The 57,671-nt window shown below is 32.8% G+C and carries 47 protein-coding genes and 1 riboswitch (1 of these 48 running past the window's edge); of the genes, 5 read left to right on the forward strand and 42 right to left on the reverse strand.

Features of this window, described 5'->3' with window-relative positions:
• Positions 1-205: 205 nt before the first annotated feature.
• The 25 genes from infB to ylqF form a co-directional block, all read right to left on the reverse strand.
• Complete coding sequence (gene infB, locus MHZ36_RS04930; RefSeq protein WP_239229989.1) at positions 206-2,281, reverse strand: translation initiation factor IF-2; 2,076 nt, start codon at positions 2,279-2,281, stop codon at positions 206-208.
• Positions 2,282-2,285: 4 nt separating this feature from the next.
• Positions 2,286-2,603: a L7Ae/L30e/S12e/Gadd45 family ribosomal protein gene (locus tag MHZ36_RS04935; RefSeq protein ID WP_239229990.1), complete on the reverse strand. Its 318-nt coding sequence runs from the start codon at positions 2,601-2,603 to the stop codon at positions 2,286-2,288.
• Positions 2,600-2,884, reverse strand: coding sequence for an RNase P modulator RnpM (gene rnpM, locus MHZ36_RS04940; RefSeq protein ID WP_239229991.1), 285 nt, complete (start codon positions 2,882-2,884; stop codon positions 2,600-2,602). Before rnpM ends, MHZ36_RS04935 begins: the two co-directional genes overlap by 4 nt.
• A 20-nt stretch (positions 2,885-2,904) precedes the next feature.
• The gene (gene nusA, locus MHZ36_RS04945; protein ID WP_239229992.1) at positions 2,905-4,074 is read right to left on the reverse strand and encodes a transcription termination factor NusA; all 1,170 of its coding nucleotides are present in this window, start codon (positions 4,072-4,074) and stop codon (positions 2,905-2,907) included.
• A 20-nt stretch (positions 4,075-4,094) separates the two neighbouring features.
• Positions 4,095-4,562 carry a ribosome maturation factor RimP gene (gene rimP / locus MHZ36_RS04950; RefSeq protein ID WP_239229993.1) on the reverse strand — a complete coding sequence of 156 codons (468 nt, stop codon included), beginning with the start codon at positions 4,560-4,562 and terminating at the stop codon, positions 4,095-4,097.
• 208 nt (positions 4,563-4,770) lie between these two features.
• Complete coding sequence (locus tag MHZ36_RS04955; protein WP_239229994.1) at positions 4,771-9,087, reverse strand: PolC-type DNA polymerase III; 4,317 nt, start codon at positions 9,085-9,087, stop codon at positions 4,771-4,773.
• A 312-nt stretch (positions 9,088-9,399) separates the two neighbouring features.
• A complete protein-coding gene (locus tag MHZ36_RS04960) occupies positions 9,400-11,100 on the reverse strand; it encodes a proline--tRNA ligase (RefSeq protein ID WP_239229995.1) in 1,701 nt (566 codons plus the stop codon).
• Positions 11,101-11,124: 24 nt separating this feature from the next.
• Entirely contained in the window at positions 11,125-12,411 is a 1,287-nt protein-coding gene (rseP, locus tag MHZ36_RS04965) for an RIP metalloprotease RseP (RefSeq protein ID WP_239229996.1), read from the reverse strand.
• Between the two features lie 302 nt (positions 12,412-12,713).
• On the reverse strand, positions 12,714-13,496 hold the full coding sequence (locus MHZ36_RS04970) for a phosphatidate cytidylyltransferase (RefSeq protein WP_239229997.1): 783 nt from the start codon (positions 13,494-13,496) through the stop codon (positions 12,714-12,716).
• Positions 13,497-13,505: 9 nt separating this feature from the next.
• On the reverse strand, positions 13,506-14,279 hold the full coding sequence (locus MHZ36_RS04975) for an isoprenyl transferase (protein WP_239229998.1): 774 nt from the start codon (positions 14,277-14,279) through the stop codon (positions 13,506-13,508).
• A gap of 225 nt (positions 14,280-14,504) precedes the next feature.
• Complete coding sequence (frr, locus tag MHZ36_RS04980; RefSeq protein ID WP_239229999.1) at positions 14,505-15,059, reverse strand: ribosome recycling factor; 555 nt, start codon at positions 15,057-15,059, stop codon at positions 14,505-14,507.
• A gap of 16 nt (positions 15,060-15,075) precedes the next feature.
• Complete coding sequence (gene pyrH, locus MHZ36_RS04985; RefSeq protein WP_239230000.1) at positions 15,076-15,798, reverse strand: UMP kinase; 723 nt, start codon at positions 15,796-15,798, stop codon at positions 15,076-15,078.
• A 133-nt stretch (positions 15,799-15,931) separates the two neighbouring features.
• Positions 15,932-16,810, reverse strand: coding sequence for a translation elongation factor Ts (gene tsf / locus MHZ36_RS04990; protein WP_239230001.1), 879 nt, complete (start codon positions 16,808-16,810; stop codon positions 15,932-15,934).
• A 92-nt stretch (positions 16,811-16,902) separates the two neighbouring features.
• The gene (gene rpsB / locus MHZ36_RS04995) at positions 16,903-17,691 is read right to left on the reverse strand and encodes a 30S ribosomal protein S2 (RefSeq protein ID WP_239230003.1); all 789 of its coding nucleotides are present in this window, start codon (positions 17,689-17,691) and stop codon (positions 16,903-16,905) included.
• A gap of 242 nt (positions 17,692-17,933) precedes the next feature.
• Complete coding sequence (gene codY, locus MHZ36_RS05000) at positions 17,934-18,707, reverse strand: GTP-sensing pleiotropic transcriptional regulator CodY (protein WP_239230004.1); 774 nt, start codon at positions 18,705-18,707, stop codon at positions 17,934-17,936.
• A 24-nt stretch (positions 18,708-18,731) separates the two neighbouring features.
• The gene (gene hslU, locus MHZ36_RS05005; protein ID WP_239230005.1) at positions 18,732-20,135 is read right to left on the reverse strand and encodes an ATP-dependent protease ATPase subunit HslU; all 1,404 of its coding nucleotides are present in this window, start codon (positions 20,133-20,135) and stop codon (positions 18,732-18,734) included.
• Between the two features lie 145 nt (positions 20,136-20,280).
• Positions 20,281-20,823, reverse strand: a complete 543-nt coding sequence (gene hslV / locus MHZ36_RS05010; protein ID WP_119485856.1) for an ATP-dependent protease subunit HslV — start codon at positions 20,821-20,823, stop codon at positions 20,281-20,283.
• Positions 20,824-20,826: 3 nt separating this feature from the next.
• A complete protein-coding gene (gene xerC, locus MHZ36_RS05015; RefSeq protein WP_239230006.1) occupies positions 20,827-21,717 on the reverse strand; it encodes a tyrosine recombinase XerC in 891 nt (296 codons plus the stop codon).
• A gap of 117 nt (positions 21,718-21,834) precedes the next feature.
• Positions 21,835-23,142 carry an FADH(2)-oxidizing methylenetetrahydrofolate--tRNA-(uracil(54)-C(5))-methyltransferase TrmFO gene (trmFO, locus tag MHZ36_RS05020; RefSeq protein ID WP_239230007.1) on the reverse strand — a complete coding sequence of 436 codons (1,308 nt, stop codon included), beginning with the start codon at positions 23,140-23,142 and terminating at the stop codon, positions 21,835-21,837.
• 156 nt (positions 23,143-23,298) lie between these two features.
• Positions 23,299-25,365, reverse strand: a complete 2,067-nt coding sequence (gene topA / locus MHZ36_RS05025; RefSeq protein ID WP_239230008.1) for a type I DNA topoisomerase — start codon at positions 25,363-25,365, stop codon at positions 23,299-23,301.
• A gap of 198 nt (positions 25,366-25,563) precedes the next feature.
• On the reverse strand, positions 25,564-26,436 hold the full coding sequence (gene dprA / locus MHZ36_RS05030; RefSeq protein ID WP_239230009.1) for a DNA-processing protein DprA: 873 nt from the start codon (positions 26,434-26,436) through the stop codon (positions 25,564-25,566).
• Positions 26,437-26,713: 277 nt separating this feature from the next.
• The gene (gene sucD / locus MHZ36_RS05035) at positions 26,714-27,619 is read right to left on the reverse strand and encodes a succinate--CoA ligase subunit alpha (RefSeq protein ID WP_239230010.1); all 906 of its coding nucleotides are present in this window, start codon (positions 27,617-27,619) and stop codon (positions 26,714-26,716) included.
• 21 nt (positions 27,620-27,640) lie between these two features.
• On the reverse strand, positions 27,641-28,807 hold the full coding sequence (sucC, locus tag MHZ36_RS05040) for an ADP-forming succinate--CoA ligase subunit beta (protein WP_239230011.1): 1,167 nt from the start codon (positions 28,805-28,807) through the stop codon (positions 27,641-27,643).
• Positions 28,808-28,914: 107 nt separating this feature from the next.
• Positions 28,915-29,685, reverse strand: coding sequence for a ribonuclease HII (locus MHZ36_RS05045; protein WP_239230012.1), 771 nt, complete (start codon positions 29,683-29,685; stop codon positions 28,915-28,917).
• A 12-nt stretch (positions 29,686-29,697) separates the two neighbouring features.
• Positions 29,698-30,558: a ribosome biogenesis GTPase YlqF gene (gene ylqF / locus MHZ36_RS05050; protein WP_239230014.1), complete on the reverse strand. Its 861-nt coding sequence runs from the start codon at positions 30,556-30,558 to the stop codon at positions 29,698-29,700.
• A 347-nt stretch (positions 30,559-30,905) separates the two neighbouring features.
• Here ylqF and MHZ36_RS05055 point away from each other — a divergent pair, with 347 nt between their 5' ends.
• Complete coding sequence (locus MHZ36_RS05055) at positions 30,906-33,482, forward strand: YfhO family protein (RefSeq protein ID WP_239230016.1); 2,577 nt, start codon at positions 30,906-30,908, stop codon at positions 33,480-33,482.
• Between the two features lie 45 nt (positions 33,483-33,527).
• Positions 33,528-36,143 carry a YfhO family protein gene (locus MHZ36_RS05060; protein ID WP_239230018.1) on the forward strand — a complete coding sequence of 872 codons (2,616 nt, stop codon included), beginning with the start codon at positions 33,528-33,530 and terminating at the stop codon, positions 36,141-36,143.
• Positions 36,144-36,192: 49 nt separating this feature from the next.
• On the opposite strand, the gene rplS is transcribed toward MHZ36_RS05060, so the two are convergent.
• The 4 genes from rplS to rpsP form a co-directional block, all read right to left on the reverse strand.
• The gene (gene rplS, locus MHZ36_RS05065; protein WP_239230020.1) at positions 36,193-36,543 is read right to left on the reverse strand and encodes a 50S ribosomal protein L19; all 351 of its coding nucleotides are present in this window, start codon (positions 36,541-36,543) and stop codon (positions 36,193-36,195) included.
• A gap of 103 nt (positions 36,544-36,646) precedes the next feature.
• Positions 36,647-37,384, reverse strand: a complete 738-nt coding sequence (gene trmD, locus MHZ36_RS05070) for a tRNA (guanosine(37)-N1)-methyltransferase TrmD (RefSeq protein WP_239230022.1) — start codon at positions 37,382-37,384, stop codon at positions 36,647-36,649.
• Positions 37,384-37,890, reverse strand: coding sequence for a ribosome maturation factor RimM (gene rimM / locus MHZ36_RS05075; RefSeq protein WP_239230024.1), 507 nt, complete (start codon positions 37,888-37,890; stop codon positions 37,384-37,386). Before rimM ends, trmD begins: the two co-directional genes overlap by 1 nt.
• Positions 37,891-38,274: 384 nt before the next feature.
• Positions 38,275-38,541, reverse strand: coding sequence for a 30S ribosomal protein S16 (gene rpsP / locus MHZ36_RS05080; RefSeq protein ID WP_042738873.1), 267 nt, complete (start codon positions 38,539-38,541; stop codon positions 38,275-38,277).
• Positions 38,542-38,757: 216 nt separating this feature from the next.
• Positions 38,758-38,859: riboswitch (TPP riboswitch) on the forward strand.
• A 110-nt stretch (positions 38,860-38,969) separates the two neighbouring features.
• On the opposite strand from rpsP, the gene MHZ36_RS05085 reads away from it, so the two are divergent.
• Together MHZ36_RS05085 and MHZ36_RS05090 are read left to right on the forward strand one after the other, a co-directional pair.
• Positions 38,970-39,722 carry a 3-oxoacyl-ACP reductase gene (locus tag MHZ36_RS05085; protein ID WP_239230026.1) on the forward strand — a complete coding sequence of 251 codons (753 nt, stop codon included), beginning with the start codon at positions 38,970-38,972 and terminating at the stop codon, positions 39,720-39,722.
• A 33-nt stretch (positions 39,723-39,755) separates the two neighbouring features.
• Positions 39,756-41,054 (forward strand): LLM class flavin-dependent oxidoreductase, encoded by a 1,299-nt coding sequence (locus MHZ36_RS05090; protein ID WP_239230028.1) that lies wholly within the window; start codon positions 39,756-39,758, stop codon positions 41,052-41,054.
• Positions 41,055-41,180: 126 nt separating this feature from the next.
• Here the strand turns inward: MHZ36_RS05090 and ffh are convergent, their stop codons facing one another.
• From ffh to fapR, 10 genes are all read right to left on the reverse strand, one after another.
• Positions 41,181-42,548: a signal recognition particle protein gene (gene ffh / locus MHZ36_RS05095; protein WP_239230030.1), complete on the reverse strand. Its 1,368-nt coding sequence runs from the start codon at positions 42,546-42,548 to the stop codon at positions 41,181-41,183.
• A gap of 42 nt (positions 42,549-42,590) precedes the next feature.
• On the reverse strand, positions 42,591-42,923 hold the full coding sequence (locus tag MHZ36_RS05100) for a putative DNA-binding protein (protein ID WP_239230032.1): 333 nt from the start codon (positions 42,921-42,923) through the stop codon (positions 42,591-42,593).
• Positions 42,910-44,145 carry a signal recognition particle-docking protein FtsY gene (gene ftsY / locus MHZ36_RS05105; RefSeq protein WP_239230034.1) on the reverse strand — a complete coding sequence of 412 codons (1,236 nt, stop codon included), beginning with the start codon at positions 44,143-44,145 and terminating at the stop codon, positions 42,910-42,912. The genes MHZ36_RS05100 and ftsY overlap by 14 nt, the downstream gene beginning before the upstream one ends.
• A complete protein-coding gene (smc, locus tag MHZ36_RS05110) occupies positions 44,142-47,711 on the reverse strand; it encodes a chromosome segregation protein SMC (protein WP_239230036.1) in 3,570 nt (1,189 codons plus the stop codon). Before smc ends, ftsY begins: the two co-directional genes overlap by 4 nt.
• Before the next feature lie 80 nt (positions 47,712-47,791).
• Entirely contained in the window at positions 47,792-48,502 is a 711-nt protein-coding gene (gene rnc / locus MHZ36_RS05115; RefSeq protein ID WP_481867124.1) for a ribonuclease III, read from the reverse strand.
• A 246-nt stretch (positions 48,503-48,748) separates the two neighbouring features.
• Positions 48,749-48,982, reverse strand: coding sequence for an acyl carrier protein (locus MHZ36_RS05120; protein ID WP_042738881.1), 234 nt, complete (start codon positions 48,980-48,982; stop codon positions 48,749-48,751).
• A gap of 209 nt (positions 48,983-49,191) precedes the next feature.
• A complete protein-coding gene (gene fabG, locus MHZ36_RS05125; RefSeq protein WP_239230040.1) occupies positions 49,192-49,929 on the reverse strand; it encodes a 3-oxoacyl-[acyl-carrier-protein] reductase in 738 nt (245 codons plus the stop codon).
• Positions 49,922-50,848 carry an ACP S-malonyltransferase gene (gene fabD / locus MHZ36_RS05130; protein WP_239230042.1) on the reverse strand — a complete coding sequence of 309 codons (927 nt, stop codon included), beginning with the start codon at positions 50,846-50,848 and terminating at the stop codon, positions 49,922-49,924. Before fabD ends, fabG begins: the two co-directional genes overlap by 8 nt.
• A complete protein-coding gene (gene plsX / locus MHZ36_RS05135; RefSeq protein WP_239230044.1) occupies positions 50,841-51,827 on the reverse strand; it encodes a phosphate acyltransferase PlsX in 987 nt (328 codons plus the stop codon). Before plsX ends, fabD begins: the two co-directional genes overlap by 8 nt.
• The gene (fapR, locus tag MHZ36_RS05140; protein WP_239230045.1) at positions 51,820-52,389 is read right to left on the reverse strand and encodes a transcription factor FapR; all 570 of its coding nucleotides are present in this window, start codon (positions 52,387-52,389) and stop codon (positions 51,820-51,822) included. The genes plsX and fapR overlap by 8 nt, the downstream gene beginning before the upstream one ends.
• 326 nt (positions 52,390-52,715) lie before the next feature.
• Between fapR and MHZ36_RS05145 the strand changes: the two genes are divergently transcribed.
• Complete coding sequence (locus MHZ36_RS05145; RefSeq protein WP_239230046.1) at positions 52,716-54,287, forward strand: M4 family metallopeptidase; 1,572 nt, start codon at positions 52,716-52,718, stop codon at positions 54,285-54,287.
• Between the two features lie 425 nt (positions 54,288-54,712).
• Here the strand turns inward: MHZ36_RS05145 and recG are convergent, their stop codons facing one another.
• The 3 genes in view from recG to sdaAB are tightly spaced (at most 13 nt apart) and all read right to left on the reverse strand, a layout consistent with a single transcriptional unit that may run on beyond the window.
• Positions 54,713-56,758: an ATP-dependent DNA helicase RecG gene (recG, locus tag MHZ36_RS05150; RefSeq protein ID WP_239230047.1), complete on the reverse strand. Its 2,046-nt coding sequence runs from the start codon at positions 56,756-56,758 to the stop codon at positions 54,713-54,715.
• 1 nt (position 56,759) lies between these two features.
• Complete coding sequence (gene sdaAA / locus MHZ36_RS05155) at positions 56,760-57,629, reverse strand: L-serine ammonia-lyase, iron-sulfur-dependent, subunit alpha (RefSeq protein ID WP_239230048.1); 870 nt, start codon at positions 57,627-57,629, stop codon at positions 56,760-56,762.
• Positions 57,630-57,642: 13 nt separating this feature from the next.
• Positions 57,643-57,671 carry the 3' portion of an L-serine ammonia-lyase, iron-sulfur-dependent subunit beta gene (sdaAB, locus tag MHZ36_RS05160; RefSeq protein WP_239230049.1) on the reverse strand. Its footprint extends 637 nt past the window's final position, so only the last 29 of its 666 coding nucleotides appear in the window; its start codon lies off the right edge, out of view; the stop codon is at positions 57,643-57,645.

Below are 57,671 nucleotides of genomic sequence, written 5' to 3' on the forward strand. Positions count from 1 at the left end.
GTTTGAAATTTTTGCAAAAATTATTTTATAATAATTATATTAATAATCAGTATAACATTTCTATCTATCTATAGTACAGTAAAGTGTATACGTGCAAAATAAAAAGTAGTAATCCATTTACAAAAAACGGATTACTACTTTTATATTTGTTATAAAATATTTTCTAAACATTGCACTAAAATAATTTTAAGAAACGTATGGTTTATTATCTTTTAATTTCAACCATTTCAAAGGCCTCAATAATGTCGCCTTCCTTAAGATCATTGTATTTTTCAATAGTGATACCACATTCATAACCTTGTGCGACTTCTTTGGCATCATCTTTGAAACGCTTCAATGTATCTAATTCGCCTTCAAATTGGACAATACCGTCTCTAATTACACGTACACCTGCATTACGCGTAATCTTACCGTCAATGACATAACTACCAGCAATTGTACCAACTTTAGATACTTTGAATGTTTGTCTAACTTCTGCTTGACCAATCACTTGTTCTTCAAATTCAGGGTCTAACATACCTTTCATTGCCGATTCAATCTCTTCAATAACATTGTAAATTACACGATGTAAACGCATGTCAACGCCTTCAGTCTCCGCCGCACGTTTTGCACCTGTGTCAGGTCTCACATTAAAACCAATAATGATACCATTTGAGGCATTAGCTAAGGTAACGTCAGATTCATTTATCGCACCAACTGCAGTATGAATAATACGCACATTTACGCCTTCAACATCAATTTTCATTAATGATGCTGCTAAGGCTTCAACTGAACCTTGAACATCACCTTTGATAATAACATTTAAGTCTTTCATTTCACCTTGCTTCATTTGTTCAAACAAGTTATCAAGTGAAACACTTTTGCTTTCTTGTCGTTGTTGTAAAACATTAGATTCATGGCGTGCTTCACCAATTCTTCTTGCTTGTTTTTCATCTTTAAATACTACGAATCTATCTCCTGCTTGAGGAACATCGTTAATACCAGTAATTTCAACGGGAGTAGATGGTCCTGCTGACTTAATACGTTGACCTAAGTCGTTGACCATTGCTCTGATTCTACCATAAGTATTTCCTACAACGATTGGATCTCCAACATTTAATGTTCCATTCTGTACTAATAATGATGCAGCAGGTCCACGAGATTTATCTAACTCTGCTTCGATTACTGTACCTACAGCATGTTGACTAGGATTTGCTTTTAATTCTTGTACTTCAGATGTAAGCACAATCATTTCTAATAAATCGTCTATACCATCGCCACTTAGCGCTGAAAGTGGAACAAAGATTGTGTCGCCACCCCAATCTTCAGGTACCAATCCATATTCAGTTAACTCTTGCATAACTCGATCTGGATTTGATGTTGGTTTATCAATTTTGTTTACCGCGACAATTGTTGGAACGGCTGCTTCTTTTGCATGGTTAATTGCTTCAATTGTTTGTGGCATAACACCGTCGTCTGCTGCCACAACAAGGATTGTAATATCAGTTACTTGTGCACCACGTGCACGCATTGTTGTAAATGCAGCATGTCCTGGAGTATCAAGGAAAGTGATTTTTTTACCATCATTGACAATTTGATATGCACCAATATGTTGTGTAATACCACCAGCTTCGCCAGCTGTAACTTTTGTATTTCTAATTGAATCTAGTAAAGTCGTTTTACCATGGTCAACGTGCCCCATGATTGTTACTACAGCAGGTCTTTCTACTGCATTTTCATCTTCAGTTGCATCTTCGAAATAAACTGATAAGTCCTCTTCATCAATAACGACTTCTTTTTCAGTTTCAACACCATAATCATCTACAATTAACTCTAACGTTTCATCATCTAATGATTGATTGATATTAGCCATAATACCTAGTAAGAATAATTTTTTGATAATACCTGATGAATCGACATTTAACTTGTCAGCTAATTCGCCTACAGTAATTCCATCTTGATACGTTATTTTTGAAGGTGTTTCTTTTGGTTCTTCTTGTTGTTTAGGTTGTTTTTTGTTTTGTTTATTACCTTTATTATTTTTCTTATTGTTATTATTCTGACCATTTTTCTTGTTGTTATTACTTTTTTGTGCTGGCTTTTGATTTGATTTTTGTTGTGATTGATTAGCATCTGCAGTTTGGTTAGGTTTAAATTTCTTATCTAATGCTTTGATTTGATCATCTTCCAAAGCTTGCATATGGTTTGAAACCTCAACGTTCATCTTTTTTAATTCATCTATTATATCTTTACTTTTTATATTTAAATCTTTTGCATATTCGTAAATTCTTTGTTTACTCATATAGTCACTCCTTACTATATTCATCTATCATTGACAATAACTTTTTAGCAAAACCTTGATCTGTAATTCCAATGTTGACTCTTTCTGATTTGCCTAATGCTTGTCCAAGTTCTTCTCGTATACCAAATATTCGCATAGGTACTTTATAACTTTCACATTTATTCTGAATCACTTTTGATGTGTTTTCAGAAGCATCTGATGCTAAGATAACGAGTTTTAATTTATTTTTCTTTAAGTCATTTAAAATGACTGACTCACCTGTTTTAACTTTACCAGCACGCATTGCTAAACCTAAGAAATTCACGATTTTATCTTTATTCATTTAGGAATCTCTTCGCGATAAATCAGACGTATAATTTCTTTATAAACTGGATCTAAGGTTTCAGCATCTGCCTTGAAATATTTTTCTAAAATGCCTTTTTCTTGTGCTTTTTCAACTGATTTAACATCTTTTGAAACATAGGCACCACGGCCTTGTTTTTTACCAGTTGCATCAGCAAATATTTCGCCTTCTTTGTTAATTACTACACGAATCATGTCATTTTTAGGAAACATTTCATTCGAAAGTATACATTTACGCATTGGAATTTTTTTCTTTTTCATAAAGTTATCACTCCAATTAATTATTCAGCGTCTTTTTCTGTTTCTGAATCAGTTGTTCCTTCAGGAATTTCAGAAATTGATTCTTCTACTTCAATATCTTCAGTTTCATCAGATATTTGCAAATCATCCTCAGCTACAGGATAAACACCTGCTTCTCTTGCATCTGACTCTGATTTGATATCAATTTTCCATCCAGTTAATTTGGCCGCCAATCTTGCATTTTGTCCACGTTTACCAATTGCTAATGATAGTTGATAGTCCGGAACTACAACTACAGTTGATTGATTTTCTTCATCAACAATAACTTGCAATACTTGAGAAGGACTTAAAGCATTTTTTACGAAAACTTTAGGATCTTCATCCCATTGTACAATATCAATTTTTTCTCCGCCAAGCTCTTCTACAACCGCTTCAACACGAGCACCTTTAGAACCTACACATGCTCCAACAGCGTCGATATCTGGGTTATCTGAATGAACACTAATTTTAGAACGATCTCCAGCTTCACGTGCAACTGATTTAACAATTACTGTTCCATCAAAGATTTCAGGTACTTCTTGTTCAAATAATCGTTTCAATAAACCTGGATGACTTCTCGAAACATAGATTTGAGGACCTTTTGTTGTTTGTTCAACTTTATTGACATAAACGCGAATTCTTTCATTCGGAATATAACTTTCATTCGGACTTCTTTCAGCCTCAGATAAAACTGCTTCTGTTCTTCCTAAATTCACATAAACATAACGATGATCTACTCTATCAATCAATCCTGTAACGATATCATCTTCTTTATCGATAAATTCATCATATAGAATTTCACGTTCAGCATCACGTAAACGTTGCATTACAGCTTGCTTTGCTGCTTGAGCACCAACACGACCAAAGTCACTTGGTGTAACATCTTCTTCATAGATATCTCCAATTTCATAGGCCGGGTTTTTAACTAGCGCTGTACTTAAATCAATTTCGTCTCTATCATCAAAGACTTCCTCAACTACATCTTTACGCGCAATAACTTTAAAAGTACCTTGATCCATATTTAACTCAACACGAACACTTCTTGCACTATCATAGTTCTTTTTATAAGCAGTTATTAATGCTGCTTCAATTGCATCGACTAATACTTCTCTAGGGATCTTTTTCTCTTTTTCTAAATATTCAGTAGCTAATAATAGTTCATTACTTGACACGATTTATCCTCCTAATCACGTTAAATCATTACAGCATGACGAGCTTTAGCGATTTTACTTCTTGGAATTTTGACTTGCTTCTTTTTAGCTTTTTCTTTAACTTCTAGTACTATCGTTTCTTCATCGACTGATTGTAATATACCCAACCACTCTTTCTCACCTTCAATTGGTGCATAGAGAGAAACAAATACTGGTTTTGAAATTGCGTTTTGATAATCTTTTTCTTTTTTAATTGGTCTTTCAGCACCTGGTGATGCTACATCAAGATAATACATTTCTTGGATTGGATCTTCTTTGTCCATAACTTCACTTATTTTTTCAGAAGCTAATGCACAATCATTTAAATCCACACCACCATCTTTATCGATAGAAACTCTTAAGAAATGGTCTTTTCCTTCTTTGGTAAACTCAACTTCAACTAATTCAAAATTTAAGTCGTCAAGCACTGGTTGAATAATTGCTTCAACTTGCTCAGTTATTTTACTCATGCTGACCTCCTTTTTTGGCAAATAGAAAAGAGCGGGTATTATGCCCACTCTTTCTGCCTGAGTCTAATTTTTTAAGCACCATTATTATATCATATGTTTTTCATGTAGACAAATAACTACATATTTCTAAGCCCATGATGACAATATAATTAGGGTAAAATTAGACTACGCTATATTTAATTTGAAATTAAAGTTAAATATTTTAATATTACATGTCAAATATTGAGAGTTGCGCTTTATCAGGTAAGTTTGGCAATGAACCTAACTCATCTAGATAATCTATAACTTTTTGTGATAGTCCTGCTTTTTTATTTAAATCTTCTTTAGATAAAAATGGACCTTCTTCTCTTGCTTCGACAATTCTTTGTGCTACGTTTTCACCAAGACCTGGTACTGAAATAAATGGAGGAATTAATGTATCACCTTCAATTATAAATTCAAATGCCTTACTTTTTTCAAGGCTTATTGGCTGCATTCTATAGCCTCTTTGTGCCATTTCATTCATAATTTCTAATACTGTCAACGTATCTTTTTCTTTTTTTGCTAAATCCATATATCGACTATACATTTCTTTAACAGTATTACGTATGCTTTCTTTATCTTTAATCATTGAAATTAAATCAAAGTCAGACGCTCTTACAGTAAAATAACTCGCATAATAATAAAGTGGGTAATGTACTTTAAAATAAGCAATTCTCACAGCCATCAGTACATATGCTGCAGCATGGGCTTTAGGGAACATGTATTTAATTTTTCTACAAGAATCTAAATACCAATCTGGTACCTCATTATCGACCATTGCTTCTACCATATCATCTGTTAAACCCTTACCTTTACGAACAAATTCCATTGTTTTAAAGGCTAAAGAAGGCTCTAATCCGTTATACATCAAATAAACCATGATATCATCACGACAACAGATTACACTCGATAAATCACATGTACCAGAGCGGATTAAGTCTTGTGCATTACCTAACCAAACATCAGTACCATGTGATAATCCTGAAATTCTAACTAATTCTGAAAATGATGTTGGTTTTGTATCTTCTAACATTTGTCTAACAAAACCTGTACCAAATTCCGGAACACCAAATGTACCAGTTTTACATAAAATTTCATCAGCAGATACACCAAGTGGATCCGGTGAACTAAATATCCCCATCGTTTCTTTATCATCTACAGGAATTGTCTTAGGATCTATACCAGATAAATCTTGTAACATTCTAATCATTGTTGGATCATCGTGCCCTAGTATATCGAGTTTTAAAACATTGTCATGGATGGAATGGAAATCAAAATGCGTCGTCATCCATGAAGATGACTGATCATCCGCTGGGAATTGCACTGGAGTAAAATCATAAATATCCATATAATCAGGCACAACAATAATACCACCTGGATGTTGACCAGTAGTACGTTTGACACCAGTACATCCTTTAACTAAACGGTCGACTTCTGCACCTCTTTTATGAATACCTTGATCATTTAAATAACCTTTAACAAAACCAAATGCTGTCTTCTCAGCTACCGTACCTATCGTACCAGCTCGGAATACTTTATCCTCACCAAATAGTTCTTTAGTATAATTATGTGCTTCTGGTTGATATTCACCACTGAAGTTCAAGTCAATATCAGGTACTTTATCTCCTTTAAATCCTAAGAACGTTTCAAATGGAATATCTTGGCCTTCTTTAATTAAATCGCAATCGCAATGTGAACATTTTTTATCTGGTAAATCAAAACCAGAACCGACTGAACCATCATTAAAGAACTCACTTTCCTTACATTTTGGACAAATGTAGTGTGGTGGTAATGGATTAACCTCTGTTATTTCCGTCATCGTTGCTACGAAACTAGATCCAACTGAACCACGCGATCCTACTAAGTACCCATCATCAAGTGACTTTTTAACTAGTCTTTGTGAAATCAAATAGATAACTGAAAAACCATTACCGATAATACTCGCCAATTCTTTTTCCAATCTATCAATAACGATTTGTGGTAAATCATCACCATATAATTTTTTAGCATTTGAATAACTTAATTCTCTAATTTCTTCATTTGCACCGTCCATACGTGGTGTATACAACTCATCTTTAATAGGTACAACGCGTTCAATTCGGTCTGCTAATTCATTAGTATTTTTCACAACAATTTCATAAGCAGTTTCTTCACCTAAAAAGTGTAATTCAGATAACATTTCATCTGTAGTTCTAAAATGTGCTTCTGGTAAAGTAGAGCGATTTAATGGATTACCTGGTTGTGAAGCAATTAAAATCTTACGCGCTATACTATCATGTTCAAATAGATAATGTGCATTTCCCGTTGCGATGACAGGTATTTGATTTGCTTCACCTGCTTTTAGTAAACGATCATAAATTTCATGTAACGTTTCATTATCTCTTACTAATTCTCTATCAATTAAATCTTGATATAGTGCTGGTGGTTGAACTTCTATATAGTCATAGTACTTCGCTATTCTTTCTACTTGTGATTGATCTTTTTGCATAACAGCAGTAAATACTTCACCTTCATCACATGCTGATCCAACAAGTAGCCCTTCACGATATTCATCTAATAATGATCGTGGTATTCTTGGCGTTCTATAATAATAGTGAACGAGAGATTCACTTACGATTTTAAATAGGTTTTTCAACCCTTGCTGATTTTGAACAATTAAAGTGACATGATTTGGTCGAGCTCTTTTATAAGCATCTTCATTAGAAAGAGATTGATTAATATCTTTATGATTTTGTACACCTAATTCTTCTAATTGCTTCAACATTTTTATAAAAATATATGCAGTAGCTTCAGTATCGTAAATTGCTCTATGGTGTTGTGTTAACTCTACACCATATTTTTTAGCTAAGAAATTTAATCCATGCTTTCCATATTCAGTGTTAATTGTACGTGAAAGTTCTAGCGTATCGATTACACCGTTAGTGGATTCGCCTAAGCCAACATGCTCATATCCTGTATCAATAAAGCCCATATCAAATGATGCATTATGTGCAACAAATATTGAATCTCCAACCCATTCTTTAAATTCTGTTAAAACTTCTTCAATTTCAGGTGCATCCACTAGCATGTCATCTGTAATATGAGTCAAATTAATAATGGTTTCAGACAATCGTTCATGCGGATTACTAAAACGTTCAAATTTATCAATAATTTCGCCATCTTTAACCTTCACTGCTGCAAGTTCAATTATCTTATCATATTGATTAGAAAGACCTGTCGTTTCCACGTCAAATACTACATATGTTGCTGTTTTAAGATTACAATCAAAAGGTTTATAAGCAATAGGTACACCATCGTCAACTAACATACCTTCCATGCCATATATCATTTTTATTCCATTTTTTTCTGCAGCACTATGAGCGTCTGGAAATGCTTGTACTACATTATGATCTGTAACTGCAATCGCTTTATGACCCCATTTGGCAGCTTGATCTACATATGCGGAAATATTTGGGATACCATCCATTTGACTCATCGATGTATGTAAATGAAATTCAACTCTTTTTTCTTCAGCTTTATCTTGTTTTGGATTTTTTTTAATTTCTTCAATATCCGACATCATCATTACAAGATCCCGTACGAATGTATCCTCTTCTATTCTACCTTGGGCACGAACCCATTTCCCAACACTTAGCGCTTTAAAATGATCTAAATCATCTTTATTTTTTCTAGTAAACATTTTTAATACTAGTGAATCCGTATAGTCTGTTACTTTCAACTCGACAATATGTCGACCGCTTTTTAATTCTTTTAAATTGATATCAAAAATAACACCTTCTATAGCTACTTTGAATTCTTCTTCGATAATAGATTCGATTGAACGTACATTTTCGATTTGAATTGGCTTACCAATTTGACACTTATTAACCGAACTTTCATTGTTGTCTTGCTGTTTTGCTTTTTCAGCTTTCATTTTTTCTAATTTTTCTGTTGCTTCTCTAGCACTTTTCTCATCTTCTTGTTGTATATGTGCTTCTAATGAGGCTAATTCATCTTCTGTTCCAATACTGTCTGTTTCAAATATAATACCGCTAATATCAAATCCACACTGTTGATAAGCTTTTATTAGACTACCATTACATGCCTTATCAAAATGATTTCTTTCAACATCGTTTTGGCACATTACTTTCAACACATCACCAGACATAATTAAACGCTTTTGCTTAAGTTGTCCTTTCACTTTAGGTGATAATTTAGTTTGATCTATACAATAACTAAAATATTTAATAGCAAATTCATCTTGATTTGCTTTATTGAGAATAGTGAAGTTACAGCTCACATTCGCAATAGATTTAAACTCCTCTTGAATTGCATTTATAAATAGTAAATAATTTTCTATTGATAAAAAGTACGGAAATGAAATTTGAAATATCCATGAACGATCTACCGTAGAAACATCTACACGATTTAATTCACTTTGTTCAAGAAATTCTGAATCCAACTGATTCGCAATTTTAATTTGATCAGCTAAGATTTTAAATTTTTCCTGATTTGTCATAGCCATGACGATTACCACCTTACTTTTCATTACACTGTTTTTTATCATATGACGGTGTATATTTTTTATCATTCTCTATATTATAACGCATTTACTATTAATTCTAATATATAAATGCATTACTTTTTAATATTCCAATAATTCTCACATTAATATTAAACAACCTTATTTTGCAACAAATCACCGGCATGTATTGCTATTTAATATCAAAGAAAAACAAAGGAATATCATTCGCTATGATGATATTCCTTCGTGTTATTTTATGATGAATATTTAAACTTTATCACTATAATTATTCATTCGAATATTCATTACGGATTAAAATTTTAAGTATAATTCATTTACATATTGAATTAAATCATCAACATGTATTTCTTCACTTTCTCCATTATCTCTTCGTTTCACTTCTACGATACCTTCTGCTGCATTTTTCCCAACTACTACTCTAATTGGTAAACCAATTAGGTCAGCATCATTAAATTTGACACCTGCACGCTCTTTACGATCATCATATAAGACATCAAAGTCAGTTTTTAATTGTGCGTATAATTGATCTCCTAATTCGCGTTGCTCGTCTTTTTTAGGATTAATTGTAATTAAGTGAATTTCAAATGGTGTAACTGATTTTGGCCAAATAATACCGTTATCATCATTATTTTGTTCAACGATGGCACTTAAAGTTCTTGAAACACCAATACCATAACAACCCATTAATAACGGTTTTGCTTTACCTTGATTATCTAAGAATGTTGCATTCATTGATTCTGAATACTTTGTACCTAGTTTAAATACTTGGCCGACCTCAATACCTTCAGCGAATTTAGCAGAACCTGAACCATCAGCTAATGCTTCACCTTCTAAAATAAATCTAAAATCACCAAATGCAGTAACATCAAAATCGCGTCCTAAGTTCGCATTTAATAAATGATAACCATCTTCATTCGCACCAACTACAATGTTGTTTAAATCTTGTATATAACTATCAGCAAATATTTTGATATCTTTATCAGTTACTGGCCCTAATGAACCTGGTCGAGCACCTAATAAGTTGACGATTTCAGCCTCTGTAGCTAATTCAATATTATCTGTCTCGAAATATGCTTTCAATTTAATATCATTAATTTCATGATGACCACGTACTAAAACCATGATAAATTCGCCATCTACTTTAAAGACCATTGATTTAGTGATTTCATCTAATGGTTTTTCAAGAAAATCAGCTAACTCTTGAGCAGTATGCACATTTGGCGTTTCGATTTTTTCTAAATCTTTAATATCTTCATGCTTTGCATTTGGCACATATACAACTTCTGCTTTTTCTATGTTAGCTGCATAATCACTTTGCTCACTATAAACAATTGTATCTTCACCTATTTCACTTAATGCCATAAATTCATGTGTATGACTACCACCAATAGCTCCAGAATCAGCTACAACTGGTCTTGCATTTATACCAACACGTTTAAATATACGTCCATAAGCTTCGTACATGTCATTATATGATTCATCAAGTGACGCTTCATCAGCATGGAAAGAGTATGCATCTTTCATTATAAATTCTCTTCCACGTAGTAAACCAAATCTCGGACGTTTTTCATCCCTAAATTTTGATTGGATTTGGAATAGTGTTAATGGTAATTGTTTATATGACTTCAACTCATCTCTAACAATTGATGTTACTACTTCTTCATGTGTTGGCCCAAGTGCGAATCCGCGACCATTTCTATCTTGTAATCGCATTAATTCTGGTCCATAGGCATCCCAACGGCCTGACTCTTCCCAAAGTTCAGCTTGTTGCAATGCAGGCATAAGAATTTCTACTGCATCAATACGTTCCATTTCTTCTCTAATTATTGTTTCTATATTATTTAACACTCTTGCAGCTAGTGGTAAATAACTATATATACCACTCGTACTTTGTTTAATTAAACCTGCTTTTAATAATAAACGATGGCTTAGCGCTTCAGCACCAGAAGGAACTTCTTTCATCGTTGGTATAAATACTTTTGATTGTCTCATTGTTTTGCCCCTCTCCAAATTACATTATAAGAAATAGCGTTGGATATCGTTCCATGTCACTAATACCATAATAATTAACACAAATACTGCACCTACAGCAATAATTGCTGTTTCTGCCTTTTTATGAACTGGTTTTCTGAAAATAGCTTCATAAATTACGAATAAGATTCGTCCACCATCAAGTGCTGGAATTGGTAATAAATTCATTAATCCCAAATTGACACTTAATAATGCTGTCCATGAAATAAGATTGATAATGCCTGTTTTCACTACAGAATCTACATTATGGTAGATACCAACAGGGCCATTTAGCATATCAAATGAAAACTGACCAGTGAATATACTAGCAATCATACTTAAAATAGCTGTAAAAATTAATTTACCTGCTACTACCGTTCTTTCAATACCTGAAAGAATTGGCTTAAATAGCGTATGTTCTGTACTTGGTTGATATCCAAGTAGATACTTTGTTTCAGAGTGTGTTTTCGTCATTTTCTGCTCTACTTTTTTAGGTTTAACATCAAATGACTTTTGTTTACCATCACGCTCAACTGTCAATTTTGTCTCATGACTTTTTACTTTAGTCATTGCATTATCAATATCATCTTTATCTTTTATTTGATAATTATCGATTTTTGTAATTGTATCACCGGATTTCAATCCTGCTTTTTGTGCAGGTGTATTATCAAATACTTTATCAATACTATTTGTTGGTGTTCCTTGATAATACGCTAATCCAATAAATATCACTAAAGTAAGTAAGAAGTTAAATAAAGGCCCTGCAAAAAGTGTTAAAAACTTTTGATAAGGTTTTTTATAAGTAAACTGACGATCTTTAGGTGCTATTTGAATTAAGCTACCGTTTTCAACAAAATACGCTTTTTTCGCTATATTATAATGATGACGCTCTTGATCATATGAAGTTACACCTTCTATATATAAACCTTCACTAAAATCACATTGCTTAACTTCAATTGCTTCAATTTGTTGAAATTTATGTTGATCATCTAAAATGATATGAGTGATTTCATCTCTATCATTTAATTTTATTTTTACATGCATTCCGGGTTGTACCGGCGATTCTTCTAAACCGTCTCCCGCCATACGTACATAACCACCGACAGGCAACAATCTAATTGTATATAACGTCTCGTTCTTTCTAAAACTGAATATTTTTGGTCCCATACCTATTGCAAATTCTGGACACATAATACCTGCTCTTTTCGCAAAAAACATATGCCCATATTCATGTACAGAAACAAGTACACCGAATACGATGATAAAAGATATAATCGTTACTAGAAAACTCAATTCAATACACCTCATATTTTCGATATAAATTATTTATTTGGAAGTTGTTCTATTGTTTTATATTCTTAACTTTCAAACTGCTCCAAACCATAACTCAAGATTATAAAAGTATAACACAACTCTACTTTGCGTTACACGTAACTATACTATTTAACTTTTTCATATTTAATAGTTAAAATGTTTATCCTTGTGAAAAGGAGTTAAGAAGTAATGACATCAAAAAAGAATCATTAGATGTCATTACTTCATTAACTCCTGTAAAAGATATATCTATTTTTTGAGTATATTAACTCTATCTAAACTTACATTTGGATAAGAAAGATATTTAATAACGGTAATACAAACATAAAACTATCAAATCTATCGAGAATACCGCCATGACCTGGTAAAATTCGGCCTGAATCTTTCACACCAAAGTGGCGTTTAAAACCAGATTCTACTAAATCACCTAATTGGCCAAACATACTTAAAATAACTGTAAAGATAAGTAATAACCATGTAGCAATATCAAAATCTACAAACATAATCATAATTAAAGGTACGATTAAACTACAAATTAAACCGCCAATAAAGCCTTCAATCGTTTTGTTCGGACTAATTACTGGCCATAATTTATGTTTACCCATAAGGCGACCGAATATATATGCACCAGTATCCGTTAACCACACTACTAAAAATGCAAACAATATGTAATGAATACCTTCGGATCTTGTTTCATATAAATACATAAAACCAATACCTACATATGCAATAGACATTAAACAAAATGCAGCATCCATAAAACTAAATCTATTTTTAGACAGTACTGTATAACTTAATAAAATAAAACTCATAGCAATGAGTGATTTAAGTTGTAAGTCGTTTACCCAAGTTCCTGCATCCTGTGGCAGCATTATAATGAATACCCCTAATGCACTAATAATACCAGGTATAGATAAAAATTTAATCATATTCATATTAAGTAACTCTTTTAAACCAATAAAAGCTAGTAAATATGAAAATAAAATTAAAATTAATCCACCTTTTAATAAAATTGGAAGGAAAATGATCAACGCGATAATTGCCGTTAAAGTTCTAACTTTCATACTTTTCTCCTAACTATCTATAACCCCACCAAAACGTCGTTGGCGTGATTGATAAATTTTAATACAATTTATTAACTCTTCTTTGTCGAAGTCGGGCCACAATTTTTCGTTAAAAATAAATTCACTATATGAAGCTTGCCAAATTAGAAAATTGCTAATTCTTTGTTCTCCAGAAGTTCTAATTAACAATTCAGGATCTGGGTATTTATGCGTCATTAAGTGTTTTTCAATCATTTCCTCTGTAATGGCATCGCTAGATAAACCTTCATTTAAAAGCTCATCATAAATTGATTTCATACTTTGAACAATTTCTGCACGACCTCCATAATTTAAAGCAAAGATTAAACGCAATCCAGTATTGTCTTTAGTCTCTTCAATCGCTTTATTAATAGATTTTAATGTAGTTTGTGGTAAATGCTCCATAAAACCAATTGTTTCGACCTTAACATTTTTTTCTATTAATTCAGGTAAAAATGTTTTTAAAAAGTTTACTGGTAAATTCATGATGTAATTCACTTCACTTTTAGGTCTAGACCAATTTTCAGTCGAAAAAGCATAAAGTGTTAAAAATTTGATTCCTAGGTCACTCGCTTCTTTGGTGATTTCTTTGACTGTTTGCATTCCTTGATAGTGTCCTTTAATTCGCGGCAATCTTCTTTTTTTTGCCCATCTACCATTTCCATCCATAATTATGGCTACATGTTCAGGTATATTATGTAATTCTAGTTCAGAATTTAATTGCTGTGGTTGTTTCTTTTTCTGTTTATTTAACTTTTTAAACATGGTATTTCCTCCGAGCTTGCGTCTCTCTGTTTATTATAATAGGTTCACGATACATTTATCTACCATTTTATCATAATAGATAGGCTCGTTGAATAAACAAATAAAAAAACTGTACCAAAGTCCTATTTGATACAGTTCAGATAAAAATATGCTTTATTCTAAAATCATAGGTCTGCCATATTAAAATGGTGTTCATAATTTAAAACAAATACATTATTACCATGTTTATACTGACATAATATCTTTTTCTTTTTCTTCTAGTAAACTATCTACTTCTTTAATTGAGTCATCAGTTAACTTTTGTACATCTTCTGTTTGTGATCTTAAGTCATCTTCAGTGATATCGCCATCTTTTTGTTGCTTTTTAAGTTCATCATTAGAATCACGACGAACATTTCTAACTGCAACTTTAGTATTTTCACCAATTTTTTTAACATCTTTAACTAAATCTTTACGACGTTCTTCAGTAAGCGCAGGTATGCTAATACGTATTACTTCACCGTCACTTGATGGATTCACGCCAAGATTAGCCGCGTTAATTGCTTTTTCAATATCACTTACAGACGATTTGTCGTAAGGTGAAATTACTAATAAACGGGCTTCTGGTACATTGATGCTTGCCAATTGTTGTACAGGTGTTGGCGCACCATAGTAATCAACTGTTACACCATTCAATAAATTTGAATTTGCTCTACCAGCACTGATATTAGCTAATTCTCTTGAAAGATTATCAATTGTTTTTTTCATTTTTGACTTTGTGTCTTGAAGAATGTCACTCATTGTCATACACCTCTAATTATTTTGTAATTAATGTTCCTATTTTTTCACCCTGTACAGCACGTTTAATATTACCTTCTTCTGTAATTGAAAATACATTTAATGGGATATTATTATCCATACAGAATGATGATGCTGTTGAGTCCATTACTTGTAAACCTTCTTGCAACATTTGAATGTGAGTAAGATGTTCATATTTGACAGCGTTAGGATCTACTTTTGGATCAGCAGAGTATACACCATCAACATTATTTTTACCCATCAAGATAACATCAGCTTCAACTTCTGCTGCACGTAAAGCTGCAGTTGTATCAGTAGAAAAGTATGGATTACCGATTCCAGCTGCAAAAATTACAACACGCTTTTTCTCTAAATGTCTAATTGCACGGCGTCGAATATATGGTTCTGCCACTTGTTTCATTTCGATTGAAGTTAAAACACGTGTATCACACTCTAGTTGTTCTAAACTGTCTTGCAATGCCAAGGCATTCATAACCGTTGCTAACATACCCATGTAATCTGCTGTTCCACGATCCATGCCTAAGTCGCTACCAGTTTTACCTCTCCAAATATTACCGCCACCAACGATAACTGCGATTTCACAATCCATTTTAGCAACTTCTGCTACTTGTTCTGCAACACTTTTTATAATGATTGGATTGATTCCAAAACCATCCTCACCTGCTAGTGCTTCGCCACTTAATTTTAAAACAACACGTTTGTATTTAGAAGTTTGAGCCATTGTCTTATCCTCTCTATTGTAAAAATATGTAATTGATACAAGTAAAGAAGACACAATAGTTCTTCCAATACAAAAGTAAATCTTTCATATGGAGCACAAAAGGTGTCTTCTTTCTTGTTCAAGCTATGAAAAATTATTTCATTTGTCCTTTAACTTCGTCAGCAAAGTTTTCTTCACGTTTTTCCATTCCTTCGCCTACTTCATAACGAACGAAGTCAACAAGTTTTCCACCTTTAGATTTTAAGAAAGCTTCAACTGTTTGATCAGGATCTTTTACAAAGTTTTGGTCAACTGCACAAATTTCTTGTAAATATTTACGTAAACGACCTTCTACCATTTTTTCAACGATATTTTCTGGTTTACCTTCATTTAATGCTTGTTGTTTCAATACTTCTCTTTCATGAGCAATTTCATCTTCACTTACTTGTTCTGATGAAACATATTTAGGGTTAATTGCAGCGATATGCATAGCTACATCTTTAGCTGCTTCGCCATCAGTTGAACCTTCAACTACTGTTAACACGCCAATACGTCCACCCATGTGTAGGTAAGAACCGAATGAATCGTTATCTGTTTTAGTTCTAACAGCAAAACGACGGATGCTTAATTTTTCACCAATTGTAGAAATCGCTTCTTTCACACGTTGGTCTACAGTTTTACCGTCTGATAAAGTTGTTTCTAATAATGCTTCCACTGTTTCAGCTTTTGAATCTAATACTTGGATAGCAATTTCTTTAACTAAGTTTTGGAAACCTTCGTTACGAGCAACGAAGTCAGTTTCTGAGTTGATTTCAACGATAGCTGCTTCGTTTCCTTTTTCCTCAACATGTACTAGACCTTCTGCTGCGATACGATCAGATTTTTTAGCTGCTTTTGCAATACCTTTTTCACGTAGGTAGTCAACTGCTTTATCGATATCTCCATCTGTTTCTGTTAACGCTTTTTTACAGTCCATCATACCAGCGCCAGTTTTTTCACGTAATTCTTTTACAAGTTTAGCTGAAATTGCCATTTCATATTCCTCCATATTAATGAATTTTAATAAATTTATCTTTAAAAAAAGGTGATAAGCCTATTTATCTTATCACCCATTTTACATTATTCTTAGTTTGATTCAACAGAAGTGTCTTCTTCAGTTGTTTCTGCTTCAGTAGCTTTATTTGATTCATCTAAATCAATGTTTTGTTCAGCTGCTACTTCTTCATTTGATACACCTTGTTGACCTTCTAAGATTGCATCTGCCATTTTACCAGTTAATAATTTAACTGCACGAATAGCATCATCGTTTGCAGGGATAACGTAATCAATTTCATCAGGATCACAGTTTGTATCCACGATACCTACGATTGGGATGTTTAATTTACGTGCTTCAGCAATTGCGTTGCGCTCTTTACGAGGATCAACTACAAATAATGCTTGAGGCATTGATTTCATATCACGAATTCCGCCTAAGAATTTAATTAAACGGTCATATTCTTTTTTAAGTTCTACAACTTCTTTTTTAGGTAATACTTCGAATAAGCCATCTTCTTCCATTTTTTCAATTTCATTGATGCGTTTAATACGTTTAGAAATTGTTTTATAGTTAGTTAAGATTCCACCCAACCATCTTTGGTTAACATAGAATTGACCAGAACGCTCAGCTTCAGCTTTAACTGACTCTTGCGCTTGTTTTTTTGTACCAACGAATAAAACTTTTCCGCCATCTTCAGAAATTTGTTTGATGAAGTTATAAGCTTCTTCTACTTTTTTCACTGTTTTTTGTAAATCGATAATATAGATACCGTTTCTTTCAGTGAAGATATATCGTTTCATTTTTGGGTTCCAACGGCGTGTTTGGTGACCGAAGTGAACACCTGCTTCTAGCAATTGTTTCATTGAAATTACTGCCATGATTAAATTCCTCCTATTGGTTTTCTACCTCCATAAAAAGCTCATATAAACACGATAAATCATTATCGCACCGTTCATACTTTCACTTTTCATGTGTGTATTGGCCTTATAGCCGTGAATAAATATATCACATTTGCATCTATAAAGCAATAGTTTCATTACTTAATTTCTCTCATTAAAAAAGAACGTGTAATTTAAAGTTCACGTTCTTTTTCTATTTATATTAATTTGTTTTTAATAGTTTATTTAAATCTTTCTAATTCATCTAAAAATTTATCTTTTTTAACTTTAATGAAAGTACCTTTCATACCTAAAGAACGAGATTCAATAACGCCCGCACTTTCTAATTTTCGTAAAGCATTAACAATTACAGACCTAGTAATTCCAACACGGTCCGCTACTTTAGACGCGATTAGTAATCCTTCTTTCCCGCCTAATTCTTCAAAAATATGTTCAATTGCTTCACTTTCAGAATAAGATAATGAGTTAATTGCCATACTAATTGCTGCTTTATCACGAGCTTCTTTTTCAACTTCGTTATGTTTTTCTCTTAAGATTTCCATGCCAATTACAGTAGCAGCATATTCACCTAAAACTAAATCATTTTCAGAGAAATCATCTTGAACTCTACCAAGCACTAAAGTTCCTAAGCGTTCTCCTCCTCCTAATATAGGGAAAATAGTTGTTCTACTATCTTTGAACAAATCTTTATTTTCTGGTGGGAATACTGTTAGCACATTTTCGATATCAATATTAGATTGTGTTTCTCTCACATCCATAAGTTGATCTGTATATTCACTTGGGATATGGCGATTTTCAAGCATTTGAATAATTCGTTCATTTTTTAATAATTCATTCAAACTAGAACCTAAAATCTTTCCTTTTCTTGAAACGATAAATACGTTTGTTACTGTAACGCTACTTATTGTTTGTGCCATATCTTTAAAGTCTACGGCAATTCCTTTATGCTTTTGCAAAAGTGTATTTAATTCTCTAGTTTTCGATAATAAGCTCATATTCCTTCTCCTTTTTAAATTATATTATAAAATAAAAGCACTTAAATCTTTATTTGTTGAAATTGATTTTAATTTATCATCAACATATTGAGGCGTGATATCTACCATAGCGTTTGGCATGTTTGGTGCTTCAAATGATAAATCTTCTAACATTTTTTCTAAAATCGTATGCAGACGACGTGCGCCGATATTATCAGTATCTTGATTGACTTGAAAGGCGATTTCAGCTAATCGTTTAATCGCTTCTTGTGTAAAGTTCACAGTCACATCTTCAGTCTGTAATAATGCTTCATACTGTTTGATAAGTGATAACTTAGGCTCTGTTAAAATGCTAACAAAATCTTCTACTGAAAGACTTTCTAATTCAACACGAATTGGAAAACGACCTTGTAACTCAGGAATTAAATCACTTGGCTTAGCAACGTGGAATGCGCCTGCACCAATAAACAGCATATGCTCCGTACTTACAGTACCATATTTTGTCTGAATCATGCTACCTTCAAGTATTGGTAGAATATCCCTTTGAACACCTTGTCGAGACACATCTTGTCCTGAATTTTGATTGTTAGTTGCGACTTTATCAATTTCATCGATAAAGATAATTCCCATTTGTTCAGCAAGTTCAATTGCTTCTTGATTTGCCGATTCTTGATCTATTAATTCGTCTGCTAATTCATCCGCTAGAATTTTTCTAGCTGTTTTCACAGGTACTTCTCGTTCAATTTTTTTCTTAGGCATAAGTTGATTCATCATATCTTGCATTTGTTGATTTTGATTTGTTCCTAGCATACCCATAGCACCAGGATCTTGTTCAACTTTAATACGAACTTTTTCTTCTTCAAGTTGTCCTTTTAATAATTGTTCTTTAATTTCAGATCGTTTTGTTTTTATTTCTTCTGTTGGTGTTTCTTCCTCTTCTTCATTGCTTTGTCCAAAGTTAGGCATTGCTCCACCAAACAATGATTCAAGTGGGTTACTGTTTTGGTTTGCTTTTTTCTTCATACTTGGTACTAACAATTTTACTAATCGTTCATTTGCTTTTACTTTTGCTTCATCTTCAACTAACGCTTTTTTTTGTTCTTTTACTAATCGTATAGCAACATCTACCAAGTCTCTGACCATGCTTTCAACATCTCTACCGACATAACCAACCTCTGTGAATTTTGTAGCTTCTACTTTAATAAACGGCGCACCAACTATTTTTGCCATTCTACGTGCGATTTCAGTTTTACCCACACCTGTAGGTCCAATCATCAAGATGTTTTTCGGTGCAATTTCTTGCTTTTCTTCTTCTGAAAGTAGGCTTCTACGATATCTATTTCTAAGTGCAACAGCTACTTTACGCTTTGCATCTTCTTGTCCAACGATATATTCATTTAGGCTAGAAACGATATCTTTAGGTGTAAGTTTTATACCATTCGTGTCCATATCTAAATAACCTCCATTTATTTTAACTATATTCATCATTTATATGCTTTATCATTTTAATTGTATTTACAATTGTTAATACTTTATCCGATTTCAAAATATTTATACATTAAAAGTAATTATAAAACTATTCTGTTAATCTATTTTATAATTCTTCAACAATAATATGATCATTTGTAAAAACGCATATATCTGAAGCAACTTTTAAACTTTCATAAGCCATTTCTTTCGCAGATAATTGTGTTGCATGACGTTTCAAAGCTCTACCTGCACTTAATGCATAGTTTCCGCCAGAACCGATTGCAATCAAATCATCATCTGGTGCAATAACTTCACCAGTACCACTAACAACTAATAATGATTCTTTATCCATAACGATTAACATTGCTTCTAATTGGCGCAGTTGTTTATCGCCTCTCCATTCTTGAGCAAGTTCTACCGCTGCTCTTTCAAGATTCCCACCAAATTGTTGTAATTTCGTTTCAAATTTTTCAAATAAAGTAAATGCATCAGCTACACTGCCTGCAAATCCTGCTAACACTTTATCATTGTACAAACGACGTACTTTTCGCGCAGTATTTTTCATGATTACTTGTTCACCAAGTGTCACTTGTCCATCCCCTGCCATTGCAGAATGGCCATTATGTTTCACAGCATATATCGTTGTTGCATGTATTGATGTACTCATAATCTAATTCTCCTTTTTCGCACGTGGATGTGCATTTAAATAAACTTTTCTTAATTGATCATTAGTTACATGTGTATAGCGACCTGTTGTCGAAAGATTTACATGTCCCAATAAAGATTGTACTGTTCGTAAATCAGCACCTTGGTTCAACATATGGGTTGCAAATGTATGTCGTAATTTGTGTGGATGAATTTCAGTCACCCCAGATGTCCTTTTCACAACATTATTTAACACATAACGAACGCCACGCTCAGTGATAGGCGCACCGTTCATATTGACTAACAAATATTTATGATTTGCATTTATTTTAGGTTTAAAACCTTCCACGTATCGCTCGATACTTTGTCTACAAAATTCACCAAACGGAATAAATCTTTCTTTACCGCCTTTTCCTAGTACTTTAACGCCAGGTAAACTCAAATCAATATCAGTCATTTTGATATTGACTAATTCTGAAACCCTTATCCCAGTTGCATATAACATTTCTAATATGACACGATCTCTTAGGCCCTTCTTGTCATCATTTTCAACTGCATCAAATAAAGCTTCCATTTCTTCTTCATAGAAAAAGTGTGGTAAATATTGTTCTTTTTTAGGGTGCACGAGTTGTACAAATGGATTAATCACTTCATCATCTTGAGTCATCCAATATTCGTAAAAACTTCTCAGCGTAGAAATTTTACGGGAAACTGAAGTTCTTTTCAAGTTTTTTGAATATAAAAAACTCAAATAATTTCTTGCATCTTTATATTCAAAGGTTGATAAATTCAAATATTCTTGATTTAAAAACATATTAAATTGTTCAAGGTCATCGTGATATGACTTCAATGTATGCTCAGAAAATTGACGTTCAACTTTTAACATATAAAGATATGCCTCTTGGATTTCTTCCAATAAAAACCCCTCCATCAATAAGAATTGTAGCATATTGTGGAAGGGAACTGCGAAAAATAACTATTAAGTTGTGTTAAATTTTCTAAATTTTCGGAAACAAACATTATAAATATAATTCTAAAGTGTTTGCTTATAATTATCTAAAAACGATAAGGCTCTATTTGCTAATTTTTCATAACGTTCTTTTTTATCTTTAATTCTATTTTCAAGTGAAGGCAATAAACCGAAGTTTGCATTCATAGGCTGGAAGTTCTTTTCATTCTTCGCATGAGAGATATAATAAGCCATGCTACCAATCATTGTTTCTCTAGGAAAAATAACTTCAGCTTTATTTTGCAATTTATGAGCAACATTTATTCCTGCTACAAGACCACTCGCAGCACTTTCTACATATCCTTCAACACCAGTCATTTGACCTGCAAAATATAATGATTCTCGCCCTTTTAATTCATATGTTTCAGTCAATACATCTGGTGAATTTATAAATGTGTTTCTATGCATTACACCATATCTCACTATATCTACATTTTCCAACCCAGGAATAAGACGAATAACATCTTTTTGAGCTCCCCATTTTAAATGTGTTTGAAAACCAACAATATTATATAATGTACCTGCCGCATCGTCTTGGCGTAGTTGAACAACTGCAAATGGTCTTTTACCAGTTTTCGGGTCTTCAAGACCAACCGGTTTCATCGGGCCAAATAACAATGTTTTTCTACCGCGCTCTGCCATAACTTCGAAAGGCATACATCCTTCAAAATATTTTTCTTTTTCGAATTCATTAACTGGTGCAACTTCTGCCTCTAAAACCGCATCATAAAATTTATCAAATTCTTCTTCGGTCATAGGACAATTTAGATATGCCGCTTCACCTTTATCATAACGTGACTTCAAATAAACTTTATCCATATCTATACTATCTTTTTCAATAATTGGTGCTGCAGCATCATAAAAGTACAGCTGATCTTTCCCTGTCACATCTACAATTTCTTTAGCAAGGTTACTAGTTGTTAATGGGCCAGTTGCAATAATTGTATAGCCTTCTGGAATGCTATCAACCTCTTCATTTAGAACTGTAACATTCGGATGTTGTTTCAACGTTTCAGTTATGTAGCCAGCAAAGTCATGTCTATCTACCGCTAACGCACCACCTGCTGGTACACGTGCTTTGTCAGCAGCATTTATAATAAGTGAATCTAAACGTCTCATTTCCTCTTTAAGTACACCCACTGCATTTGTTAATGCATTTCCTCTTAAAGAGTTTGAACATACTAACTCTGCAAATTTATCTGTATGATGTGCTGGTGTTTGTTTAACCGGCCTCATCTCTATTAAATTAACTTTTATCCCTCGTTGTGCTAATTGATATGCAGCTTCCGATCCAGCTAAACCAGCACCTACAACATTGACAGTTTGAGTCATTAAAAATCCTCCAATACATTAAAATAGCAACTACGACACGCATATCATAAATTATAAGAACTGAATACCACTTTATAAGATATGTGTCGTAAGTTGCTGATATTATTATTTTCTATAATTTGCTATCCATATTTTTATTATGCGTTAAGGATAACACTATTTTTGTTCTTCTTCTTTATAATCACAATTTGAACAGACGACTTGGCTCTTACGTCCTTGTTTTTTCTCAACGAGGTATTGCTCACATTTAGGACAAGCACGACCAATTGGTTTATCCCAACTAATAAAGTCACATTCAGGATATTTAGAACAACCATAAAACAGACGATTTTTCTTTGATTTTCTTTCTACAACATCGCCATCATTACATTTTGGACATTTGACTCCAATTGTTTTAATTATCGCTTTTGTATTTCTACAATCAGGGAAATTTGAGCACGCCATAAATTTACCATAACGTCCCATTTTTATAACCATCGGTGAACCACAGACTTCACAATCTTCACCCGCTGGTTCGTCTTTGATTTCAATTTTTTCCATTTCTGTTTCAGCACGTTCTACGTCTTGTTTAAAACTAGTATAGAAATCAGAGATTACTTTTTTCCATTCTATGTCACCTTCTGCGACCTTATCAAGTAATGTCTCCATATTCACAGTAAAATCAACATCAATAATTTCAGGGAAATAGTCTTTTACCTGTTCATGAACAATTTCTCCCAATTCCGTTGGTACAAAACGTTTACTTTCATTTTTTACATAGTTTCGCTTTTGAATTGTATCAATAGTAGGTGCATATGTGGATGGTCTACCAATCTTTAATTCTTCCAACGTTTTAACTAGTCTAGCTTCAGTATAACGTGGTGGCGGTTGTGTGAAGTGTTGAGAGGGTTCGATTTGTGTTGCAGTAACCTTTTCACCTTCTTCAACATTAGGTAATTTATTTTCTTTACCATTTTCGTCATCATCTTTTGTTTCCACATATAACGTCATAAAGCCTTTAAATTTAATAGTTTGGCCATTTGCTCTAAATTTGATATCGTTTTGTGTTAAGTCTAATGCAACAGTGTCTAAAATTGCTGGTGCCATTTGACTAGCTACGAAGCGTTCCCATATTAATTTATAGAGTCTGTGCTGATCGCGCGTTAAATAGTCTTTCATGTCTGCTGGTGTTCTTAATGCACTAGACGGTCTTATCGCCTCATGGGCATCTTGATCACCTTGACCCTTAGATTTTCGATTAGAAGTATAATCATCACCATATTTTTCTTGTATATAGTTCTTTGCTTCTATTTTAGCTTGATCTGAGATTCTTGTAGAATCAGTTCTCATATAAGTAATTAAACCAACTGTACCTTGTCTTTTCAAATCTATACCTTCGTATAATTGTTGTGCAAGCATCATCGTTTTACGTGCTTTAAAATTCAGTTTACGTGCAGCTTCTTGTTGTAATGTCGATGTGGTAAATGGATTTGCTGGATATCTTGTTTTTTCTTTCTTAGTAACTTTGGTTACTTCGAATTGATCACCATCTAATTCTTTTGTGATTGCCTCAACGTCACCTTTGTTAGTTAACTTATAAGGTTTATCTTTATAGTGTAAAAACTTCGCACTAAATTTGGATTTTTTATATCTAAATTCCCCTTCAATTTTCCAATATTCCTCTGGTTTGAAGTTGCGAATTTCATTCTCACGATCAATGACAAGCCTTAATGCTACTGATTGTACACGACCAGCAGATAATCCTTTTTTTACCTTTTTCCATAAAACAGGAGAAATATTATATCCAACTAATCTATCTAATACACGTCTTGCTTGTTGCGCATCGACTAATTCCATCTCAATGCCTCTTGGATGTTTAAAGCTATCTTTCACAGCATCTTTGGTAATTTCATTAAATACTACTCTATTTTCATTTGAATCTTCTAAATTTAATATATTCGCTAAATGCCAAGCAATTGCTTCACCCTCACGGTCAGGGTCACTCGCTAAAAAGACTTTTTTTGCTTTTTTAGCATGTTTTTTTAATTCCTTTACAACAGGACCTTTGCCGCGTATCGTTATATATTTTGGTTCATAATCATTATCGTAATCTACACCCATTTGGCTTCGTGGCAAGTCTCTAACATGCCCCATTGATGCGATTACTTTGTATTTTTTACCTAAATATTTTTCAATGGTTTTAGCTTTTGCAGGCGATTCAACTATGACTAAATTTTCTGCCAAAGTATTTACCCCCTTGCATTTCTAATTACAAAGATAAATGATAAACGGTGTATTTTGTTTTTGTCAATGTTTTTAATTACTGATTTAAATTTTTAAAACATAGACGCATTTAAAATTCATCACTCGGTTAATATTTATAATGTAATTGATTTACTATTTCAGTTTAAACTGTACTACAAAATTTACATTTTGAGAAACTTAAATAAAATCTTCTAAAATATCAGAGGCCTTAATTACTATTTTCGCGCCTTCTTGTGCACTTTTTAAATTACCCCTTACCAATGGATCAAAAATTGTTCCCGGCAATACGTATACATTTCTGTTCTGTTCTAGAGCGTGCTCTGTCGTTATTAGTGTCCCACTTCTTTCGGTAGATTCAGTTATCAACACACCTTTAGAAAGCCCGCTAATAATTCTGTTACGTTCAGGGAAATGATACTTCTTAGGCGGTTCATCAGGTAAATATTCGCTAATTACGATACCAATTTGTTCTATTTGTTGTCTAATTTCAAATGTTTGTTTAGGATAATGTTGCTTATGTCCAAAACCTAATACGGCAATTGCTGGCAAACCATTTTGCAATGCTAATTGATGTGCAATACAATCGGCACCTCTTGCTAACCCAGAAACAATACATAAATTTTGTGCTTTGAAATATGGAAATAGTAAACTTAACGATTGTTTTGTATATTGTGTAGCATTTCGGGAGCCAATAACTGCTAATGTTTTTTGAGTGGAAAGCATTTGTAAATTGCCTTTATAAAATAGAATTACAGGGGGATTATATATTTCACGAAGTAATGCTGGATACGCGTGTTGGTGTATGCCAACGAAATGTATGTGGTTTTTCAAGAGTGAATAACCCAACGCTTCAATCGAGTAATTTGTAAATTTGTTATAGATTAAAAATTTATTACGACAATTTATATTTAATAAAAACCGTTTAAATAAAATAATTTGCTCTTTAATAGATTCTTCTAAAAAACTGGGTGCATGCAAAAGTAATTTATATATTTGATTCGTGGTTAAACCAGCAAATCTCAACTTTAAATATTGATATGTCTTTTCCATTAATACCTCCTTATACTATAAATTATAACGATTTTTTCGAATCGTTATGTTTACATTTACATATCAAAATCTCCTTAAATTTAATATAAAATTAAGGAGTAAAATTTATTATAAGATGAACTTCTCGGCCTTTTTTCTACTATTTAAAATTCGCCTATCATAAAAGCATATATTCTTCTATCAAATTCTACCATTATATATACTTAATTTTCACCACTTAAAATAGCACAAACTCCAACATATTTTGGAATTTGTGCTACTAGCTTTCAATATTTAATTATTTTACTGTTAACAATTCATTATAGATGCCAGTTTCTTTTGCAGCTTCAATTAATGTAGTACCTATTTCTGAAGGTGTATCAGCAGTTTTCACACCACAATTGTTAAGTGTTTTGATTTTTTCTTCTGCAGTACCTTTACCACCAGAAATAATAGCACCAGCGTGACCCATACGTTTTCCAGGAGGCGCAGTTTGTCCACCTACGAAACCTACAACTGGCTTAGTCATGTTTGCTTTAATCCATTCCGCAGCTTCTTCTTCTGCAGTACCACCAATTTCACCAATCATAACTACTGCTTTCGTTTCATCATCTTCATTGAACGCTTTTAATACATCAATAAAGTTTGTACCATTAACTGGATCTCCACCGATACCTACAGCAGTTGTTTGACCAATACCTTCTTCAGTTAATTGGTGTACTGCTTCATATGTTAATGTACCTGAACGTGAAACTACGCCAACGTGGCCTTTTTTATGGATATAACCAGGCATTATACCAATTTTACATTCATCCGCTGTAATAACACCAGGGCAGTTAGGACCTACGACACGTGTCTTTTTACCTTCTGAATAGCGTTTCACTTTAATCATATCAACAACTGGGATATGTTCAGTGATACAAATGGCTAAATCTAACTCCGCTTCAATACATTCTAAAATTGCATCAGCAGCGAATGGTGCTGGTACATAGATTACTGATACATTTGCACCTGTTTCTTCTTTAGCTTCATCAACTGTATTGAATACTGGTACACCTTCTACTACTTGTCCACCTTTACCAGGCGTTACCCCTGCAACAATCTGTGTACCATATTCTAACATTTGTTTTGTATGGAAAAGGGCAGTTGACCCTGTAATACCTTGTACAATTACTTTTGTATTTTTATCAATAAATACGCTCATCTTAGTGCTCCCATCCTTTCCTTACGCTTCTTTTACAAGTTTTACGATTTTTTGTGCGCCTTCTGCCATTGTTGCAGCTGGTTCAATTGCTAAACCTGAATCTTTAAGAATTTGTTTACCTCTTTCAACGTTTGTTCCTTCTAAACGAACAACAAGTGGCAATGTAAGTTCTACTTCTTTAACTGCAGCAACGATACCTTCAGCGATAATGTCACATTTCATTATGCCTCCAAAGATGTTTACAAAGATTCCTTTTACATTTTCATCACCTAAAATGATTTTAAATGCTTCAGTAACCTTTTCTTTTGTTGCACCGCCTCCTACGTCTAAGAAGTTAGCAGGATTGCCTCCAAAATGATTAATTGTATCCATAGTTGCCATCGCTAATCCAGCACCATTTACCATACAACCAATATCTCCATCTAACGCAATGTAAGATAAATCATATTTTGAAGCTTCGATTTCTTTTGGATCTTCTTCTTCTAAGTCACGTAATTCTTGAATGTCTTTATGTCTAAATAATGCATTGTCGTCAAAGTTAAGTTTCGCATCTAATGCTAAAACTTCACCTTCACCAGTTGTAACTAATGGATTGATTTCAACTATAGAACAATCTTTTTCGATAAATACATTATAAAGTGAAATTAAAAATTTAGCTGCTTTATTAATAGATTCTTTAGGAATATTAATATTAAACGCGATTCTTCTCGCTTGATAAGGAGCTAAACCAACAACTGGGTCGATTGTTTCTTTAAATATCTTTTCAGGTGTTTTAGCAGCTACTTCTTCGATTTCAGTACCGCCTTCTTCAGAAGCCATTAATGTTACTCTATCAGTTGCACGGTCAATTACAAAGCCTACATAATATTCTTTTTGAATGTCGCAGCCTTCTTCTATGTAAAGGCGTTTGATTTCTTTCCCTTCTGGGCCAGTTTGGTGTGTAACCAAAGTTTTACCTAACAATTCATTTGCATAAGTCTCAACTTCAGAAAGTGATTTAGCAATCTTAACTCCGCCTGCTTTACCTCTACCCCCGGCATGAATTTGCGCTTTAACCACATATACATCAGATTTTAATTCTTTTGCCTTTTCAACTGCCTCATCAGCAGTAAATGCTACACGTCCTTCTGGGACAGCAACGCCCATTGAACGAAAAATTGCTTTACCTTGATACTCGTGGATATTCATTCTCCATCCTCCTGTTTCTTAGGTTAAGTTCATAATCAATTATAAGAAATGAAAGCGCTATTGTAAACTGATTTAGCACACTTCTTTAAATTAATTTATAAAATTGATTAAATGAAATGTGATTTAATTGGCTCAAAAGATTTTCTGTGTTCACTTATAATGCCGTGCTTTTTAATTCCATCAAGATGTTGTTGCGTACCATAACCTACGTTTTTTTCAAAACCATAAACATTATACTTTTTTGAAAGTTCCTTCATATAATGATCTCTATGTTCTTTTGCTAAGACACTCGCCGCAGCTATAGATATACTTTTAGCATCACCTTTTATAATAGAAGTTTGTGGTATATCAGTATCCAAAGTCATTGCATCAATCAGCAAATGGTCAGGTTGAACGCTTAATCCTGCAATTGCTCTCTTCATTGCTATTTTTGTAGCTTCATAAATATTGATACGGTCTATTTCATCTACAGATGCTGAACCATAAGCATAATCGTAAACATTTGTTGATAAATCGTTTTCTAAATCTTTTCTTTTATTTGCTGATAATTGTTTTGAGTCATTTAACCCTGTATATTGATGCCCTTTATTTAAAATAACTGCACATGCAACAACAGGACCTGCTAACGGACCCCTTCCCACTTCATCAATTCCACAAATTAATGCTTCTGGATCTTCTTTTAATATGTCATTTTCGAATTGTGACATCACTTCATATTTTTTTAATAACGCTTGTTCTTTTTCTAATTGTTTAATTCTTCTTTGTATAGCCGTTTGCACGCCTTTTCTTTCGTCGTCATAATAATCTTGTACTTTTATAGCATCAATCGTTTTTTCTTCTTTAAGTAAGTTTGTAATTTCAGCAATTGTTTGTTTCATCTATACACACACCTATATATCCATTTCTTTAATGATATCGAAAGTATAAGTGCCAATTTTTGCATTACGTATTTCATGGATGATTAAATCAATTACCGCTTCGTAATCAACTTCATTTCCACGTCTCAACAATCCTCTACGGCGTCCTATCGCATCAAACCATTCTAATATTTCAGCGTCTTTCTCAACATCAACATTATAGTGTTTTGTCAAACCCTCAAAATCATGTTCTTTCAAAAACTCAAGTCCATAGATAGCCACTTCATCCAAGTGAACAATACTATCCTTTATTGCACCAGTAATACTTAATTTTTTACCGACTAATTGATCTTCAAATTTTGGCCAAAGGATACCTGGTGTATCTAATAGTTGAAGTGAAGTACCTACTTTTATCCATTGCTGTTGTTTGGTAACACCTGGTGTGTTTCCTGTCTTAGCTATAGATTTATTAGCCAATTTATTTATCAATGTTGACTTGCCGACATTCGGAATTCCAACAATCATCGCTCTAATTGCACGAGGTTTTAAACCTTTTGCCTTTTCTCGTTCAAATTTTTCAGTAGTTGCTTTAATTGCAGCTTGTTCTACCAATTTCAGACCTTTACCATGCTTAGCATCAATCGCTACTGGAAAATAACCCTTGGATTTAAAATATTGTTCCCATTTTTCTAATTCTTTAAGATTTGCCATATCTTTTTTATTGAGTATTACCACACGAGGTTTTTGTTGAATAACCTCATCTATCATAGGGTTTCTTGAACTATATGGAATACGTGCATCTACTAATTCAAATACAACATCCACTTTCTTGAGTTGTTCTGACACTTCTCTTTTAGCTTTCGCCATGTGTCCCGGGTACCATTGTATTACCATTATTATCACCTTTCTTAATTAACGTGCAATTTATCTTTATTACTTTTGTTTAACAGTAATTTTATATAGACTATAAAATAATAACATGTACGTGCTATTGTTAAAATAAAACAAAGATACGAATTTCATCTTTGACTTTAATTTTACAACAATATTAAATGATATACCTAATTAATATATATTTGAAATGAGAATGTGATTTATTTTCACATTTTAAAGGGTATATCATGATTACATGAATATTAGTATTAGATTTTAAAATTAATTTATACAATAGTTTGTTATTGTATTTATGAATAAAACAGGTACAAATGGACTATATTACATTTGATATAGGAGAAAATTAAATGCAACGCAAACTTTTATACATATTATTATTTTTAGTTTTATCTTTAATTGGTCACAGTTATATCATTTATCGATTTTTGGTTAATGGTGTTCTTTTTACCGGTCCAAATGACGGTATGGAACAAATGGTTCCTATTAAAATGTTTTTATTTGAAAACTGGAGTCATGGAAACTGGTTCTACTCAACAAAATTTGGACTTGGTGGAGATTTTTTCACAGATTTAAGTTATTACTTTTCAACAAACCTATTATTTATATTTAATGTCATTGTTATTGTAATATTAAAATTTTTCATCCCACTTCAAACAGATGCGTTTATGTTTTGGATCACGAATGATCTAGTTGTTTCAATTATTAAGGCGACAGTTGCAATGATAGCAACTTTTCTTTATATGAAATACATCGCTTTAAATAACAAAATTTCTATATTAACAGCTTTTGTCTTTGTTATTTCGCCTTTATATTTTCGATTCACTGTCTATTGGCCCTTTTTTAGTGATGTTTTTATTTTACTGCCATTATTATTATTATCAATTGAGCGTGCACTTAAAAAAGGACATATTGGATTATTTATAGTTATAGTTACTATCACTTTAGTTAATAACTTTTATTTTGCATATTATCAGTTATTAACAGGCTTAATATATTTTGGTGTAAGACTAATTTTTCAACATAAGCATGACATATTATCTCGAGGCAAAGCATTTAAACTTATATTGATTGCAGCAGTATTAGGGTTATGTAATAGTTTGTTCTTTTTTTACCACAGTTTACAAAGCTACTTAAATAATAGACGTATACCCTTTCATGGTCATGTAGATTTGTTTGAACAGTTCAACCAGAACACAAATGTCTTTTACGACAATTATTTAATCGTAGTGCTATTCATTACAATTCAAGCTCTGCTATCTTTCAAATTATATAAGCACTATTATTACAGAATCTTTGCATTACTTACAATTGTAGCAATTGTAGCTACGTTCTTACCTTTTGTCGATCAACTTTTTAATGGGTTTTCAGCACCTCAAAAAAGATGGCATTATTTGTTAGCATTTACATCTGCAGTGACAATTGGACTATATGTAAAATATTTTCGAACGCTTCATATTTGGAATTATATGACAACGTCAATCATTGCACTCCTAATCATTTTTTTAAGTGCATGGTATTACCATGATTTTGTAGCTTGGTTATGGTTTGCACCCATCATTCCATTAATTGGAATGCTTATTTTATTAGTTAAAGAGCCAAATTGGCGTGTGAAACTATCGAATTTTTACATAATTGCAATTATACTTTTAGCTATTTTAGTATCATTTGTCTTCACAAGAAACCAAATTTTCTTTGAAGATCATGTAAATAGAGCAAATCGATATTATGCGAATTCGAGCCTTTTTAATTCTAACTTACAAAGAAACCTTGTAAACACTATGAACAATCAGAAACGAGAAGACGAACGGATAGATTGGCGTGTAAACGAACAAGATAATACACCTATGTATCAGCATTTTAAAGGCATGAGTGTCTATTCAAGTATTTTTGACCACAATATCCTAGACTACTATTATGATGATTTGAAAATTAATTTAAAAGAAGAATCTGTGAGTCGTTATCAATCAACGAATGGTCGTCAAAATATTGCAAGCCTATTTTCAGAAAAATATTTAATGTTGAAATCATACCAATCCAATGTTCCTAATAACTTCAAAAAAATTAAGTCTCGCGGTCAATATCAGATTTATGAAAACACATTAAATCTTCCATCAGTTCGTGTTACAAATAAAATATATAATGCCAAACAATTAACAAATGTATTAGATCGTGAACATGCCATGATAGATGGTGTTGTGATGCAAAATAAAGGACAATCTTATAATCAAAAAGCACGGAATCTTTTAAATAGTACCCAAATAAAATACGACAATATCAATTCAAAAAATAACAGTCATATAGAGTTATCAAAGTCTACGGGTAGAATTCAATTACAAATTCCGGAAAACCTAAGAAAAAAATATAAAGATTTCTATATTGATTTACTTGTCAAACGTGGTCAACCCGATAGTAACTATTTAATAGATATCAATGGCTATACAAATAATCGACTATACAACAATTCGACATATCGTACCGGTATCAATACACAATTATATAAAACTAAACCAGATAAATATGGCAATATCAATATTACATTTAGTCCAAGTGGTAATTATATTGTTAATCTAAATGGCTTGTATGGTGAAGATTATCAACAGTTGAAATCAGCACATGAAACAAATCAAAATATAGGACATTATAAAGATATTAAAAATGGTGTAAAGGTGAAATTAAATCAACATAAAAAGGGTATAGCAACAATAAATATTCCATATCGTGAAGGAATGACTGCCTATATTAAAGGACAAAAAGTTAAACCATTTAAAGTCAATTACATGATGACTGGGGTTAAAGTTTCAAAAGATAGTGATGAAATTGTTATCAAATATAGACCTAAATTTTGGTTTGTTATGTTTTTAATTTCATTCGTAAGTATAACTATTAGCGCTTTATGGGGTAAACGAGTTAAAAATATCAAATAAAATTTATTTTTGAAAAAAGGAGTATGTTAGAGATGAGGATTATGCATGTTTAGCAAGGTTTGGTCCAATAAATTCTCAAGAATTGTGTGTGTTATATGTATGGGGTTAATTGTTTCATTATTCACATTCGCCCCATATATTTATCGTTATATTGCACATGGTATTGTTTTCAGCGGTTCTGGAGATGGTTATAGGCAAATGATGCCTTTTCAAATGTATTTGTATGAACATTTCACAAAGTTCAAAAGTTTCTACGATCATTCTTTCGGTTTGGGTGGCGATTATGTAAAAGGTTTATCTTATTACTATGCCACATCACCAATAACTGCTGTTAATTTTATTTTTGTATGGTTATTTGAACACATTTTCAATGTAAACCCACATAATATAACGTTTTGGGCTAGTAACCAACTTATTGTTTCATATTTTAAATCAGTAGTGACATTTATTACTGCTTTTTATTTTTTTAGATATTTAAAAATTAAAATTAATTATACAATTTTAGCTGCATTTTTATACAGTACATCAACTGTGCTTATCCATTTTAATTTTACATGGTCGTATTATGGAGATTTATTAATTTTTTTACCATTTTCATTATTAGCAATTGAAAGATTTTTCAAAGAAAAAAAGTTAGGCTTATTTATTATTGCGATAAGTTTCACTTTGTTTTCCAATTTTTATTTTAGTTATTATGAAGGCATTGTTATTTTTAGTTACTATGTATACCGATGTATATTCAAACATCCTGAAGATAAAGTATCAATAAAACAAAAGCTTTTTATTATACCAATTGCAGTATTGTTAAGCGTCATGGTGAGTATATGGGGATTTTATACAGGTGTTTCTTCATTTTTAAATAACGATCGAGTGAGTAATCCATATTTTAAGACACCAATTTTCACAGATTTTGCAAGACAAAAAAACTTTTTTTCCTATGGATTTTACATAACCGTATCACTCATTGCGCTTATAGCATTATTTTCTTTTAAGTTATATAGACATTATTACTATAAACTTTTTGCTATAGCCACTTGGATAATGCTTATTGGGTCATTTACACCCTATTTCGATAGCATGTTCAACGGTTTTTCAACACCTGAACGGCGTTGGGTATACATTTTTGCGTTAACCACTGCTGGACTCATCGCTATGTTTATTTATCATTTAAATGAACTTAATTTTAATGCGTATATGAGAACAATAATTTTACCTCTCATTATTATGGTAGTCAGTCTGTTTCTAAAAAATAATTTACGAATATCTTGGATGGTAATATGTTTCATTTTAATCTTATTCATAGCAGTTATTCTAAAAAACAAATATTTATTAGAAAGAAAATCAACCTATTGGATCATCGCTATACTGATAATTATGCAACAAGCTCTGATATTATCAAATGATCATTATAATAACGTTAAAGGTTACGAATCGACATTAAAAGAGATGTCTGCATCAAAATATAAAAGTCCTGTTTTAACAAAAAAAATCAATCAAATTAATCATGATTATAAATCCGACCCTTTGAATAGAATTGATTATATGTCTAAATATGGACTTAATTCTCCTATGCTATATCATTTTAATGGCATAGCGCTATACTCTAGTATTTTTGATGGCGAAATATTGAAATATTACGACAAGACATTACAAATTAACATGTCAATCGATAAAAATAGTACCTATCGCTTACTATCAAATAGAGCTAATTTAATGGCGTTATGGAACGTTAAAGACCGATTACGCCGTCCCAATGATTTAAATATGCCCTATGGTTTTAAAGTGCAAGATACAATCTATCATACTAAGGATGAACCATTTATCCATTCTAAAAATGAAATAAATTATCCGAGCGCACATTTTACAAATAAAGTTTATCGTGATGATGCACTAAAATCACCTATTGATAAAGAGCATGCTATGCTAAACGGTGTGGTATTTGCTAATTCGAAGCAAAAAGCTACGAGTCACATTAAAAATGCTCATAATTTAATTCATTCATCAACAACTTCACTCCGTAACGCATATAAAAATGATAAAAATGAAATTACAGTTAATAAAAATGATGGTGGTATCACGTATCATCTCCCTAAATCTATTAGTGACCAATATAAAGATATTTATGTTGAGATGGATGTTGAACTGTTATCACCAAGTAAAAAACATTATATTGGTGTGAATGAATATGCTCAACAACGTAATGAGTTAGAATATAAATATCGTCGTTTTGTTACGCCTGTTACGATGAGAGTTAAATCAAATCAAGACTTAAAAATCAGAATGCCGAAAGGAAAATACCGCTTAAATGTAAAAGGGATTTACGGTGAAAATTATAAGCATTTAAGACATGCAGCTAAAACGCTAGACAAGGTTAATATTAAGCAAGACCGTTCTGGATACACAATCCATAGAACTAATCATAAAAAGGGCTACATCGTGCTACCAATTGCATATAGCGAAGGTATGAAAGCACAATCTGGAAATGATAAACTATCAGTAAAAAAAGGGAATGGTATTATGACTGTGATTCCAGTAGAGAAAAAGCATAATACAATAAAATTGACCTACACACCACCACACACAAAACTATTAATTATTATCACATTAATTGGTGTTATTTTAAGTTTCATATTCACAAAAATAATCTATAAGTTAAAATAAAAAAAGCGATTCCTGAACAGGAATCGCTTTTTTATATCTTATTTGCTGATTAACGAATTTCTTTAATTCTAGCAGCTTTACCACGTAATTCACGTAAGTAGTATAATTTAGCACGACGTACTTTACCACGACGTTTAACTTCGATTGTTTCAATTTTCGGAGTGTGTAATGGGAATGTACGTTCCACACCAACACCTGAAGAAATTTTACGTACAGTGAAAGTTTCTGAAATACCTCCACCACGACGTTTAATAACAACGCCTTCGAATACTTGGATACGTTCGCGAGTACCTTCAATAATACGTACGTGTACACGTAAAGTGTCACCTGGACGGAATGATGGTAAGTCTGTGCGTAATTGTGATTGTGTTACTGCTTCGATTAATTTGTGATTACTCATTATTTTTTCTCTCCTTCAACCTATGTTCTTGCCTCGACAAAATATAGCAGCGGATCATAGTGATTTTTCGTGTGTCGCACACTTAAAATATATTAGCATAATACTAATCTTTTTTCAATTGCTTTTTATATCTTTCAATAATCTCATTATCTTTTTTAGTTAATGGATAATCTTTAAGTAAGTCTGAACGTTTTTCAAAAGTACGAATTATTTTTTGCTCATGACGCCATGCATCAATATGGGCATGGTTGCCTGACAATAGTACATCTGGTACACCAAATCCTTTAAAATCTCTCGGTCGCGTATATTGTGGGAATTCTAATAAACCATCTTGAAATGAATCGTCAACATGAGATTGTTGATTGCCGAGTACACCCGGGATTAATCTTACAATTGCATCTGTCATAACCATCGCTGGTAACTCGCCGCCAGTTAAGACGTAATCTCCCATAGAAATTTCATCCGTAACTAGATGTTGGCGAATTCTCTCATCGTATCCTTCATAGTGACCACAAATAAATACGAGATGCTCTGCTTCACTTAACTCTTGTGCAATTTTTTGACTAAAAGGTCGACCTTGAGGGCACATTAAAATCACTCGAGTATCTTCTGATTTCTCTATGCTGTCCATTGCATTAAATACCGGTTCAGGTTTTAATACCATGCCTTGTCCGCCACCAAAGGGATAATCGTCAACTTGTCCATGCTTATTTTCCGAAAAATCTCTAAAATTCACAGCATTGACTTGCAACATTTCTTTTTCTTGTGCACGTTTTAAAATCGAATGATTGAGCACGCCATCAAACATTTCTGGAAATAGTGTTAAATAATCTATCTTCATTAATCAAGTAATCCTTCCATTGGCGTTATTGTAATACTTTTACCTTCAACATCCACATTTTTAACAACATCAGCTATATATGGTATCAAATATTCTTTATTTCCTTTGACTACCCAAACATCATTGGCTCCTGTTTCAAAAATTTCCGTTACACGTCCAATCGCAGTCCCCTCATCATCAAATACAGTACAACCTATAATATCTGAATAGAAAAATTCATTTTCCTCTAATTCGATGGCTTTATGATCTCGTTCTTGAAGTAATGTTGACCCCTTCAAATATTCGATATCATTTATATTATCTATACCTTCAAACTTAAGCATATGCAATCCTTTATGCATACGATGACTACTGATTTTAAAATCAATTGCTTCTTTACCTACAGGTTGAATTGTGACAATTTCTCCTGGTTGGAAACGTGTATCCGTAAAGTCAGAATGCGACTTTATCTTTATCTCACCTTTTACACCATGTGTATTTACAAATTTACCTATTTCAACTTTCATACTTTTTCCTCCGAAAACATTACAATTTAAATTTCTTGTAATGAAACTATATAAAATTCGTAATCCATTATAACATGTATTGTAGGGTCTGTAATTTTAAATCAAGTAATATCGTTTAATCATATAAATTCCAACCATTTCTATGTCAAAAACAAATATTAATCATTTTACCACCACAGTACATCAACATTATTTTATTCAACCTACTTACTAAAAATATTAATAACTTTTAAACTTTATCTAATAGGTTTATCGCATAAAGAAAGTTAAAATTATACAAGGGACCATCAACAAAGATAAATTAAATAGTCAAAATAAAAAAGATGATTTCTACCGAATTACAGTAAAAATCATCTTTTAAATATCATTAGCTATTGCTAAGATTTATTTTTGTTCGTCAAATTTTTTCAAGATACCTTCTCTTGATAAAATGTTACGTACTGTATCAGTTGGTTTCGCACCTTGTGATAACCATTTTAATGCTAATTCTTCGTCAATTTTAACTTCTGGTGCGTTCACATTGTTAGGGTTGTAAGTACCGATTTGTTCGATATTACGACCATCACGTGGTGCACGAGCATCAGCTGCTACAATACGATAGAATGGATTTCTTTTTGAACCTAAACGTGTTAAACGTAATTTAACTGCCATTTATATTCGCTCCTTTATGTTCTTAGTATTTTTATTTTCTACAAGAAATAATATTAACAGTTCCTCACTACTTTGTAAAGAGTTTTTTCTTTACCAACATCCATTATCTATAAATCAAGTGAGAAACACGCATAGATATAATTCATTTCCTTGAGAAAATTGATACAAACTTGACATTAATATTTAAAAACTATACATTGAGACTAAATTAAATAATTCATGCACTAGGGGTGTTATTAGTAACTGAGATGAGTATTACTCAAACCCTTTGAACCTGATCTAGCTTAGACTAGCGTAGGAAAGTGATACAAATTGACAATGATTTATATAGGTATGAATACCTTAATCATATGCCTTTTTAATACACAACTTTCCTTGAGAATGTTGTGTATTTTTTTATTTAATTTACTAAAATGAGGAGTGAAATAATGAAAAAAACCATTTTGATTACAGGCAGTAGCAGAGGATTAGGTGCTACCATCGCTAAAACATTGGCATCAAATGACTATAACGTTATTATAAATTATTTTAAAAATAAAGACATGGCAGAAAAGCTTGTCAGTGAAATCGGACAAGAAAGATCATTAGCAATCCAAGCAGATGTTACAAATCGAGAACAAGTGGATCAAATGATTGCACAAGCCACTCGTCATTTTGGAAAAATTGATGCTATTGTAAACAATGCGCTTGTCGGATTTAAATTCGATCCTATCGCTCAAAAATCATTCCTAAATTTAAGTTGGCATGATTATCAACAACAAATTGATGGAACATTAAAAGGTGCTTTTAATGTTACACAGAGTGTCATAAATCAATTTATAGATAGAAAAAGTGGAACAATTATTTCTATAGGTACTAATTTATTTCAAAATCCTGTCGTTCCCTATCATGAATACACAACTGCTAAAGCTGGATTAATTGGATTCACGCGTAATTTAGCTGCTGAATTAGGAAAATTTGGCATTAATGCTAACGTTGTATCAGGTGGCCTTTTAAAAACAACCGATGCTAGCGCCGTAACGACCGATGATGTATTTGATTTAATTGCACAAACAACACCATTACGCCAAGTCACATCACCGCAAGATGTAGCAAATATGGTAAATTATTTAATTTCAGAACAAGCCAAAGGTATTACAGGTCAAAACTTTACAATTGATGGCGGTTTAACAATGAATTAAAAGTAAAAACGTAATGGAGGAATAAATACTACTATGAAACAAAACCAACTACTCAATATCGGCGTGTTAATTTATGGTTGTGGTCATCATCAAGCAGCATGGCGCATGCCAGATTCAACTGTTTCCCGTATTGGTGATATAACATATTATCAATCTTTAGCTCAAATTGCTGAACAAGGCCTCTTTGATGCTGTATTTTTTGCAGACAATCAGTCTTTTCCAGCTAAATCTAAAAGTGATATGCCTGCTTTTTGGTATGATCCACTAGTCAATTTAGCTGCAATTGCACAAGTCACTAAACATGTTGGTTTAGTTGCAACAATCTCTAGTACATTTGCAAATCCTTTCACCGCCGCCAGACAGTTACTGAGTATTGATCACCTAAGTAACGGCCGTGCAGGATGGAATTTAGTGACTTCAATGACTGATTTAGAAGCTGCAAATCACGGAATGTCATACTTACCAGAACATGAACAACGTTACGATAGGGCCGATGAATTCGCAAATGTCATGAATCTCTTACTTGAAAATTGGAGTGAAGATGCGATTTTACATAAAAAAGATGAAAATCAATTGATAAATAGCGACATGATTAATCCTATAAATCATGAAGGGAAATATTTTAACGTTCAAGGTCCATTAACAACACCTAGTAGTCCACAAGGAAAACCTGTTGCAATGCAAGCAGGTGCCTCAGATCCTGGTATTGCTTTAGCTACAAAATATGCAGATGCTGTTTATGCAGTTGCATGGAATTTAAAGCAAGCGACTGCTTTTCGAAATAAATTAAATAATAAATTAAAGTATGAGGGCAAACCAACCAACAGTTTAAAAGTCTTTCCTGGATTAGTAACTTATGTGGGGAAAACTTACGAAGAAGCTTATGCAAAAAAACAACAACTTGATGAATCACTTGCAATCGATTCTGCACTTAACCAGTTAGAATTTTTTATTCGTCAACCCTGTCATAATTGGTCCTTAGATGAACCTATTCCACCACTCCCAGCGGTAGAACACTTTTCAGGGCCAAAAGGTCGTTATCAAACGGTATTAGAAATAATACAAGATAAAAATCCCACACTTCGGGAATTATTAGGTTATTTAAGTGCTGGAGGTGGTCATTTAACATTAATTGGTACACCTAAAGACATCGTTGATGAAATGGAAAGATGGTTTAATGCTGGCGTTGCTGATGGATTTAATTTGATGCCTCCTGTATTTCCAAATAGCCTACAAGATTTTGTGGATTATATTGTTCCAGAGTTACAAAATCGTGGATTATACCGAACTGAATATGAAGGTACCACATTCAGAGAAAACCTTGGTCTTTAGTAATAATATAAATTTAAGTAAAATAGAGCCGATTGAAATTTTATGATTTCAATCGGCTCTATTTATATCTATATTCTATTGATTATTTACCCTTAAAAAACAAATTCATGTTATTTTATGTGTTAATTAAAATGGTAAATTCATACCGTTTAGCATATTTTCCATTTGCTTACGTTTACCCTTTTTACCTTTGCCACCACCAGAAAATTGTTTCATCATTTTCTTCATGTCATTGAATTGTTTCATTAACCTATTGATTTCTTGAACTGAACGGCCTGAACCTTTCGCAATTCGTTTCTTACGAGATACATTTAAACTATCTGGATCATTTCGTTCTGAAGGTGTCATAGATTGTATGATTGCTTTAATATGGTCGATTTGTTTTTCATCCATATTCAAGTTATTGGCACCTTTCATCTTATTCATACCAGGAATCATCTTCATAATATCATCCAATGGACCTAAATTCTTCACTTGGTCTAATTGTTCTAAGAAGTCCTCCAGCGTGAAAGATGATGTACGCATTTTCTTTTCAAGGTCTTTAGCTTTATCAGTGTCGACATCTTGTTGTGCCTTTTCTATTAAGCTAAGTACGTCACCCATGCCCAGAATACGAGACGCCATACGTTCTGGATGGAATGCTTCTAATCCATCTAATTTCTCACTCATACCAACAAATTTAATTGGTTTTTGAGTAACAGAGCGAATAGATAGTGCAGCACCACCACGTGTATCACCATCTAATTTTGTAAGTGTTACACCCGTCAATTCAAGTTGTTCATCAAATGATTGAGCAACGTTAACTGCATCTTGACCAGTCATTGCATCTACAACCAACATGATTTCATTTGGTTTTGTAATCTCTTTAACATCACTTAATTCTTGCATCAATGCTTCATCAACATGTAAACGACCAGCGGTATCAATAATTACGAAATCCAAATGCTCTTCTTTTGCATGCTTAATCGCATTTTCAACAATTTGTTGTGGTTTTACTTGATCTCCTTCACTATATACAGGAATATCAATTTGCTTACCAACTGTTTGTAACTGGTCAATTGCAGCTGGTCGATAAATATCTGCCGCAACAAGCATCGGTTTTTTATTATATTTTTTACGCATTAACAACGCTAATTTACCGGCAGTAGTTGTTTTACCTGCCCCTTGTAAACCAACCATCATTACAACTGTTGGTGGTTTATTAGCCATTGTGATTGTAGTGTTTTCTCCACCCATAAGTTGAGTAAGTTCTTCTTGTACAATCTTAATAACTTGTTGACCAGGTGTTAATGATTTCATTACATCTGACCCTAAAGCTCTATCTGATACAGTTTTGATAAACTCCTTAACAACTTTAAAGTTAACGTCAGCTTCTAATAACGCTAATCGTACTTCACGCATCATCGTTTTAATATCAGCTTCTGTAACTTTACCTTTGCCTCGAATTTTTTGCATCGTTTCTTGCAAACGATCGGATAATCCTTCAAATGCCATATCAAATACCCTCCTTTTTTATCTCTATTTCTCTTGATAATTTCACTCTAAATCTTCTAGTGCTTGTATATATTGTTTAATTTTTTCAGAATCATGAACATGTAATTTCATTTTTTCATAAATTTCTTGCCTTAATTCAAAGTTTTTATACAGACCTAATTTCGTTTCATAATCTTCAACTAAGTCGCCAGTTCTTCTAATATTATCATACACTGCTTGTCGACTCACATCAAACGTATCAGCAATTTCACTCAATGAATAATCTTGTAAATAAAATAGTTCTAAATAATTGCGTTGCTTCTTTGTTAATAATGCTTGGTAAAAATCAAACAAATAGTTCATTCTGATGGTTTTAATTAAATCATTTTGACTCATCTGTATGACCTTCAGTCTCATCTACTTCGGATTGAATTGTTGTCGATTCATCCTCACTTTGCCCCTCAACATTTTGCTCTATCATATCTGCGAATAATCCATAGACATAACTTTCAGGGTTAAATGGTTGTAAATCATCTAATTTTTCGCCTAATCCTACATATTTAACTGGAATGTGTAATTCATTTCTTATTGCCAGTACAATACCACCTTTGGCTGTACCATCTAATTTCGTTAACACAATACCAGTCACATTCGTTACTTCTTTAAAAGATTTAGCTTGTGAAAGTGCATTCTGACCAGTGGTTGCATCAAGACATAATAATACTTCATGTGGTGCATCAGGTATAGCACGACCGATAACTCGTTTAACTTTTTCCAACTCATTCATCAGATTAGATTTGTTTTGCAAACGTCCTGCAGTATCACAAATTAATATATCTACACCTTTACTTTTTGCTGCATTAATCGCATCATACATTACAGCAGCTGGGTCAGAACCTTCACTTTGACTTGTAACCTCAACGCCTACGCGTTCACCCCATACTTTTAGTTGTTCAATGGCTCCAGCTCTAAAAGTATCACCTGCAGCTAACATAACTTTCTTACCTTCAGCTTGATAACGATGTGCAAGTTTACCAATAGTAGTTGTCTTACCAACTCCATTTACACCGACCATTAAAATAACATTTAATCTACCATCTTCTAAATGCATAACTTCAGAATGTTCATCATCTTGATGATATATTTCAACTATTTTTTCAACAATAACTTCTCTTAAATCTTCAGTTTCAGTTATATTTCTACGTTTCGCTTCTTCACGTAGTTCTTCAACAAGTTGCATCACAGTATTGAATCCAACATCGGCAGTGATTAACATTTCCTCTAAAGCTTCAAAAAAGTCTTCGTCAACTTTACGATAACGAGCGATTAAATTGTTAAGTTGTGCTTGGAAGTTCTCGCGTGATTTTTCCAATCCAGCTCTGAATTTAGCACCTATTTGTTGTGCTTCAATTTCTTCAAAGTCCTCAATTGAAATTAATCCGTCTTCATCAAAATCTGCTTCTTTTAACTTTTTAGGTTTCTTTTTCTCAGTTTTTTCAATAGTATCTTCAGTTTCTTGTGATGACTCTTCTGATTCTAATTGCTCTAATTCATCTTGTTGCTTAGGTTCTTCAGTTGAACCTGAAAATTTGTTCTTTAATCGTTTGAAAAAGCTCATGCTTGTTCCTCCTCCATGACTTTATCTATCGTATTTAAATTCACACTTACTAATTTCGAAACACCTGATTCTTGCATTGTAACACCATATAAACAATCCGAATATTCCATCGTTCCTTTTCTATGTGTAATAACAATAAACTGTGTTTGATCTGATAAATCCTTAAGATATTGTGCATAACGTATAACGTTCGCTTCATCTAATGCCGCTTCGACTTCATCTAGTATTACAAATGGTGCTGATCGAACTTGTAAAATAGCAAACAACAACGCAATCGCACTTAAAGCTCTTTCTCCCCCACTTAACAATGACAAGTGTTGTAATTTCTTACCTGGAGGTTGTACGATAATATCTACGCCTGCAGTCAAATAATCATCATCAGTCAATCTTAATTCCGCTTGACCTCCACCGAAAAGTGACTTAAATACTTCGGCAAAATATCCTTGCACCGCATGGAAGGTTTCTTTAAAACGATCTTTAACCTCTTGATCCATTTCATCTATAATTTGTTCTAATGTTGTCTTCGCTGCTCTTAAATCTGTACGTTGTTCATTTAAAAATGTATATCTAGAATTAATTTCTTCAAATTGTTCAATTGCATTCAAATTAACAGGTCCTAATTCTTCGATAGACATCTTAGTCAGTTTAACTTTTTTGCGCAACACATCAATAGCTTCATCTAAATCATATAACTCACTCGCACGTTCATAAGTTAAATGATATGTTTCGCTTAAATGGTCAATAGCATGATTAATTAATACATCTAATTTTGATTGTTCGGCTTTGATATCTTGGTAACGATTTTCGATGGATAAGATGTCTTGGTTTGCTTCTCGCAACTGTTGGTCCGTTGTTTCAATCGTATCATTGAGTTCCACTCGTTTCACTTTTAACGCATCTAACTCTTCACTAAATTGTGACTTATTTTTCTTACTTTCAGCAATTTTTGTTTGTATATTATCGAATGCTGTTTCCCCAGTTATTTCATCTGAATTAAACAGTGTAATTTGTTCATTTAAACGTTGTTGTTGTTCTGAATTTTTTTCTAATTGTTGTTTCAATCGTACATCTGTTTGTTTTTGCGTATTTAAGCGCTCTTTGATAACTGCTAAATCAGATTTTTTTTGATGTAAATTTTGTTGTATTTGGTTTGTACTCTCTTTTCCTTCTTTAGAAAGTTTTGTAAAAACATTAATGTCGTTTTCAAGTTTTGCCAATAAATCTTTAATTTCTTTTAAGCGTTTCTTTTTGTCATTTAAAGTTTTTTTACTTGTTTCACTTTGATAACCATCATTTTTTTCAAACTCAAATTCTTCATGTTCATCTTTTAAATGTGTTTCATTTTTTCGTAGTCTATCTAATTCTAATTCATAGTCATGAAGTTTTTGCTTAATAGCATTATATTTTTGTCCAATATCAAAATACCGTTCACTGAGTTCGTCTGACTCTGTTTTGATTGCTTGATATTGCTTTTCAAATTCAACCGTTTGTTGTTGATAATCTTCAAGTTGTGTACGCATTGTTGTAAGTTCATCTTTTTGTGATAAAATACTTTTTGTTTTGCGATCACCACCACCGGTCATTGAACCACCTGGATTTACAATATCACCTTCAAGTGTAACAATTCTCGTACGATAACGTATAGATCTAGCTAAATCATTTGCATGCTTTAAATCTTCAACAATAATGGTGTTACCTAAAAGATTTTGAACTACATTTTGATATGCATTGCTTGATGTTACAGCTTTTGAAGCGATATTCACAAAACCTTCAGCTTGTTCTGCTGTTGACAATATATCTTGACTTAATTGTCTTGGTTGAATCACATTTAATGGTAAAAATGTCGCACGTCCCAAACTATGTTGCTTTAAATACTGAATAGCTTGTCTGCCATCTTTCTCAGAATCGACGATGACATGTTGTAACGAGGCACCTAGTGCTGTCTCGATTGCTTTGGTCAGATTTGATGGTACTTGCACTACTTCTGCAACTGCACCATGAATGCCTTTAAGCTTGTCTTTTTTCGCTTTCAAAATATGTTTAACGCCATTAAAAAAGTAACTGTAATCTTCTTGTTGTGTAGCTAAGCTATCTATTCGAGATTTTAATTTTTCATTATATCTATATGCTTGATGTAGTTTTTCTTCATATGCTGTTTGTTGTTGCTTTAATTCTGTTAATTTTCGCTCACATTTTGTAGATTCTGACTCTAGTGCTTTTAAATCTTTTTGTGCAGATTGATATTGTTTTTCAACATCATTGATTGATTGTTGTATTTGTTTCAATTGTTCATACGCTTCAACCAATCTCGAGTCTAATCTTGATTGCTTTGATTCATTTTCTTGAATGGTATGTTCTAAAAATCGAATGTCATTATTAACATCGGATTGTTCAGACATTAATTGATAATATTCATCTTTAATCTTTTCAAGTTTCTCATCATGTTGTTCATCCGAGACATACAATTGAGATTCCAGATAATGAATTGCTTCATTCAATTCCTTTTGTTGCACTTTCAATTGATTCATCTGTGCTTTAGCTTCAGATTGTTCAGATTGTAATGCTTCTTTTTGACTTTCTAAACTTTCCTGTTCTTCTTCAAATCTAGCATTCGTTTCTGATTGGTTTTTCTTTCTTTCTTCTAATACATTAAGTTGTCCTGCGTACTTTTCTACATCTTCAGTTGCCTTAACCAATTTAAAGTTTAATGACTCTATCGTGTCATCTAATTGTTGTCGATCAGAATTGTATTTATTCAATGCATTAGTAAATTGTACTTTTTCAGCATCTTTAGACTCTTGTTGACTCTTTAAATGATTAAGATTGTCATCAAGTTCATGTATGTTTTTATTATATTCTTCTATATCATGTACTGTGACTAGAACATCACTACGTTCCATTTCTTGAGATAAATGTTTATATTCCTTAGCTATTGCTGCTTCTTCTCTTAAAGGTTCTACTCGCCCTTCTAAGTCATATAAGATGTCTTCAACTCTTGATAAATTATCTTCAGTTTGGTTTAATTTTTGCATTGAAGTTGCTTTACGTTTTTTATACTTTAAAACCCCAGCAGATTCTTCTAAAATTTGCCTTCTATCTACTGGTTTAGCATTTAATATTTCATCTACTCTACCTTGAGAGATAATACTAAAGGCTTCTTTACCTAGACCTGAATCTAAAAATAAATCAGTGATGTCTTTTAATCTCGCTCTATCGTTATTTAGATAATATTCACTATCGCCACTACGATATAATCTTCTTGTCACAACAACTTCACTTGCATCGACTTGCAATTTACCTGCACTATTATCAAGTTTTAATTTCACTTCTGCATAATTTTGTGCTTTACGATGTTCAGCTCCTGAGAAAATAATATCCTCCATCTTCGCTCCACGTAACGATTTCGCTGACTGCTCTCCTAGCACCCATTTAATCGCATCGGTGATATTACTTTTCCCACTTCCATTAGGTCCTACAATTGCTGTAACGCCCTCATCAAATTGTACATTTGTATGTTCAGCAAATGATTTAAAACCTACAGCATCAATTGATTTCAAATATACCATGCTATTCTCCTTAAAAAATTACATTGTTTCACGAAGATTTACACAATGTATTAATTATTCCTTTACGCTTCATAACAAAGTTATTTAACTTTATTCTTCATAGATTTATAAGCACGTTCTGCTGCTTTTTGCTCAGATTCTTTTTTGGTTTTCCCTTTACCTTCAGCTACAGCAGTACCTTCTAATATTACTTCTGAAGTAAATAGACGATGATGTGCGGGACCTTCTTCATTTATTAATTTATAGGTAACATCACCTTTATTTTGACGATGTACGTATTCTTGGAACTGTGTTTTGAAATCGACAACACCTTCCAATTCGTCATCTTCCACATATGGGAAGATTGTCTTTTCGGCAAATTTCCAAACTGATGGCAACCCTTGATCTAAATATAATGCACCTACAAAAGCTTCAAATGCATCGGATACTAAAGATGGTCTTGTTCGTCCACCTGTTTTTTCTTCACCTTTGCCTAATAAAATTAAATCATTCAAATGAATTTTTTTCGCAAATATTACAAGTGAAGGTTCACAAACTATTGTTGCACGCATCTTTGTTAAATTACCTTCTGGCAATTCTGGGTATTTATCGAACAAATAACGTGAAACCGTCAATTCTAATACCGCATCTCCTAAAAATTCCAATCTTTCATTGTGATCTAAACGATTCATATTAAAATCATTAATAAAACTAGAGTGAGAAAACGCTTGTTGATATAAGTCGATTTGATTAAAATTCAAATCTAATTCTTGCATTTTCCCAGCAAATTTGGCTTGGAATGCTTGAACCATTTCTTTTTTTTTATAATTGGTCAATCTCTTTCCTCCTCAGATTTAGAGCTAATCTATTATATACCCTTATATTTTACGTGATTTGCACACAAAACTAAAGGAAAAACTGTCCAAATCCATCTATATAATAGTAACAATCACTTAGCATTTCATTTTTATGTCATATTCTAATCAATTGGATGAATTTTAATTTTTAATCAATAAAAAATCTGAGCCGTATTCTATAACGACTCAGATATGTGTTTATTATTTTTCAATGCTATTAATAAATTTAACTGCATCACCAACAGTGTTGATTTTTTCAGCTTCTTCATCAGGAATTTCAGTACCAAATTCGTCTTCTAATTCCATAACTAGTTCAGCGATATCAAGTGAGTCAGCGCCTAAATCATCTTTGAAAGATGCTTCTTCAGTTACCTTTTCAGCGTCAACTCCTAAACGGTCAACGATGATATCTTTTACTTTGTCAAAGTTTTCCACGTCGATTCACCTCCTTCTAAAAGTTTACTTATAGACTTTTTTATTTTCCCATTTTATCGATTGAAATACAAGTAGTATTTCAATCGATACAAGGAGAATTGAATAAATTTACATTAAACTTCACATTACGCATATTAAAGTGTTAGCGAAGTTAAATCGATATTATGATTTTAAAATAAATGCATATCGAAGATAGTATTATAAATTCATTATTCCATATACATGCCGCCATTAACATGGATTGTTTGGCCTGTGATATATTTTGCTTTATCTGAAGCCAAAAATGCAACCGTATTGGCAATATCTTTATCTTCACCAAAGCGTGCTAATGGAATTTGACCTAACATTTGTTCTTTAAGTTCATCACTTAACGCATCCGTCATATCTGAAACAATAAATCCAGGTGCAACAGCATTAACAGTTATACTTCTAGAAGCTAATTCTCTAGCGACAGACTTAGTTAAACCAATTACACCAGCTTTCGTAGCAACATAATTCGTTTGCCCAGGATTACCTACTGAACCGACTACGCTTGAAAGATTAATAATTGCTCCACTTCTTTGTCGCAACATTTGTGGTGTTACTTTTTGGATACAGTTAAATACACCTTTTAGGTTCGTGTCGATAACGTCATCCCACTCTTGTTCTTTCATTCTCATAAGCAAATTATCACGCGTGATACCTGCATTATTTACTAATACATCAACAGTCCCAAATTGATTTACAACTTCTTTTATCATTGCTTTCACTTCATCGCCATTGGCAACGTTAGCTTGTATCGCAAAACTTTCTACACCTTTAGCTTTAACTTCTTCAACTACAGCATCAGCCTTATCTTTATTACCTGCAAAATTGACAGCTACATTATAGCCTTCATCAGCTAATTGTAATGCAATACTACGACCTATTCCTCTTGATGCTCCTGTTACTAATGCGCTTTTAGTCATTTTCATTCCACCCTTTTACATCTTCTAATGTTTGAATTGAAGTTACTGTTACATCTCTATTAATTTTTTTAATTAATCCTGATAATACTTTACCTGGACCAATTTCAATAAAATGATCTACCCCTTGTGCAATTAACCATTCTGTAGAATCAATAAACTGCACTGGTGAGTACAATTGTTTTATCATATTTTCTTTTATTACAGATGCGTCTGTTTCCCCTTGTGCATTAACATTTTGTACTACAGGGAATTTTGCATCATGCCATTCAAATTGATTTACAAATTCTGCGAAATCATTCTCAATAACTTGCATCATTGATGAATGAAACGGGCCAGAAACAGCTAATGGCATCACGCGTTTCGCACCTCTTGATTTACCTTCTGACACGAATTGATCAATTAAAGTTTTATGACCTGAAACAACAATTTGTCCTGGTGAGTTAATATTTGCTGGCTCGACAACTTCGCCATCAGTAGATAAATCTTTACAAATCGCGTCTACTTCATCATAATCCAAACCAAGAACTGCAGCCATACTACCCACACCATCTGGGAATGCAGCGGACATCAATTGACCACGTTTACGGACAATTTTAACAGCATCTTCAAATTTCAAAACTCCACTTGCAACTAAGCTCACATACTCACCTAGACTATGTCCCATTGTATATGACGCATCAATGTGATCTAACGCACTTAACAAAGCTGTGCTATGTGTTAGAAGCGCTGGTTGCGTATTTTCAGTTTGACCTAATTTTTCTTCTGAATCTGTAAACATCGTTTCTAATAAATCAAAATCAACTGCCGCTTGTGCTTCATTTAAAACCGCAGTAGCTTTTTCATTTTCATTGTATAAATCATTGGCCATACCAACTTTTTGTGAACCTTGGCCAGGGAAAATTATTGCCGTTTTACCCATTCTCTGCACCTACCGTTTCCGTCATTGTTTGAACAATTCTTTGTTCTCCTGCAATTTTTGCTTGTTTAATAGCAGAATAAAATGCTTTAGCACTTGAACTACCATGTGCCTTCACAACCGTACCATTCAATCCTAATAATACGGAACCACCATACTCTGCGTAATCCATTTTCGTCATTAATGCATTTAAATCTTTACGTAAAATTAATGCTGCCATTTTATTTTTAAAACTACTTAACAATGTAGATTTAAACATTTTACCTATCGATTTAGCAACACCTTCGAGATTTTTCAAAATCATATTTCCAGTATAACCATCTGTAACAATAACATCTGCTACATCTTGCATTAATCCTTTTGCTTCTACATTTCCAGCAAATTTAAATTCATTTTGTGAATCCATTAGTCCATAAGCTTTTTTTGTTAAACTATTACCTTTTGCAGCCTCTGTGCCAATATTTAGTAATCCTACTGAAGGTTGATCAATACCTCTAATTTTTTGTGCATATATATGCCCTAACTGTGCATACTGTAAAAGGTGCTCAGGCTTTGCTTCAGCATTAGCACCGACATCCATAAATACAAATCCTTTACCAGAAATTGTTGGTAATGTAACGACTAATGCTGGTCGTTCTACACCTTTGATACGACCAACTATAAATAAACCAGCAGACATTAATGCACCTGTATTCCCAGCAGATACACAACCTTCTGCTTCACCAGATTTCACTGCTTCTGCCATTTGCACCATAGAACTATCTTTTTTTCTTTTAATTGCACGAACTGGTTCATCTTCCATCGTGATTTCTTCTGTACAATGTCTCACTTCAACTCTCTCATGTTGAATTGTACATTGAGATTTATCTCCAAATAAAATGATTTCTAAGTCACTAAAATCATTTATTGCTTTTTTCACTGCATCTAAGACAATTTTCGGTGCATCGTCTCCGCCCATCATATCAATAGCTAATTTAACCATCTTGCTCATCCTCACTTGTATAATACATTTTAAATGTACCTTTAAATACCAATATATCCTTTACATACGAATTAACTTGAATTATAAAATATTTATTTGTGCTTTCAATGACATGTGCTTCTGCACGCACTGTGTCGTGTAATTTCACTGTTTTTAAAAATTCAACATTGCTTTCTTTAGTTAATACACTAGACTTATGTATTAATGCTACACAAAGCGAATTTGCTTGTGCAAATAATACATGGCCACGTGCAATTTGGTTTCTAGTAAATACAGAGTCTTCATCGATGTCGATAATTGAGGTTGCCTCATGGTTAGGTTGTACATTAATTACATCCCCAATAATTTCACTTCCGTCAATTGAACGAATTCGATCATGATTTTTTCTAGCAACCATTTTGATTCTTTTACGTAATTCCGGAATATCCAAGTATGTACGATCTAACCTGATAGTTTGAATACTTACTGAAAATAATGTACTCAAATCCAAATCAGTAATGAAGGGATTTTTTTCTAATTCTTTCTTTATTGCATCTCTACGTTCTTGTTTTTTCAGTTTCATTTATTCAACCCCTATTTTTAGTACCAAGTCTTAAACATTCCTAACATATCATAACACTTTCTTTTTGTTCCACTCAACAAATATCATCATTATTCTGAATAATTTTTATTACTTTTATTTCAATTCAATCTAAACAATTCACAAATACATATTATTCATTTTTTGTAAAAAATTTAATTAACTTTAAGATTTTAAAAATTACAAAAGTGTTAAACTTTAATTATTTTTAAAATAGTTATTGATTTTAACTAATATTAAATGCATAATGATAAACAATTCATAATTAAAATATAAATTTGCTTTTTAATAATTTCGGAGGTATTTAAATGAAAAAATTTTTATTGGCAACATTAGCATCGAGTGCAACGATTGCATTGTTAAGTAATACCGTTGACGCTAAAGAGACATCAGAACGACAAACCATTACTGAAAGTCAATTGAAGCATCTAGATGATTTAAAAGTTACAAGCAACCAAGATATAGAAAAATTATTACAAGATAACGCTCAAAAATTAATTCAAAACAAAACCAAATCTAAAGATGAAAGTTATGTACGTTCTGCATTTGATCAGTATCATGTAGTTAAAAAAGAAGCTGACCAAGCTGGTTCTACACACTATACATTAGAACCAAACAAAGATAAAATCACTGCTTCAGATAGTCGTATCAAAGTACATGTGAACAAAGATAATAAAGTAACATTAATTAATGGTAATTTAGATAAACCTAAAATTGAAACCACTAATACAGTGAAACTTTCTAATAACGACGCTGAATCAAAAGCATTTTCTGCCTTAGGTATTAACAAAGATAAAGTAAGTAATATTAAAGGTTATCCTATTATAAGCAATAATAAACTAGATATTAACAGTGATAAGAAAAAATTAATTTATAATGTTGAAATCAATTACATAAAACCTAAAATTGCGCATTGGAAAGTTCAAATTGATGCCAATACTGGCGAAGTGATTCGAAAACAAAACTTAATTGAACATGCTACGGCCACTGGTAAAGGTACAGGTGTGAATGACGATGTAAAATCACCATTAAACTTAACGCAGACACTTGGTAAATATACATTACACGACACTTCTCAAGATACCGAAATTGAGACTCGTTCAGCTAAAAGTACAGAGTCACTGTCTTTACCAATTATTAATGATACAAATAATTTTAATAAAGATAATCAAAAAACTGGTGTTGACGCACATTATTATGCAAACTCTGTGTACCATTATTATTTAGATAAATTTAATCGCCAAAGTTTGGATAATAATAATAAAAAAATTGATTCAGTCGTTCATTACGGTAAGCAATATAATAATGCTGCTTGGACTGGACAATATATGGTGTATGGTGATGGTGATGGCAAACAATTCGCACCGTTATCTGGTGCCAAAGACGTTGTTGCACACGAACTTACACACGCAGTCACTGAAAACACAGCTGCATTGGAGTATCATGATCAACCAGGCGCTTTAAATGAATCCTTTTCTGATGTCTTTGGTTATTTCAATGATCCAGATAATTGGTTGATGGGTGAGGATGTGTATACACCTGGAAAAGATGGTGATGGTTTACGTAGTCTTTCTAATCCGGAGAAATACAATCAACCAGCAAATATGTCTGATTACTACAAAGGAACTGAAGACGAAGGTGGCGTGCATATTAATAGTGGTATTCCGAACAAAGCAGCTTATTTAACAATTAAATCTATCGGAAAATCAAAAGCTGAGCAAATCTACTATTTAGCATTAACACAATATTTAACACCTAAATCACAGTTCACTGACGCTAAAGCATCATTGAAAGCTGCTGCAAACCAATTGTATGGAGATAATAGCACGGAAACTCAAGCAATAGATAAAGCTTGGAATGATGTTGGTGTAACGGACTAACTGCAGTTTATTTTGCATAAAATAAGATAAGCAAAACAGTCTGGGACATAAATACCCAGCATTAAGCCCATCAAAGATTCTGATCTTTGATGGGCTTCTTATTTATATCAATATTCTGTATTGTTATTGCTCGCTTACCTATAGGGATGGGTCGCACAAATTGTAAATCATGTTAGTAGAAACAATTCCAGAAAATGAATTCAACCATTCCTATGGTGCTTCTTCTTATCATCGATTTTATTATGTACCGGACGCTTTTAATTCAAATATTATGATTTGCACAGAGTATAATCACTAAAAATTTAATTCGACTTTTTAGATTCACACTCCAAACATCCTCATATAATTTAATTTTTACAATTTCAAGTAATCTTCGAATCAATCAAATTAGCATTTATTAATGCTAAAACATAGCGTCATCATTTTTAATCAAAACTCATATATAGCAGGTTTTCTTGGATAAATGACTTTAATCGCTCATATTGAGACTCAAAAAATACTCCAGATTGTATCAACTCTGCCGCTTCATCTCTAGCAACCTCAAGCATTTTGTAATCTTCTACGACATTCGCAACTAAAAAATCAGGCAAGCCACTTTGTTTAACACCAAAGAAATCACCCGGTCCTCGCATTTCTAAATCTCTTTCACTCAATTCAAATCCATCAGTAGTTTGCGTCATAATATTCATTCTTTCTATACCTGTTTCTGTCTTAGGTGATGCTATTAGCACACAATAACTCTGATGTTCACTTCTTCCAACACGACCACGTAACTGATGTAATGTTGACAAACCAAAACGATCCGCATCATATATCATCATAAATGTTGCATTTGGTACATTCACACCCACTTCAACAACTGTTGTAGATACAAGGACATCTATTTCATGATTACTAAATCGTTGCATAACGTCATCTTTATCGTCAGATGATAATTTCCCGTGTAAAAGGCCTACTTTTCCCTCACCATAATATTGTTCTAACGATTCAAAAAGCGCGACAACATTTTGAACATCCTCTAAATGTTCTGAACTCTCTATTAACGGACAAATCACATATGCTTGTCTACCTTTTTTCAATTCTATTGTCATTTGATTTACAACACTCTCATAAGCTTCATGTTTAGACCAAGTTGTGATTATCGGCTTTCTACCCTTTGGCAACTGTTTAATAGAAGATACATCCATTTCACCAAAAACAGAAATCGCTAAAGTTCTTGGTATCGGTGTAGCTGTCATGAACAAAACATTAGTCATTGCACCTTTTTCGCGCAATAGTTGTCTTTGGTTAACGCCAAACCGATGTTGTTCATCTGTAATTACTAATCCAATATTATGAAAAATAACATCCTCTTGAATTAGTGCATGTGTTCCAATAACACAATCTATTTCATTATTTTTAAGTTGTTCTAATAATAACTTTCTTTTCTTCCCTTTTACAGAACCAGTAAGTAGCGCAACATTCATACGATCACCAAACAACTCAACTAGACTCTCGGCATGCTGTTCAGCTAAAATTTCAGTTGGAACCATTAATGCAGATTGATACCCTGCCGTCTTTAAAGCATACATGCAAATTGCAGCCACTACAGTTTTACCAGAACCGACATCACCTTGAAGTAAACGATGCATGCGTACTGGTGCCTTCAAGTCTCTAAATATTTCATTTACACTATTTTTTTGTGCATTCGTTAGTTCAAATGGTAAATCTTCAATAAATTTTTTAACCAATTCAATGTCATAATCTACTTCAATTGCTTCATCGGATGTTTTTTCCAATCGATTTAACCATTGCATACGCAGTTCAAACATAAACAATTCAGTAAAAGCATATGTTCGTCGTGCTTTCAGTAGAGATTGTTTGTCAGGTGCAAAATGTAGGGCATGAAGTGTATCATTCAAAGATTCTAATTTATATTTTGCTCTTAATTCATCTGACAACCATTCATGAATTGTAACTTCTCCTAATACTTGCCTGATCATTTCTCGTAATGGCTTTTGCTTAATGCCTTCTTTTATTCTATAGACTGGTTCAAATTGCGAACCTGAAAGTTCATTTTGATTAAAAAACATTCGAGTACCATTGATTTCCTGCTTATTTCTACTCCACTTACCTTTTACAGTTACAGTACTATGTAATTCAATTTTCTTTTTTAAATAAGGTTGATTGAAAAACGTACATTTTACTGCAATATTATTTACCATAATATGTACTGTTAACTTAGATTTATTTCTACCAAAAAAAGCAACAGTAGGTGTAGAATATACTTCTCCCACAACTGTCACTGTTGTTTGATCTTCCGCCTGATTTAAATCTATAACAGTATTATCATCATAGCGTGTCGGTAAATATAATATTAAGTCTTCCACCGTATGAATATTCAATTCATTAAGTACGGCCAATCGTTTTGGCCCCAACCCCTTTATTTGTGATAAAGGGAAGGGACTATCTATTAAGTTGATTTTTGACATTTTAATCACCAAATATTTCTTGTTTTAATCGTTGGCCTGTAGGTGTACCTGCTAGACCTCCTCGTCCAGTTTCACGCAATGCTGAAGGCATAGTTTGGCCAATCTTATACATCGCTTCTATCACTTCATCAGTAGGTATTCTTGACGTCACACCAGCTAATGCCATGTCTGCAGAAACAATCGCATTAGAAGCACCAGCTGCATTTCTTTTGACACAAGGCACTTCAACTAAACCAGCAACTGGATCACATACTAAACCTAGCATATTTTTTAAGCAAATTGCAAAAGCTTCCGCTGATTGTTGTGGCGTTCCACCTGCTAATTCGACCGTAGCACCAGCAGCCATTGCCGCAGCAGAACCTACTTCAGCTTGACAACCACCAGCTGCACCAGAAATGGATGCATTATTTGCAACTACAAATCCAAAGGCACCAGCTGTAAGTAAAAAGTTGAGCATATCTTTACGACTTGGCTCTAAACGTGGTTTCAATCCAAACAAAACACCTGGTACAACACCAGCCGAACCAGCTGTAGGCGTTGCACATATTTTACCCATAGCAGCATTAACTTCGTTGGTCGCTACAGCTTTACTTACCGCATCTAATAGTGTTGGTCCTGCAAGTGATTTTCCAGATTTTATATACTCTTGTAATAATACTGCATCTCCACCAGTTAGTCCTGTAGTCGACGTTACACCTTTTAGTCCTTCATCTAAAGCATTTTCCATTGTTTGTAAATTTTTGTCCATATGTGCATATACTTCAGCTTCTGATAAACCTGTTACTTCCATCTCTTGCTCTAACATTATTTCGTGAATTGTTTTATTCTGCGATTCACATAATGCAATTAATTCTTCCACACTTTTAAACATGTAATAACCTCCGTCATGCGTCTCCCATGAGTGAAACTGTCA

This window comes from Staphylococcus sp. ACRSN (assembly GCF_022346615.1).
In the GTDB taxonomy this organism is placed as follows: Bacteria; Bacillota; Bacilli; order Staphylococcales; family Staphylococcaceae; genus Staphylococcus.

Excerpts from the sequence above, each read along its gene's own strand:
- infB (WP_239229989.1), bottom strand. The coding sequence starts at position 2,281 with ATGAGTAAACAAAGAATTTACGAATATGCAAAAGATTTAAATATAAAA.
- MHZ36_RS04935 (WP_239229990.1), bottom strand. The coding sequence starts at position 2,603 with ATGAATAAAGATAAAATCGTGAATTTCTTAGGTTTAGCAATGCGTGCT.
- rnpM (WP_239229991.1), bottom strand. The coding sequence starts at position 2,884 with ATGAAAAAGAAAAAAATTCCAATGCGTAAATGTATACTTTCGAATGAA.
- rimP (WP_239229993.1), bottom strand. The coding sequence starts at position 4,562 with ATGAGTAAAATAACTGAGCAAGTTGAAGCAATTATTCAACCAGTGCTT.
- MHZ36_RS04955 (WP_239229994.1), bottom strand. The coding sequence starts at position 9,087 with ATGGCTATGACAAATCAGGAAAAATTTAAAATCTTAGCTGATCAAATT.
- MHZ36_RS04960 (WP_239229995.1), bottom strand. The coding sequence starts at position 11,100 with ATGAGACAATCAAAAGTATTTATACCAACGATGAAAGAAGTTCCTTCT.
- MHZ36_RS04970 (WP_239229997.1), bottom strand. The coding sequence starts at position 13,496 with ATGAAAGTTAGAACTTTAACGGCAATTATCGCGTTGATCATTTTCCTT.
- MHZ36_RS04975 (WP_239229998.1), bottom strand. The coding sequence starts at position 14,279 with ATGTTTAAAAAGTTAAATAAACAGAAAAAGAAACAACCACAGCAATTA.
- frr (WP_239229999.1), bottom strand. The coding sequence starts at position 15,059 with ATGAGTGACATTCTTCAAGACACAAAGTCAAAAATGAAAAAAACAATT.
- pyrH (WP_239230000.1), bottom strand. The coding sequence starts at position 15,798 with ATGGCTCAAACTTCTAAATACAAACGTGTTGTTTTAAAATTAAGTGGC.
- tsf (WP_239230001.1), bottom strand. The coding sequence starts at position 16,810 with ATGGCAATTTCAGCTAAACTTGTAAAAGAATTACGTGAAAAAACTGGC.
- rpsB (WP_239230003.1), bottom strand. The coding sequence starts at position 17,691 with ATGGCAGTAATTTCAATGAAACAATTGCTAGAAGCAGGTGTTCACTTC.
- codY (WP_239230004.1), bottom strand. The coding sequence starts at position 18,707 with ATGAGCTTATTATCGAAAACTAGAGAATTAAATACACTTTTGCAAAAG.
- hslU (WP_239230005.1), bottom strand. The coding sequence starts at position 20,135 with ATGGACACGAATGGTATAAAACTTACACCTAAAGATATCGTTTCTAGC.
- hslV (WP_119485856.1), bottom strand. The coding sequence starts at position 20,823 with ATGAGTACATCAATACATGCAACAACGATATATGCTGTGAAACATAAT.
- trmFO (WP_239230007.1), bottom strand. The coding sequence starts at position 23,142 with ATGACTCAAACTGTCAATGTTGTAGGTGCTGGTTTAGCTGGATCGGAA.
- dprA (WP_239230009.1), bottom strand. The coding sequence starts at position 26,436 with ATGGAAAAGACATATCAATATTTAAAGTTGAGATTTGCTGGTTTAACC.
- sucD (WP_239230010.1), bottom strand. The coding sequence starts at position 27,619 with ATGAGCGTATTTATTGATAAAAATACAAAAGTAATTGTACAAGGTATT.
- sucC (WP_239230011.1), bottom strand. The coding sequence starts at position 28,807 with ATGAATATCCACGAGTATCAAGGTAAAGCAATTTTTCGTTCAATGGGC.
- MHZ36_RS05045 (WP_239230012.1), bottom strand. The coding sequence starts at position 29,685 with ATGAAACAAACAATTGCTGAAATTACAAACTTACTTAAAGAAGAAAAA.
- ylqF (WP_239230014.1), bottom strand. The coding sequence starts at position 30,558 with ATGGTAATACAATGGTACCCGGGACACATGGCGAAAGCTAAAAGAGAA.
- MHZ36_RS05055 (WP_239230016.1), top strand. The coding sequence starts at position 30,906 with ATGCAACGCAAACTTTTATACATATTATTATTTTTAGTTTTATCTTTA.
- MHZ36_RS05060 (WP_239230018.1), top strand. The coding sequence starts at position 33,528 with ATGTTTAGCAAGGTTTGGTCCAATAAATTCTCAAGAATTGTGTGTGTT.
- rplS (WP_239230020.1), bottom strand. The coding sequence starts at position 36,543 with ATGAGTAATCACAAATTAATCGAAGCAGTAACACAATCACAATTACGC.
- trmD (WP_239230022.1), bottom strand. The coding sequence starts at position 37,384 with ATGAAGATAGATTATTTAACACTATTTCCAGAAATGTTTGATGGCGTG.
- rimM (WP_239230024.1), bottom strand. The coding sequence starts at position 37,890 with ATGAAAGTTGAAATAGGTAAATTTGTAAATACACATGGTGTAAAAGGT.
- rpsP (WP_042738873.1), bottom strand. The coding sequence starts at position 38,541 with ATGGCAGTTAAATTACGTTTAACACGTTTAGGTTCAAAAAGAAATCCA.
- MHZ36_RS05085 (WP_239230026.1), top strand. The coding sequence starts at position 38,970 with ATGAAAAAAACCATTTTGATTACAGGCAGTAGCAGAGGATTAGGTGCT.
- MHZ36_RS05090 (WP_239230028.1), top strand. The coding sequence starts at position 39,756 with ATGAAACAAAACCAACTACTCAATATCGGCGTGTTAATTTATGGTTGT.
- ffh (WP_239230030.1), bottom strand. The coding sequence starts at position 42,548 with ATGGCATTTGAAGGATTATCCGATCGTTTGCAAGAAACGATGCAAAAA.
- MHZ36_RS05100 (WP_239230032.1), bottom strand. The coding sequence starts at position 42,923 with ATGAGTCAAAATGATTTAATTAAAACCATCAGAATGAACTATTTGTTT.
- ftsY (WP_239230034.1), bottom strand. The coding sequence starts at position 44,145 with ATGAGCTTTTTCAAACGATTAAAGAACAAATTTTCAGGTTCAACTGAA.
- smc (WP_239230036.1), bottom strand. The coding sequence starts at position 47,711 with ATGGTATATTTGAAATCAATTGATGCTGTAGGTTTTAAATCATTTGCT.
- rnc (WP_481867124.1), bottom strand. The coding sequence starts at position 48,502 with ATGGTTCAAGCATTCCAAGCCAAATTTGCTGGGAAAATGCAAGAATTA.
- fabG (WP_239230040.1), bottom strand. The coding sequence starts at position 49,929 with ATGACTAAAAGCGCATTAGTAACAGGAGCATCAAGAGGAATAGGTCGT.
- fabD (WP_239230042.1), bottom strand. The coding sequence starts at position 50,848 with ATGGGTAAAACGGCAATAATTTTCCCTGGCCAAGGTTCACAAAAAGTT.
- plsX (WP_239230044.1), bottom strand. The coding sequence starts at position 51,827 with ATGGTTAAATTAGCTATTGATATGATGGGCGGAGACGATGCACCGAAA.
- fapR (WP_239230045.1), bottom strand. The coding sequence starts at position 52,389 with ATGAAACTGAAAAAACAAGAACGTAGAGATGCAATAAAGAAAGAATTA.
- MHZ36_RS05145 (WP_239230046.1), top strand. The coding sequence starts at position 52,716 with ATGAAAAAATTTTTATTGGCAACATTAGCATCGAGTGCAACGATTGCA.
- recG (WP_239230047.1), bottom strand. The coding sequence starts at position 56,758 with ATGTCAAAAATCAACTTAATAGATAGTCCCTTCCCTTTATCACAAATA.
- sdaAA (WP_239230048.1), bottom strand. The coding sequence starts at position 57,629 with ATGTTTAAAAGTGTGGAAGAATTAATTGCATTATGTGAATCGCAGAAT.